The sequence below is a fragment of the Terrabacter sp. NPDC000476 genome (assembly GCF_040300125.1).
Taxonomy (GTDB): domain Bacteria; phylum Actinomycetota; class Actinomycetes; order Actinomycetales; family Dermatophilaceae; genus Terrabacter.
Map to the genome: position 1 here is coordinate 467,079 of NZ_JBEPDF010000001.1, position 55,638 is coordinate 522,716.

Genomic DNA, 55,638 nt, shown 5'->3' on the forward strand with positions numbered 1-55,638 from the left:
CGGCCCACTCCCCTGCCGGGTCGGACTGCCACGTGATGCCGGCGCCGGTGCCGAAGCGCAGCCAGCGGCGGCCGGCCGAGTCGCGCTCGGCCCAGAAGGTGCGGATGCCCACGGCGAGCTCGGCCTCCTCCGCGTCCGCGTCGACCCAGCCGACGGCGCCGCAGTAGGGCCCGCGCGCCGCTGTCTCGAGGTCGGCGATCGCGGTCAGGGCGCTCGACTTGGGCGCGCCCGAGACCGACCCCGGCGGGAACGTCGCGGCGAAGACGTCGCGCCACCCCGTCCCCGCGCCGAGCCGTCCGCTCACCGTCGACACGAGGTGAACGAGACCCGGGTGCTCCTCGACCTCGCACAGGGCCTCGACCGTGACGGTGCCCGGCTCGCAGACGAGCGAGAGGTCGTTGCGCATGAGGTCGACGATCATGACGTTCTCGGCGTAGTCCTTCGGCAGCATCGCGTCTGGGGTGTGTGCGGTGCCCTTGATCGGCCGCGTCACGAGCCGCCGACCGCGGCGGGAGAGAAAGAGCTCCGGCGACGCGCCCACCACGTCGAGGCCCGCCGACTCGCAGCGGATGCGCGCGGCGTGGGGAGCCGGGTTGCCCTGCCGCAGAAGGGAGTCCAGCCCGTCCAGGTCGGCGTCTGCAGACACCTCGTGGCTCAGCACCCGGCAGACGTTCACCTGGTAGACGGTGCCCGCCGCGATGCGCTCGCGCACCTCCTCCACCGCGCCGACGTATGCCGTCCGGTCCAGCGACGAGTGCCACGCGCGGTCCAGCGGCCGCCACGGGACGCCACCCGACCCGAGGACGGTCGACCCGGCATCCGGGCGCGGTGTCACGTCACCGAAGCGCACCGCCGTCACGGCGCCCTCGAACGTCGCGACGACGGCCCAGAAGCCCTCGGTCGAGATCGCCTCGAGGGCCTCGTCGCCGTGCCGCACGTCGAGCACCCGCCGGGCGACCCGGTCGGCGAAGCGGGCGTGGTCCACCCGCAGATCGTAGGGCCTAGCCGGCGAGGGCCTTCTCGATGTCGGCGGTGAGGTCGGCGGGGGCCTTCGTCGGCGCGTAGCGGCCGAGGACGGTGCCGTCGCGCGCGACGAGGAACTTCGTGAAGTTCCACTTGATCTTCTTGCCGAGCAGGCCGCCCTTCTCGGACTTGAGCCAGGTGTAGAGCGGGTGCTCCTCGGGGCCGTTGACGTCGACCTTCGAGAACATCGGGAAGGTGACGCCGTAGTTCTTCTGGCAGAAGGCGCCGATCTCCTCGTCGCTGCCCGGGTCCTGGCCGCCGAACTGGTTGCACGGGAAGCCGAGCACCGTCAGGCCCTGGGCGCGGTAGGACTCGTAGATCTCCTCGAGGCCACCGAGCTGCGGCGTGTAGCCGCACTGGCTGGCCGTGTTGACGACGAGGACGACGTCACCGGCGTACTCCTCCAGCGACACCTCCTTGCCGTCGATCGAGGTGGCCTTGAAGTCGTGCAGGACGGTCACGGGGTCTCCTTGCGTGGGGTGGGACAGGTGGTTCGGAGGGCGGGGCCCGCCGGATGGGTCGTGCGGTCGGGGGCGGGTCAGGCGCTCTCGGGCTCGGGCGGCACGTCGCGACCGTCGCGCTCGTCGCGGTCGGCCCACTCGAGCAGGGTGGTGAAGTCGAACACGGCGTCGTCCATGCCGGCGTGCAGGTCGCCGAGGCGGGCGTAGCGCTCGGGCATCGTGGCGATCGTGAAGTCCTGCGGCTCGGCGTCGGCCACCTCGTCCCAGGCGAGCGGCGCGGACACGGTGCCGCGCGGGTTGCCGCGCACGCTGTAGGCCGCCGCGATGGTGTGGTCGCGGGCGTTCTGGTTGTAGTCGACGAAGAGGTCCTTCGGCGAGCGGTCCTTGCGCCACCACGTCGTCGTCACCTCGTCGGGCAGCCGGCGCTCCACCTCGCGGGCGAAGGCGAGCGCCCCACGCCGCACGTCGGTGAAGCCCCACTCGGGGGCGATCCGGACGTAGACGTGCAGGCCCGAGCCGCCGGAGGTCTTGGGCCAGCCGACGGCCCCGAGCTCGTCGAGGATCTCGTGCGTCGTCGCGGCGGCCCGGCGCACCGTCGCGAAGTCGCACTCGGGCATCGGGTCGAGGTCGATCCGCCACTCGTCCGGTCGCTCGGTGTCGGCGCGCCGGCTGTTCCACGGGTGGAACTCGACGGTGGACATCTGCACGGCCCAGATGACGTCGGCGAGCCGCGTCACGCAGAGCTCGTCCGCGTGCAGGCCGTAGCGCGGGAAGTGCAGGCGCACCGTATCGACCCACGGCGGGGCGCCGGCCGGCAGGCGCTTCTGGTGCACCTTGGGCCCGTCGACGCCCTTGGGGAAGCGGTGCAGCATGCACGGCCGCTCGCGGAGCGCGTTCACGATGCCCGGCCCGACCGAGAGGTAGTAGTCGACGAGGTCGCGCTTGGTCTCGCCCCGCTCGGAGAAGTAGACGCGGTCGGGGCTCGAGAGCCGGACCGTGTGGTCGCCGACCTCGATCTCGACGGCGGGTGCCTTGCTCGACGGGGCCATGGCCCCAGCCTACGGACCCCCGCACGGCGAAGGGCCCGTCGACACGTCGACGGGCCCTTCGTGCGGAGCGGACGACCGGGCTCGAACCGGCGACCTCAACCTTGGCAAGGTTGCGCTCTACCAACTGAGCTACGTCCGCCTGCCCCGGACCGTTGATCCGGGTGCGAGGTAGACCATAGCGGACGGTGTGGCCCAGCGCGAAAACGGGGTCCGTGCCGGTGAAACCTGCACTGCGAGTGCCGGTTCGGCTACTTCTCGACGGCCATCTCGCCGAGCTCGGACCACTCGGTGCCCTCGATGGTCGTGTTGACGATCTTCGGGGTGGCAGACAGGTAGGCGGGCAGGCCGGAGGTGGCCTCGCGGAAGTGCTCGCTATGCACGTGCGCGCCGCCGGCGGCGTCGTCGCGGAACGCCTCGACGAGGACGTACTCCGTCGGGTCGTCGAGGCTGCGCGACCAGTCGAACCAGAGGCAGCCCTCCTCGGCACGGGTCGCCTCGGTGAACGAGCGCGAGATCTCGGGCCAGGCGTCGGCGTGCTCGGGCTTCACGGGGAACTTGGCGGTGATGAAGATCAAGGGGATCACTCCTGCGTCGCGGGGTCGGGTGGTCGTTCGGTGCGGGTTCGGTGCGGTGGTCGTCGGCTGGGGTCGAGGCCGGCGCCCGGTGGTCGGCGTACCCGTTCGGGGCGCGCCGACCACCGGGCCGGTCCGGTCAGGCCGCCGCGGGGGTGACGGGTCCGGACGGTTCGACGGGGCCTCCGGTCTCGGCGAGCGGCCTGCCGTCGACGGCCTTCTGGATGCGCTCCCCCAGCAGCCCGGACGCCCAGCCGAGGCACGCCCCGACGACGAGCGCGAGCACCGTCGGCCAGAAGGCGAACGAGGTGCCGAAGAAGACCGCGGTGCCCGCGAAGGCCCCGGGGATGAAGGACAGCAGGGACACCGCCGCCTGCACGCAGAGGACGAAGGCGAGCACCGTCACGATGATCGCCAGCGAGCCGGGAAACCCGACGCGCGCGGCGACGAGGCTGGCCAGCCAGCCCCACACGACGCCGCTGAGGTTCGCGGCGAGCCCCTTGCGCAAGCCCGTGGCCCCGCCGCCGGCGGCGAAGAAGCACGCCCAGGCGATGAAGGCGACCCACGTGACGAGGCCGAGCTGCACGCTGACCTGCGTCCAGAGGCCGGCGAGGACGCCGACGGAGATGCCGACTCCCAGGTAGTTCTTCATGGCCGTTCCTCTCAGGGGACCAGGATCGCCCGGCCGCGGACGTCGCCCGCGTTCAGGTCGTCGATGGCGGACTGGAAGTCGTCGAGCGCGTACGTCTGCGTGTGCAGCGTCACGGCGCCCCGTGCGGCGAGGGCCATCAGGTCGCACAGGTCGTTGTACGAGCCGACGAGGTTGCCGATGACGTTGATCTCGGTGGAGACGATGTCGATGGTCGGCACGTCGATGTTCTCGCCGTAGCCCACGACGTGGTAGTCGCCGGCCCGGCGCAGCATCGCCACGCCCTCCTTCGTGGCCCCGCCCTCGCCGACGAAGTCGACGACGACCTCGGCGCCGTGACCGCCGGTCAGGTCGAGCACCTGCTCGACCTGGCTGCCGTCGGCGACGATGCCGTGGTCGGCGCCGATCGCGACGGCGAGCTTGACGGCGTCGGGGTTGCGGTCGACCACGACGATCTCTGCCGGCGAGAGCGCCCTGAGCACCTGGATGCCGATGTGCCCGAGGCCTCCCGCGCCGATGACGGCCACCCGGTCGCGCGGCGTGAGGCGGCGGGCCGCCTTGGCGGCCGCGTGGTACGCCGTGAGGCCGGCGTCCGCCAGCGCGGCGACGTCCTTCGGCTCCAGCGAGTCGTCGATGCGCACGACGCTCCGGGCCGACGTGCGCAGGTACTCCGCGTAGCCGCCGTTCGTGTCGATGCCCGGGAACTGGTTGCTCTCGCAGTGCACGTCGTCGCCCGACCGGCACGCGCGGCACAGGCCGCACGTGATGAGCGGGTGGACGATGACCTTGTCGCCCTCCTTGACGTTCGTCACCGCGCTGCCGACGGCGTGCACCCAGCCTGCGTTCTCGTGGCCGATCGTGTAGGGCAGGGTGACCTGGCTCTTCTCGGCCCACTGGCCCTCGAGGATGTGCAGGTCGGTGCGGCAGACCCCGGCTCCCCCGATCCGGACGACGACGTCGAAGGGACCGGTCGCCTCGGGGACCGGCACCTGGGCCATCTCGAGGTTCTCGTGGTAGCCGACGACCTGGACGGCTCGCATGGTGCTCATGACAGGTGCTCCTTCAACTGGCTCAGCGGGAAGAACGTGGAGCTCGACGCCCCTCGGGCGTCAGCGGGCTCGGCCCCGTCGAGCCGTGCCGTCTGGTCGTCACCGGACCCGGGGTAGCGGGTCCGCAGCAGGCCCCGGCAGAAGTGGGCGTTGCCGTCGATCGAGATGCGCGTCGAGCGCGCCCGCCGCAGCGCGAGCGGCACGTCGGCGGGGGCGAACCTCGAGCCGTCGTGGGAGACGAGGACGAATGCCGTTGGCGCGTCGGGCAGCCCGATCTCGGCGCGCCGGCGGCGCAGGGCGCGCGCCTGCTCGTCGTCGGGCAGGTCGCCCAGGGTGACCTCGCCCAGCTGCTCGACCTCCCGGCTCGGGTCGGAGCGGAGCAGCGCCGTCAGGCAACGCTCCATCGCGGCCGTGTGGGCCTTCCGGCGGAAGGTCTCGCGCAGCTCGTCGAGGTCGTCCTCCGCCTCGTGCCGGAAGGTGCCGCGGTAGCCCGCGTCGGCGGCCAGCCCGGCGTTGATGAGGTCGCTGTCGTGGTGGTCGTCGAGCTCGACGACGACGTGCCCCGTCCACGGCAGCGCGGTCAGCACGTCCTTGGTGTCCGAGGCCATGAGGTAGGCGAAGTTCGGCGAGCAGAACGACGTCGGCAGGCGCAGGTGAGCGGTCACGGTGTCACCGTGCACCTCGAGCGAGCGCACGAAGCCGAGGTCGGTGATCGGCTCGTCGAGCTCGGGGTCGAGCACGACCGACAGGGCTGCGTATGCCGACTGCCGCCTCGCGGTGTCGGGCGGGGTCGAGAGCGGGGCGAGGGCCACGGTCAGACCCCGGCGAGAGCGTCGGAACCCTGCGTGTCGGCGGCCCGCTCGGCCGTGTCGTCGGCGCCACGCGGGCCGGTGGCCGGCTCGTCGGCGTCGGGGAGCCGCAGCTCGGCGGGCACGTCGAGGCCGTAGAGCTTCGCGGCGTTGAGGCCGAGGATCTTCTTCTTCTGCGCCGTGGTCAGGGGGGCGTACTCGGTCATGTCCTCGGGGATCTGGAAGTCGACGAACTTCTCGACGAGCCAGCGCGGCGTCCAGATGGCGTAGTCGCTCGCGAAGTGGATGCGGTCCTCGCCTATCCAGTAGAGGAGCTCGCCGAGGATCTGGGCGAAGTAGCGGGGACGCGTGTGGATGAAGGGCATCGCGACGGCGAGGCCGCCGTGGACGTTCGGCTCCTGCGTCGCGATCCAGCAGAAGTCCTCCAGGCGCGGCAGGCCCACGTGCTCGACGATGAAGGTGAGGTCGGTGAAGTCGCTCGCCACGTGGTCGACGTCCGCGACGTCGAAGGCGTCGCGGTCGAGGGGCCGGATCGTCGGGCCCTTGTGGACGTGGATCTTCGTCACGCCGAGCTCGCGGCAGGCCTCGAAGTAGCGATAGGCCCACGGGTCGTCGAGCTTCCAGCCCCGGCTCTCACCGTGCCACTCGGCCGTGTAGAGCTTGACGCCGGTGAAGCCGAGCCGCTCGACGTCGGCACGCAGCTGGTCGAGGCCCTGCTCGCCGTTGCGCGGGTCGAAGTGGTGGTTGTACGTGAGGCGTGCGGGGTCGGCCTTCGCCAGCTGCGAGGCCTCCTCGGTCTGCCCGAAACCGTTCACGTAGAACTCGCCGAGGTGGGCCGGCTGGAAGATCGCGTGGTCGACGTAGCCGTCGTCGAAGAGGTCCTTCCTCAGTCGGGCGCCGCCCTGGTAGAGGTAGTCCTCGTAGCTCCACACCTCGGACTCGGGGCTGAGGTTGCGGTGGTAGTCGTAGAAGCAGTCGATGAACTGCTTGCCGTGGATGTTCCGCTGGTTCTCGGGCCGGGCGTCCCACAACGCGACGTGCGCGTCGACGATGAAGTAGCTCTCGCCGTCCTTCGTGTACATCTGGTCTCCTCCGGTGTGATCGTCGTTGATCCGTCTCCGACGATAGGAAGGCGCGGTGCGCCGGTCACCGGGGTCGCTGTCTCAATTTGAGACGCCGTCCGCTCCGCGCACCTCGTGCTGCGGGGTACCGTCGGAACGTCGGAGGGGGGCCCGCGGGCCCGGGCTCGAGGAGGCGGCGATGGAGCCGGTGCAGGACGGCGGACTGCCGCAGCGTCTCGGTCTGGGCGACCCGCACCCGGCCCTCTCGGTGCCGCAGCGGGTGCTGCGCTCCTGGCAGCGCAGCGAGGACTACGGCGTCTCCCTCGACGCGGTCGAGCCGGTCTTCACCGGCACGGGGCACGAGGACTCGCTCTTCCACCAGTGCGGACGCGAGGTGCTGACGGGGCTGCACCAGACCCTGGCCGACGAGCCGATCAGCCTGATGCTCACCGACGCCGACGGCCTCGTGCTCAACCGGCTGAGCGGTGACACGTCGCTGCTGCGCGCGCTCGACGCGGTGCACCTCGCCCCGGGCTTCGCGTTCTCCGAGCGCGAGGCGGGCACCAACGGCCTCGGCCTCGCCCTCGCCGACCGGATGCCGACGCTCGTGCACGCCGAGGAGCACTACAGCCTGAGCCTGCGCACGTACACGTGCGCCGCGGTGCCGGTGCTCGACCCGGCGACGGGTCGGCTCGAGGGCGCCGTCAACATCACGACGTGGTCCCGCTCGAAGGGCGACCTGCTGCTCGCCCTCGCCCAGTCCGCCGCGGGGACCACCGCCGCCCTGATGCTCGCGCGCTCGCGCGGCCAGGTCTCGAGGGCCGCCCCGCGCGGCCAGGTCTTCCGCGTCGAGACGGCCCGGCTCGAGCCCGGCTCGGGCACGCTCGCGGAGCTCTCCACGGCCTGGACCGACGCGGTCGACCTCGCGGCCGCGGCCCTGCGCGACGGACGTGTCGTGGCCGCCCTCGGCGAGCACGGCTCGGGCCGGGCGACCCTGCTCGCGCAGGCGATGCGCCGGGCCCGCCCCCGCGACCGCATCCTCAGCGCCAGTGCCCCCGTGCCCCAGGACGTCGAGGTCTGGCTGTCGCTCTGGGCACCGGAGATCGGCAAGCCGCACACCGGGGTGCTCGTCTGCGACGTCGACGAGCTGCCCACGTGGGCCGCCGGCTCGCTCCGCGACCTGGTGTCCACACGGGCCGGCGTGGGCGACCCCGTCGGCAGGGACGTGCCGTCGACCGCGACCTCCTCCACGTCCCCGACGTGGGCGCTGACGGCCGAGAGCCTCGGCGCACTGCCCGCCGGGCTCGCGGCCCTCGTCGACACCGTCGTCGAGGTGCCACCCCTGCGCGACCGCGCCGACGACGTGCTGCCGCTCGCCCGGCACGTGGCCGGTCGAGCACGAGGCCGCAGCGTCCCCTTCACGGCGGCGGCCGAGCGGGCCCTGACATCGTGCGGATGGCCGGGGAACGTGGACCAGCTCGTCCGCGTCGTGCGCCAGGCGGCCGGCCGGGCCGACGTCGTCGACACGATGCACCTGCCCTCGGAGGTGCTGAGCGGGTCGGGACGCCGACTCACCCGGATCGAGGCCTTCGAGCGCGAGGAGATCGTGCGCTGCCTCACCCGCCCGGGCGTGACGATGCGCGAGGCCGCGACCGAGCTGGGCATGAGCCGCGCGACGATCTACCGCAAGCTCGCGCAGTACGACCTGCACCTGCTCAAGGACTGAGGGCCGTCGTCCCCACGGCTCCCGGGACGGCCCGGGACGGCCCGCGACGCACCCGCGACCCGCCCCTGACCACCGGCGACCACCGACGTGCGTTTTCGGGCGAAACCACGCATCGACACCCGCGCGTCGTGCTCGGGAAGGGTGCTCGGCTGTGTCACCGTTGCCTCAGATCGACGAGGAGAACGACATGGGTGGCGCACGCGTCCTGACCGTGGTGGCGGCTACGGCCCTGAGCCTGGGCGGCTGCTCGCTGCTGCCTCCCGCGCCGGTGGTCGTCACCGTCGACGCACCCGCGCCCGTCGTCACCGGCGCGGCGGCACCCACGCCGTCGGCGCGCACCACGTCGGGCTCCTCGGACGACGCATCGGGTCGGGACCCGGGCCCCGGGGTCGAGAAGCCGTACGTCTCCGGCTCGCGCGCGTGGACCGAGGTCGCCGAGCGCACGGGCCCGGCGCTCGTCCGCATCGACGTGGCCGGCTGCGACACCCGGGTCGTCGGCAGCGGCTTCTTCGTGGCCGACGACCTCGTCGTCACCGCCGGTCACGTCGCCACGGGCGCGTCGGCCCTCTCCGTCCAGTACGCCGGTGGCGTCGTCTCGGCGCTCGTCGTCGGCATCGACCGCACCTCCGACGTCGCCGTGCTGCGCACCGCGGCACCCGTCGCGCCGGCCACGGTGCGTCTCGCCGCGAGCGGGGCCCCGTCGACGACGGCGGTGGGCCTGCTCGGCTTCCCGCTCGGCAGCTTCGACCTGCGGGCGACGGAGGCGACCGCGGGCCGCGGCGTCGCCGTCGACTACGGGTCGATCAAGGCCACCGAGGCGTTCGGCACCGACGCGCGCGTGAACGACGCCGTCACGGGCGGCCCGGTCGTCGACGCCGCTGGAGCGGTCGTCGGGCTCGTCACGGGTCCGGCCCTGTGGGTGTCGGGGCTCGACACCTCCGCCGACGGCCGGAACGCCAAGCTCGAGGCGCTCGGCCAGCGCCCGCGCACGAAGCGCCCCGCGGCCACGGCCGACCCGGCGTGGCTGCGCAGCCCGGCCGTCGTCGTCCCGGCGGCATCGATCGCCGCGGACGTGGCCCGGTGGCGCGACGCGCCCAGCCGCGACCTGCTCGAGTGCTACGGCGACGTCGCTCCCCCGCTCGGCGACTCGCAGGCGCCGACGGTCGAGGTGCGCAGCGGGCACTCGTACGCCCGCGACGTCGCGGCCGCGATCTCCCTGCAGGGCCAGGCGCTCAACACCGGCGGGCACGAGGTGGCGTTCGCCGTCTTCACCCCCGACCGGCAGGACCGGCTCGGCGGTCTCGAGAAGTGGCGCGACGAGCAGGCGGGGCGCCACTGGGACCACGTCACCGTGCGCCGGATCGTCGGCTCGGGCGACGTCGTCGACGCCTCGGTCGAGCTGCGCACCCGTCTCGACCCCGCGCACCGCGTCGAGGGTCGCTCGTGCGTCGAGCAGGAGCAACAGGTGCAGCTGCGGCGTTCGGGAGGCGGCTGGCTGGTCCACCGCGTCACCGACGCGGCGCCGCCACGCCCCTGCTGACGGGCCTCCCCGCAGCACGACTCCGGGTGCCCGGTCCTCAGCCCCCGAGGGGCGGGAGCAGCAGCGACCGGGCCGTGATCGCCACAGCGCCCAGACCGGCCGCGACGGCGGTGGCGCGTTCCTTGCGCCACGATGCGCGCGCCACGCCGGCGAGGCCCCAGGCGATGGCGCCGCGGTACGTCCGTGGCGGCCGCGCGTCGGGGAACGCGGTGCAGGCGAGGGTGGCCACGCCCGAGACCACCGCGACCGCCGCCACCCGGGCCCCCGGTGGCGGCCCGACGCCCGAGGCGATGGCCACCTCGGTCGTGGCGACCACGGAGGCCAGGGTGAGCCACCCGGCGAGCAGCCCGGACGGTGCGGCGACCAACCACCGGTCCTGGGAGTCGCCTGCGAGGGCGGCCGCCCGTTGGTGGGCGACGAGGCCGGCCGCGAGAGTCGCACCGATCGCGGGCAGCTGGCGCAGCGGCGGGTCCTGCAGCCACACCCAGGTGCCGGAGAGCGCGACGCACGACGCGAGCGGCAGGCCGACCCGTCGGTGGATCTCGCGATCGGCCTGCGACGGACGCGCCTGGTGCACGGCGTAGCCCAGGCACCCCGCATAGATCGGCGCCCAGATGGCGAAGGCCCCGTCGGCCGGCACGAGCGGGTTCGGGGTGGTCGTCGACGAGCCGTAGTCGCCGGACGCACCCGCCGCGATGCCGCCGAGGACGAGGCCGATGACGCCGGCCTGCCGTGCCCGGTCGCGACGCCCGGTCCTCCTGCCCGCCCGCAGCTCCATGAGCCGACGATACGACGGTCTGTCCAACGTTGGGTTTGGCAGGCCGGCAGACCGGGCACGGTCCCCGACATGAGCACACCCACGCGACGAACCGGCCGCCGACCGCACCCCGACGTCCTCCACGGAGCTGCGGTCCTCGTGACCGGCGCGTCGAGCGGCATCGGCCTCGCCGCAGCGCACGAGCTCGCCCGGATCGGCGCCCGGCTCGCGCTCGTGGCCCGCGACCGCGACGCGCTCGAGCGGGCGGCCGACGAGTGCCGGCGTCTCGGCGCGGCCGACGTGGTCGTGCTGCCCACCGACCTGCGCGACGACGACGCCGTGGCGACGGCGGTCGCGGCGGTCGTGGACGCATACGGCCGCCTCGACGGGGTGGCCAACTGCGCGGGCGTCGTCGCGTACGGACGGCTCGAGGAGCTCGGGGCTCCCCTCTTCGACGCCGTCGTGCACACCAACCTGCTCGGCTCGGCGAACGTGCTGCGCCACACGCTGCCCCTGCTGCGTGCCCAGGGCCGCGGCTCGGTCGTGCTCGTCGGGTCGATGATCGGGCACATCGCCGTGCCCACGATGAGTGCCTACACCGTGAGCAAGTGGGGCGTGCGCGCACTCGCCCGGCAGGCGCTCGTCGAGAACCGCGACGTGCGCGGCGTGCACGTCTCCTACGTCTCGCTCCCCGGCGTCGACACCCCGATCTACCGGCAGGCGGCGTATGCCGGCGGTCCCGCCGGGCAGCCGCCACCGGTCGTGTGGTCGGCCGAGAAGGCCGGCGGGCTCGTCGTCGACGTGCTGCGCCGCCCACGACCGGTCACGCACGGGGGTGGGATCGACGGGCTCACGCGGGCAGGTTTCACGATGCTGCCGCGTGTCTTCGACGCTCTCGTCGGTCCCCTCTTCGGCAGGCTGGCCTCGGACCGGTCGGTCCCGATGCCGGCCGGGCCGGGCAACGTCAGGCAGAGCGTGCCGGCGGGCAACAGGCTGAGGGGCGGGCACGGTTCGGGGATCGGTGCGGCCCTCGGGGCCCTGCTGCCGTCACGAGGAGCGTGACCCGGGGGACGCGCGGCGCCGTCGCTCAGCCCGACCCCGACCCGACCTCCTGCATCGCCACGGGCAGGTCGAGGGCGTGCGCCCCGCGGCGCGCCTTGGTGCGCAGGTAGGCCGCGTTCGTCCGGGAGAGGTGCACCCCGGTGGGCACCCGCGAGGTGACCGTGACGCCGAGCGCGCGCAGCTGCCTCACCTTGTCGGGGTTGTTGCTGAGCAGGGCGATTCGCGTCACGCCCAGGGCACCGAGCATCTGGGCGGCCACGGTGTAGTCGCGCTCGTCGGCGCGGAAGCCGAGCGCGACGTTCGCGTCGTAGGTGTCGAGACCGCTGTCCTGCAGCACGTAGGCGTCGAGCTTGGGATACAGCCCGATCCCCCGGCCCTCCTGCCGCAGGTAGAGCAGGTAGCCGCCGGTGGCCGACAGGCGCTCCACCGACTCGCGCAGCTGGGCGCCGCAGTCGCAGCGTCCGCTGCCGAAGACGTCGCCCGTCAGGCACTCGCTGTGGAGGCGGACGACGGTCGGCGCGAGGTCCGGCGGGTGCGCCCGCGCACCCGCCGAGGATGTCTCCGCCCGGTCGCCGAGGCCGATCGCGACGTGCTCGCGCCCGTCGACGAGGCCGTCGAAGCTGACGATGCGGGCCGTGGCGGAGAAGCCGTCCGCGAAGCCGATCGGCACGAGCACGTGAGAGCGGACCGTCGCCGGGCCGGTCTCCCGGGACGTGGGCTCGGCGGTCACGGCCCCTCCCGGAACCGCGGCGACAGGGCATACCGGAGCAGCACGACGTCGCCGATCTGGCGCACCTCGGCGAGCGTCGCGCGGCGCCCGGAGTTCCAGGGATAGCGGCCGTCGCCGACGAACCGGCAGGCGGCGGAGTCGCCGACGAAGAGGGGTGCGACGACGAGCTGGAGCTCGTCGACGAGGTCGTCGACGAGCAGCTGCGTGTGCAGGGTGCCGCCGCCCTCGACCATGAGCCGTCGCGTCCCGCGCTCCCCGAGGTCGTCGCACACGCGCCGCATCGTCGGCGGGTGACCGGCGTCCACCACGGTCGCGACCGCGCCCAGCCGGGAGCGCGCCCGGCCCACCACGTCGCTGGGGCAGTAGACCACCTTGTCGGTGCCGTCCGGCGCGAAGAAGGCTGCGGCGCAGTCAAGCTCGGCGTTCCTCGTCACGGTGACCTTGACGGGCGAGGGTGGGAGGCCGCGTGCCACCCGGTCGGCCCGCCGCGCGGGCGACCGCACGAGCAGGTGGGGGTCGTCCGCACGGATGGTGCTGGCACCGACGAGGATGGCGTCGCTCGCGGCGCGCTCCCCGTCGACCCGGTCGAAGTCCGCCTCGTTGGACAGCAGCAGCCGTTGCTCGGTGCCGGCACTCAGGTAGCCGTCGATCGACATGCCGCAGCTGAGGAGGGTGTAGGGCCGGTCAGCCACGGGCTGCTCCTTCGTGGGCTGCCGCGGCGCGTCGGGCGCGCGGCCACCGGGCCGGCCCCACGAGCAGCACGACGCCGGGCAGCACCGCGACGAGCGTCATGACCCCGTGGACCACGGCCGTCGTGACGCCGGCGCCGGCGCCCAGCCCAGCCACGCCGAACGACCAGGCCGCCACGCCCTCGCGCGGCCCCCAGCCGGCGACGTTGAGCGGCAGTCCCATCGCGACGAGGGCGACGAGCGCGAGCGGTACGAGGCGGCCGGTGGGTGCCGTGACGCCCGCGGTGCGGGCGGCGAGGAGAAAGGTGCCCACGTGGCCGGCCACGACCAGGCACGAGGCGAGGAGCACTCGCGCCGACGTGTGCCGGTCGTGCAGCCCTGTGCGCACGTCGTCGAGCGCGCCCTGCAGGACTCGGCCCACCCGCGTCGGCTCGCCCCGGCGGGTGCCGGCGACACGCAGCGAGAACGTGAGGAGCAGCCCGCCCGCCGCCACGGTGAGCAGCGCGATGCCGACCGCGGACGGTGCCAGCAGGGCCCGAGAGGGATCGAACAGGAGGACGCCGGTCGCGACGACGACGAGCACGACCTGTCCCGCGGTGCGTTCCCACAGGACGCTCCGCAGGCCACGACCGACGTCGTCGGCGCCCCTTCCGTGCCGCACGCCACGGTTCACGTCGCCGAGCACCCCGCCCGGCAGGGTGACGTTGAGCAGTTGCGACCGGTAGCACTCCGCGACGGCTTCGCCGAGGCCCAGCCGGGTGCCGAGCGCCCGCGCCACGAGCACCCAGCGCCAGGCACCGAGCACCGTCGTCAGGGCCACGATCGCAGCCGCGAGGACGAGCGGGGCGAGGTGGAGGCGTTCCAGGGCGGTGAGGAAGGCGTCGCCGCCGACGCGCCACACCAGCACGGCCAGGATGACGATCCCGCCGAGCGGGCGCAGCCACGCGGATGCCCGTCCCACCGACCCGACCTCCCTCCCTGGTCCTGTCAGTGACGACGTCGGTCGCGCCCGCCCGGTTCAGCGCCGGGGCCGTCGTCGTCCGCCACCCCTGCCGAGCTCTGCCTGGTGCGCGGAGCCGACTCGACAGCGGTCAGCAGGGCCGCGTCGACAGCGGCGACGGTGCGCGCCCACGAGGTCGTCGTCGCGCGTCGCCGGGCGGCTCGGCGCCGCAGCTCCTCGCGCAGCCCGGCATCGGTCAGCCACGAGCGCAGCGACGCCGCCAGCTCCTCGGGGCGGCCGCGTGGCACGAGCATCCCCGGCACCCCGGCATCCGTCGACCCGAGGGCCTCGGCCACCCCGCCGACGGCAGCCACGAGGGCCGGCACACCCCGCGCCAGCGCCTCACCCACGACCATCCCGTAGGTCTCGACGTGAGAGGGCTGGACCACGAGATCCGCGCTCGCGTAGGCCCTTCCGACATCGACGTACGCTCGTGGACCGAGGAGGCGCACGCGCTCGACCAGGCCGGTCCGCGCGAGGATCTCCTCCACGCGGGCGACGGTGGACGGTTCGACGGCCGTGGAGCCCAGGAGGGAGCACGTCCACGGCAGGTCGCGCACCCGGACGAGCGCCTCGACGAGGTCGAGGTGGCCCTTGAGCCGGGTGACGGGCCCGACGCAGAGCAGGCGGGTGCCCGCGGCGCTGCCCGAGGCCGCCGGCGCGGCGTCGACGCCCGGTGGGCACACGTGCACCGTCCCCACCGGCAACCGGTGGGTCGCGCGCAGCCACTCGCCCGTCCAGCTGCTCGTCACCACGACGGCGGCGGAGGCGGTCAGCACGCGCCCCTCGGCGGCCGACGCCCCGGCGTCGGTCACCCCCAGCGGCAGGTGCACCAGCGGCACGAGGGTGACGCGAGAAGCCTCCCCGACGAGGACGTGCTCGGCCGCCGAGGCGACGAGACCGTCGACGAGCACGAGGCCGGCGTCGGGCACCGCGGCGACGACGGCCGCCAGACCGCGCAGCGCGCCCTCGTCCGGAGCCGGCCAGGCACCGGCGACGCGGTGCTCCACCACGCGCCACCCGAGGACCGCGAGCCCGTCCAGCACCCGCCGGTCGTAGGTGTTGCCCCCACTGGGCCGGTCCGGGTCGTCGATGCCCGCCGGGACGACGGCGTGGATCTCGCGGACGTCGCTCAGAGGTCGCACTCGTAGCTCGCCCACGCCACGTGCGACTCGTGCAGCGTGACGACCAGGCCGGTCAGCCGGCCCTCGTCGGCGCCCGTCTCGCCGGCCCGGATGCGCCCCGCGACCTGTTCCGCGACGAAGCGGGCCACCACCTCGGTCGTGCTGTTCGTCCCCGCGAAGGCCGGCTCGTCGTCGAGGTTGCGGTAGCTGAGCGCTGCCACGACGTCGTGCACCACGGTGGTGGCCCGGCCGATGTCGACGAGGATGCCGTCGCCGTCGAGCTCGGGCCCGCGGAAGGTCACGTCGGCGACGAAGGTCGCACCGTGCAGGCGCTGCGCGGGTCCGAAGACCTCGCCGCGGAAGCTGTGGGCGATCATCAGGTGGTCTCGCACGGTGACGCTGAACATCGTCTCTCCGGGTCAGGTCGTCGGGTCAGGTCGTCGGGTCAGGTCGTCGCGTGAGGTGCTGGGTAGCTCACGGTCTGGCAGACGGCCGGCAGCGAGCCGTCGGCGAGGGCGGCCATGACGCCCGGCAGGGCGTCGAAGGGCGAGTCCCCGGTCAGCAGCGCGTCGTAGGCCGGGTCGGCGAGCAGGCGCAGGGCCAGCTCGAGGCGCTCGGTGTGCGTGCGGCGCGAGCGTCGTGACGCGGGGACCGCGCCGACCTGGCTCGCCCGGATGCGCAGCCGGGACGAGTGGAAGGCCCCGCCGAGGGAGAGCTCGACCCGCCGGTCGCCGTACCAGCTGAGCTCGAGCACGCTCGCCTCCGGCCCGAGCAGATCGAGGGAGAGCTGCAGGCCCGCGCCGGTGGCGCTCGTGTGCACGACGAGGTCGTGGTCGCCCGACGACGTCAGCTGGTCGGGCCGCGCGAAGTCGACGCCGAGCGCCCCCGCCACGGCCTCACGCCCCTCGTCGACGTCGACGAGCGTCACGTGCACGCCGGGGATGCCGCCGAGCAGGCGGGCGACGCAGCAGCCGACCATCCCCGCGCCGACGACGGCGACGCGGTCGCCGACGCGGGGGGCGGCGTCCCAGGCCGCGTTGACCGCGGTCTCGACCGTGCCTGCCAGCACCGCACGGCGCGAGGGCACCTCGTCGGGCACCGGCACCACGGCACTCGCCGGCACGACGTAGACCGTCTGGTGCGGGTGGAGGCAGAAGACGCGGCGCCCGACGAGGTCCGGCTCGCCCGCCTCGACGACTCCGACGGAGAGGTAGCCGTACTTCACCGGGTGGGGGAAGTCTCCCTCCTGGTGCGGCGCTCGCATGAGCGCGTACTGGTCGGCCGGCACGTGGCCGCCGTGCACCAGCAGCTCGGTGCCCCGGCTGACGCCCGAGTACAGCGCGCGCACGCGCACCTCCCCGGGCCCCGGGTCGCGCACGGTGACCGGGCGGATCGCGCCCCGGCCCGGCGCGACCACCCAGAACGCTGCCGCAGCGGTGGACACGGGCACCACCCTAGGGCGCGCGGTGAACGGCGTCCGGGTCCTCGGCGTCCTCGGGTCGACAGCACTCTCGTCCAGCAACGCTCGACGCCCCGCCGGAGGCTCCCGTGCGCCACGTCTTCCCTCCCGGCCCGCTGGTCGGGCTGACCGCGGTGCCGCTCCTGCTCGCAGTCGTGCGTCCGGGCCCGGCCGGCTGGGTCGTCGGCGCGACCGGCGGTCTCGTCCTCGCCGCGTCGCTCCGGCTCGGGCTCGCCCGGGCCTCACGGTGGCGACTGCTGCCCGGCGACCGGGTGACGCTCGCGCGCGCCGTGCTCACCTGTGGCGTGGCGGCGCTCGTGGCCGACGCGACGGCGCGGCCGGGTTCCGACCCGCGCGCCGGTCTGCTCGTCGTCGTGGCGGGTGTCGCGCTCGTGCTCGACGCCGTGGACGGCCGGGTCGCGAGGCGCACGGGCACGGTGCACCCCCTCGGCGCGCGCTTCGACCTCGAGACCGACGCCGCGCTCATCGCCATCCTCAGCGTGCACGCCGCCACGCTCCTCGGAGGGTGGGTGCTCGCGGTCGGCGCCGCCCGCTACCTGCTGCTCGTCGTCGCGCTCGCCGGTCGCCGTATGCCGTGGCTGCGCGGTCAGGTGCCTGCGCGCCGGTGGCGCAAGGTCGTGGCCGCCTACCAGGGCGTCGGGCTCACGGCCGTGGCCTCCGGGGCCCTGCCCTCGACCGTCGCGGTCCTCGTCGTCGCGACGGGACTGGGCCTGCTCGCCGCCTCCTTCGGCACCGAGGTGCTCGAGCTGCGTCGTCAGGCGGGCGCGCGGCCGGCCCCCGACGCCCCCGGGTGGGTGCCCGTCGTGGACGCGGAGGCGTCGCTGTGACGGGGCTACCGACCCGCGCCCGGGCCACCGGGGTCCCGTCGACGCGCGCGGCCGGCGAGCACAGCGGCCGGCACGGCGGCGAGCGGACGTCGGACGACCCGCCACGGTGGCGTCGATGGAGCGGGGCGCTCGTCACGGTGCTCGCGGTGCTGCTCGTGTGGGTGGCCCTCGTCGCCCCGGTGCCGGTGCGGGGCTGGCGTCCGGCGCCCGTCGAGCTGCTCCGACTGCCGGCCGAGGGCATCGTCCTCGTCCTGCTGCTGCTCGCCGTGCGCGAGGGCGTCGCGCGGTGCCTCGGCGCGGCCGTCGGGGTGGCGCTCGGGGCCCTGCTGGCGGTCCGGGTGCTCGACGTGGCCTTCTTCGCCGCGATGTACCGCCCGTTCAACCCGCTCACCGACTGGCGCTACGCCGGGGCTGCCGGGTCGTTCCTCGGCGACTCGACGAGCCCGGTGACCGCGGTCGCCGTCGCGGTCGGGGCCGGGCTGGCGCTGCTCCTGCTCCTCGTCCTGACGCCGTGGGCGGTGGGGCGGGTCCGGCGCGCGCTCCGTCGGCACCGACGGACGTCGTTGCGCGCGGCCGTGGGCGCGGCGGCGGTCTGGGTCGTGCTCGCGTCGGTGGGGTGGACGACCACCTCGGTGGCGCCCGTGGCCTCCACCGACGTCGTCAGGCTGGCGAGCCGGGAGGCCACCGGCATCCGTGACGGCCTCCGTGACCGCGACGCCTTCGCGGCCCTGGTTGCTGCCGACCCGATGGCCACGGTCCCCGCGCGCGACCTGCTCACGGTCCTGCGCGGGAAGGACGTCCTCGTCGTCTTCGTCGAGAGCTACGGGCGGGTGGCCGTCGAGGCGAGCCCCGAGGTCGACCGTGCCCTGACGACCGGCACCGAGGCGCTCGGATCGGCCGGCTACGCAGCGCGCAGCGCGTGGCTCACCTCCCCGACCTTCGGCGGCTTCAGCTGGCTCGCGCACTCCACGCTCCAGTCCGGTCTGTGGGTCGACACCTCGCAGCGCTACGACCAGCTGCTCGACACGGGAGCGACCGAGTCCCCACGCCTCTCGCTGACCCGGGCCTTCGCGGGAGCCGGGTGGCGCACCGTGGCCGTCGTGCCCGCCGACCGGAGGGACTGGCCCGAGGGCGAGGCCTTCTACGGCTACGACCGGATCTACGACGCCCGGTCGCTCGGCTACGCGGGCCCGGGTTTCGGCTATGCCCCGGTGCCCGACCAGTTCACCCTCGCGGCCCTCGGCCGCGCCGAGCTCGGCGCGAGGTCCGCGACGGCCCGGCCGCCCGTCATGGCCGAGGTCGACCTCGTGACGAGCCACGTGCCGTGGGCGCCGCTCCCCCGGCTCGTCGACTGGGCGAGTCTCGGCGACGGGTCGGTCTACGCAGCACAGGCGCGCACGGCGACGCCGGCGGACGAGGTCTGGAGCAACCCGCAGAGGTTGCGGGCGGCATACGGCGCCTCGGTGGCCTACTCGCTCGACAGCATCGTCGGCTTCCTCCAGCAGCCCCGCGACCAGGATCCGGTCGTCGTCGTGCTGGGCGACCACCAGCCGGTCGCCGTCGTCTCCGGCGAGGATGCCGGTCACGACGTGCCGATCAGCATCCTGAGCAGCGATCCCCTTGTGCTGCAGAGGATCTCGTCGTGGTCATGGGACGTCGGCCTGCGGCCCGGACCGAGCTCCCCGGTCTGGGCGATGGACCGTTTCCGTGACGCGTTCCTCACCGCGTTCAGCCCCCGCGCCCGCTGAAAGGCCGCCGGCGTCACGTCGCCGGCTCGGAGCAACAGCACTTCCCGTGTCAGCGGGGGTGCACCACCTGCACCTCTCGTTCGACGGAGTGCGTGACCAGAGCGTGGGTGCGATGTTTCTCGTCTGCGCACCGTCTGGACAGGTGGGCACCGCGCGCACGACGGCCCAGCCGTGTGTGGCCGGTACACGTCGACCTTCACGTGCACGAGCAGCCTGACCGACCGCCACGCGCACCTGCGCACCGCCTAGGGCACGCGCCGGTGAGCGTACGCGCCGACGAGCGATGGCAGCCACATCACGGCGCCGCGTTCGATCGCGTCCTGCCGGATGCGCGCGGCGAGGGTGTCGAGCTCGAGCGCGGCCACGTCGGTGACCTCGAGGCGCTCCATGAGCGGAGCGAGGGCCCGGGCCAGCCCGGCGATCCAGTCGTAGCCCGCGAAGCGCGCGCCACCTCCGGTCAGCGCCTCGTCGAGGAGGTCGGGAGGCCCGAGCCCGGCCGTCTCGATGTCGGCGAAGAGCCGGCGGCCCATCCGCATGTGGGCGCCTGCCCGCCGGAAGGTCTCGACGAGGAGCCGGCCCGTCTGGTTCCAGAGCGTGTCGTCGGGCCACGAGTAGGAGGTGACGGCCGGGTCGAGGTCGAGCTCCTGGAACGCGACGACGCCGCCGGGGCGCACCGTCGCCGCCAGACGACGCATCACGTCCCCGGGGTCGGGGACGTACATGAGGACGAGTCGACCCACGACGGCGTCGAAGCCGCCCCCACCGAGCTCGACACCCCCATCGGCACCGAGGGTGCGGAGGTCTCCCTGCACGAACGAGACGTTCGACAGTCCCTGCGCGGCGGCGCGGCCACGGGCGACCGTGAGGGCCGCGTCGTCGACCTCGACCCCGACCACGGCCCCGGTGGGGCCGACCAGCTCGGCGGCGAGCAGGGCCACGTCACCCGCCCCGCTGCCGACGTCGAGCACCCGCAGGCCGGGTCCGATGCCGGCAGCGCGGAAGAGCCGCTCCGTCGTGCTCCCGAGGAAGGCAGCCTGACGTCCGAGGCGGTCGTACTCCTCCCGAGCCCTGGGCAGGGTGTAGCCGGGGTCTCCACCGTCGAGGCCCCCGCCACCTGCCGCGGTGCGGTCGCTCACCCTCCCAGCATGCACCCAGGACGCGTCCCGGGCGCTAGCCTCTGAGGAACCCGGGCGCCGGGACTGATGAATGTATATTCGTCAACGAATCGACGCGTTCCGCCCCTCCCCGGGCCAGCACACCGGAGGCACCATGGCCAACCCGATGGACGCCGCAGACGCCGTGGCAGCGGGCTTCGCGGCCGAGGACACCCGGCTGATGACCAAGGTCGCCCGGCTCTACCACGAGCAGGGCATCCGCCAGCCCGAGATCGCCAAGCGGCTCAACATCTCGCAGCCCCGCGTGTCGCGCCTGCTGAAGAAGGCCGTCGCGAGCGGCATCGTGCGCACCACGGTCGTGGCCCCACGAGGCGTCTTCGCCGACCTCGAGGACGAGATCGAGCGGCTCTACGGCCTCACCGAGGTCGTCGTGGCCGACACGGGCGAGGAGGACGACGAGTTCGTCATCACCCCGGCGCTCGGGGCGGCAGCCGCCTTCTACCTCGAGACGACGCTGACCGGCGGCGAGCGCATCGGGGTGTCGTCGTGGAGCTCGACCCTGCTCGCCACGGTCGACTCGATGCGGCCGCGCAGCAGCCACGAGTGCGAGTCGGTGGTCCAGGTGCTCGGCGGCCTCGGACAGCCCTCCGCCCAGGCCCGAGCCACCCACCTCGTCGGTCGGCTCGTGCAGGTGACCGGTGCCCAGGCCACCTACCTGCCCGCCCCCGGCGTCGTCACGTCGGACGCGACCCGGCGGGCCCTCCTGCGCGAGGACAGCATCGCGCAGGCGATCGACGCCTTCCCGAACCTCACGGTGCTGCTCGCGGGCATCGGCAGCCTGCTGCCCTCGCCGCTCCTGCGGGCCAGCGGCAACGCCGTCAGCGCCGAGGACGAGGACCTGCTGCGCAGCGCCGGAGCGGTCGGCGACGTCTGCATGCGCTACTTCGACGCGGAGGGCGGGCCGGTGCGCAGCCACTTCGACAAGCGGATCCTCGGCATCGAGGCGGCCGACCTGCTGCACATCCCCCGCCGCATCGGGGTCGCCGGCGGCCGGCGCAAGCACGAGGCGATCCGCGCCGCCCTGCTCGGCGGCTGGATCAACACCCTCGTCACCGACAGCGCGACGGCGGCCTACCTGCGCGAGGCCGCCCGGTAGGCCGCCCGGTAGGCCGCTCGCTCCCGCCCGACGTCCGGGGACACACGCCCGACGTCGCCATCGCACAGCGCCGGTCCCGCCTCGCGGGCCCGGCGCGGCCGCACGTCCGGAGGCACTCACCCACGCCGCGCCCCGCTCGCTCCGTTGACAGCCACCGGTCCCGCCCCTAACCTGACAACACCTTCATTCACTAGCGAATGGATATTCAATGACGAGTCAGGGCCAGACCGGTCGCTCCCCCGGCGGAGCGCTGCTCGCGCTCGACCAGGGCACGACCAACACCAAGGCCCTGCTCGTCGACGCCACGACCGGGTCCGTGACCGCGCAGGCGTCCTCATCCACGAGCATCGCCTTCCCGGTGCCCGGCTGGGTCGAGCAGGACGCGGAGCAGCTCTGGACCGCGACCCTGTCGGCCGTCGAGCGCTGCCTCGAGCAGGCCCCCGAGGTGCGCGTGCTGGGCATCGGCATCTCCTCCCAGCGCGAGACCGCCGTCTGCTGGAGCCGGAGCACGGGCCGGGCGCTGGGGCCCGCGCTCGGCTGGCAGGACGCGCGGACGGCGGCGTGGTGCGCCGACCTCGCCGAGCGCGAGCCCGATGCCGCCGCGACGATCCGCCGACGCACCGGGCTCTCCCTCGACCCGATGTTCTCGGCCCCCAAGTTCCGGGCGGCCATCGACGCCGCGTCGGCAGCAGGAGCCCCGCTCTCCGACATCGCCGTGGGCACCGTCGACGCGTGGCTCGTGTGGCGGCTCACCGGTCGTCACGTCACCGACCTCGGCAACGCCTCACGCACCCTGCTGCTCGACCTGCCGAGCCTGCGCTGGCACGACGAGCTGCTCTCCCTCTTCGGCATCGACCCCGTGCACCTGCCCGAGCCGTGCCCGTCCGACGCGTCGTTCGGTGTCGCCACCGAGCGTCTCGGCCGCCTGCCGGCCGGCGTGCCCGTGCTGGCCGTGCTCGCCGACTCGCACGCCGCGCTCTACCACCACGGCTGCACCGTGCCGGGCACCGGCAAGGCGACGTACGGGACGGGGACGTCGGTGATGAGCCCCACTGCCGACGCCGGGACCGCGCCGCACGGCATCGCGACGACCGTCGCCTGGCACGTGGCGGGACGGCCCACGTACGCCCGTGAGGGGAACATCGTGGCGTCGGGCTCGGCCCTCGACTGGATGGCGAGCACGCTCGGGGTCCCCGAGGGCACCGCGGGCGGTGCGTACCTCGAGGGCCTCGCCGCCGGGGTGCCCGACAGTGGCGGAGCGTGCTTCGTGCCGGCGTTCTCGGGCCTGGGCGCACCGTACTGGGACCGCTCCGCCGTCGGCGTGCTCTCCGGCGTCACGGCCGGGACGACCCGGGGCCAGCTGGCCCGGGCCGCCCTCGAAGCCGTGGCGCACCAGGTGGCCGACGTCGTCGAGGCCATGGAGTCCGACGGTTCGACCCGCATCGGGACGCTGCACGCGGACGGCGGCGCCACCGCGTCCGGCACGCTCATGCAGATCCAGTCCGACCTGCTCGGCCGGCCCCTCGACGTGGCGAGCAGCCCGGCCGCTTCGGCCCTCGGAGCCGCGCGGCTCGCCGCCGAGCAGCTCGGCGTCGCGGTGCCGGTCGCCACACCGGGGCGACACGTCACCCCTCACGCCTGCGCCGTCGACGACCGTCGTCGCGCGTGGAGCCAGGCCATTGCCCGCTCACGCGGTCTGCCTGTCCCGCAAGCGCATCCGCCGAGGTGCGGGCAGTCGAGCCAGCAGACGAGTGAGCAGATCACCGAGAGGAACGACCCATGACCGACCACCCATCCTTCGGAGCGGGCCTGTGGCACTTCGCGTCGTACGTCGACCGCTACGCCACCGACGGCTACGCCCCTGAGGTCTCGACCCTGGAGCAGATCGCCCGCGCCGGCGCGGTCGGCGAGCTGTCCTACGTCGACGTGCCCTACCCGTTCTCCGAGGGGGTCACCGTCGAGGACGTGAAGCAGGCGCTGGCCGAGCACGGCCTCAAGGCCATCGGCGTCACGCCCGAGATCTACATGCGCCGTTTCAGCAAGGGCGCCTTCACCAACCCCGACCCGGAGGTGCGCGCAGCCGCGCTCGCCGCGCTCGGTGAGGCGGCGGACGTCGTCCGGGCCCTGGACGCCCGCTACCTCAAGGTGTGGCCCGGCCAGGACGGCTGGGACTACCCGCTGCAGGTCAACCACCACGAGCAGTGGGAGCTGGCCGTCAGCGGCATGCGCGAGCTGGCCCTCGCGAACCCCGACATCAGGATCGTCATCGAGTACAAGCCCCGCGAGCCCCGCAACAAGATGTTCTGGGACTCGGCGGCCAAGACGGTCCTCGGCATCAAGGCGATGGGCGTCGACAACGTCGGCGTGCTCCTCGACTTCGGCCACGCCCTCTTCGGCGGCGAGTCGCCGGCCGCCGCGGCGCAGCTGCTCATCGACCACGGCCTGCTGTGGGCCATGGACGTCAACGACAACCTGCGCGGCTGGGACGACGACATGGTCGTCGGCACCGTGCACCCGGTCGAGCTCTTCGAGTTCTTCTACACGCTGAAGATCAACGGCTGGGAGGGCGTCTGGCAGCTCGACCAGTTCCCGTTCCGGGAGGACACGGTCGAGGCCGCTCGGCTCTCGGTGCGCTTCCTCAAGGGCATCCACCGGGCACTCGAGGAGCTCGACGTGGAGGGGCTCAAGGCGGCACAGTCCCGCCAGGACGCGCTCGGCGCGCAGAAGCTCGTGCAGGACGTCCTCTTCTCGTGCCTGCGGGGTGACGCATGACGACCACGGAGGACCTGATCCCGCACGTCGACGCGGACGCCGTGCCGCACGCCGTGCTGACGGTGCTCGGGCGCGTGCCCGTGGGCGCCACCCGTGAGGAGACCGTCGCGCACCTGGCCGAGGCCGCGCGGCTCGTGCGTCGTCGGGACCTCGAGATGGTGCGCGCCGCCGGCCTCGGCCACATCGGCGGCGAGTTCTCGGTCATCGACGTCCTGGTCACGCTCTATCTGCAGGCGATGAACGTCTCCCCCGACCAGCTCGACGACCCGGAGCGCGACCGGTTCATCCTGTCCAAGGGTCACGCCGCGGCTGCGCTCTACACGACGCTCGCCATGGCGGGCTTCCTCGACCCGGCGCAGCTCGAGACCTTCATGCAGCCCACGTCGCAGCTCAACGGACACCCGGCCCGCACGAAGATCGCCGCCGTCGAGGCGAGCACCGGCCCCCTCGGCCACGGCCTGCCGATCGCGGTCGGCACCGCCTTCGCGGGCAAGCTCGACGGCTCCTCGCGCCGCACCTTCGTCGTCGTCGGCGACGGCGAGCTCCAAGAGGGCTCGAACTGGGAGGCGCTCATGACGGCGGGCAACCACCGCCTGTCGCACCTGTGCGTCGTCGTCGACCGCAACCGGCTCCAGCAGGGCGCCCGGGTCGCCGACACCAACGACCTCGAGCCCCTCGCCGACAAGCTGCGCGCCTTCGGCATGCACGTCGTCGACGTCGAGGGCCACGACCACGGCGCGCTGCTCGACGTGTTCGCCCAGGTGCCCCACGCATCCGGAAAGCCGACGGCCGTCATCGCGCACACGATGAAGGGCCACCCGATCTCGTTCATGTCCGACAACGTCGCCTGGCACCACAAGGTCCCCTCGACCGAGCAGGTCAGCCAGGCCCTCGCCGAGCTGGAGCACTCATGACCGCCACCACCGCACCGACGACGGCCCCTGCGCCGCTGCACGACTGCCGGGACGCCTGGGTCGCTGCCCTCGTCGACCTCGCCGAGCACGACGACCGGATCGTCGCCGTGGTCAACGACTCCGTCGGGTCGAGCAAGCTCGGGCCGTTCCAGGAGCGGTTCCCCGAGCGGCTGGTCAACGTCGGCATCGCCGAGCAGGACATGGTGGGTGTCGGTGCCGGCCTGGCGAACGGCGGCAAGGTGCCGTTCGTCTCGGCCGCGGCGTGCTTCCTGACCGCCCGCGCCATGGAGCAGATCAAGGTCGACGCCGCGTACTCCCAGCACCACCTGGTCCTCGTCGGGCAGAGCCCCGGCATGGCCTACGGCGAGCTGGGACCGACGCACCACTCCATCGAGGACCTCGCCTGGCTGCGCACCATCCCGGGCCTGACCGTCGTCGTGCCGACCGACGCCACCGAGACGGCCCAGGTCGTCCGCTGGGCGGCCGGCGCCGGGCGGCCCGTCTTCATCCGCGTCAGCCGGATGGGGGTGCCCGACGTCATGCCCGAGGGCTACGAGTTCGTTCCCGGCAGGGCGGTGCAGCTGCGCGCCGGCACCGACGTGACGATCGTCGCGACCGGCACGGCCGTGACGCGTGCGCTCGCCGCCGCCGAGCTGCTCGAGGCCCGGGGCGTCGACGCCCGGGTGCTGGCGATGCCCACCATCAAGCCGCTCGACGGAGAGGCGCTGCTGGCCGCCGCGGAGGAGACGGCGGGCATCGTGACCGTCGAGGAGGCGCTGACCTCGGGCCTCGGCGGCGCCGTGGCCGAGTACCTGTCGACGCGTCGGCCGACGCTGCTCCGCCTCGTCGGGGTGCCCGACACCTTCGCCCCCACCGGCTCGGTGGAATGGCTCATGGAGCACTTCGGCATCAGCGCCGAAGGCATCGCGGGTGCTGCCGGCGAGATCCTGTCTGCCCCCTGAAACCGTTCTGCGACAACAAGATGCAGTTGAGCTCATCGTGCGCCTTCGCGCATCCCCCGGGTGCTCGGCAGACCTGAGGCAGCGTGGTGACAGCGACCGTCTCCGGCCCAGACTGTCGGTTCGCTGTCGGTCGGTCCGGCTGGACGTCGGTGAGATCGCGCTCGTGCGTGCGTCGACGACCAGGCCCTCGAGGACGACGCCGCGGCTCAGCGTCAGACGGGTGCCCTGACCCCGCGGAACGGCGTGACGGCCAGACCGACCGCGACGAGGGCGAAGACGGATGCGGCGAGGACCAGCATCCTCTCGTTGCCCCAGGTGTCGGCGAGCACGCCGGCGACGGGTGCCGTGAGCATGGCGACCGCCCGGTTGAACGACCTCAGGGTGGTGTTGGTCCGAGCCTGCAGGTGGTCGGGCGTCATCAGCTGGCGGTAGCTCATCTCGTGGGAGTTGCTCATGCCCATCGCCAGCCCGTAGAGCGCCTGTCCCAGCAGCAGGGCCGGGACCGCCCACGCCGCGCCCCGGGCGGCGAGGGCCATGGCGACGACGGCGCCGGTCGTGACGAGGTGGCACGCGATGATGGTGCGGCCGGTGCCGAGACGCCGACCGAGCCAGGTCGTCGCCAACGCCCCGGCCACTGCGCCGACACCACCGCCCGCGCCCGCGATCCCGAACTGGAACGGGGTCAGGCCGAGCGTGAGCAGCACGTAGGGCGCGAGGACGACCCCGACGATGGCGTTGCCGACGAACCAGACGTGGGTGGCGATCGCGATCGTCGTGAGCCCGGAGGACCGGTAGACCCAGCGGACGCCCTCGATGATCTCGTGGAGAAGGTGCCGCACCGTGACGCCCGTGCGCGGGGCGGGTTCGTCGATGCGGATCCGTCGCAAGGTGAAGGCGGAGTAGAGGTAGGTCAATGAGTCGAGCAGCACGGCGACAGGAGCTCCGACGGCACCGACGAGCAGTCCGCCGAGAGCGGGCCCTGCGGTGGACGCGGCCGCGTCCGCCGCGTCGACGCGGGCATGGGCCGGCTGCAGCTGCTGCCGCTGGAGCAGCCGCGGCAGCAACGACATCTCCGCGGCGCCGTTGACGACCGCCGCGGTCCCGGTCAGGACCACGATGAGCATGAGCGCCGGCAGCGACAGGACGCCCAGCCACCACAGGAGCGGGATCGTCAGCAGCAGGGCCGCCTGCGCGAGGTCGGTGCCGACCATCAGCGGCAACCGTCTGCGGCCGTCCACGACCGCGCCGACGATCAGCCCGAGGACGAGGTAGGGCAGCCATCGTGCCGCGTTGAGCCAGCCCACCTCGGTGGCGCCGCCGTGCAGGACGATGACCACGAGCGCCTGCAGGGAAGAAGATCGTGACGTAGGACCCGAGTCCGGAGACGGCTCCGGCACGCCAGTAGCGCCGAAACGCGTCGGAGCGCAGAGTGCCTTCGCTGGTCACGGTCGCGAGTCTTGCACGCGGCGAGAGGCGGGGACGGTCGCCTGGGCGTCCGTCCCCGCCTCCAGAGGGGCTCAGCTCGCTGCGGCTCAGTCCGCCACGGCGAAGTTCGTGACCTTGTCGGCGTTCTCCGGCGTCACGAGGATGCAGTCGACCGACTGCTTCTCCGGCTGCGACGCCTTGCCGCCACCCTTGATGTAGGCGTCGGCCTGCTCGACGGCCATCTCGGCGATCTGGCTCGCGGGCTGCAGCACGGTGGCCTTGATCTTGCCGGTCTTGATCGAGCTGACGACGTCCGGGCTGCCGTCGAAGCCGACGACCACGACGTCCTTCTTGCCGGCCGCGTCGAGGGCCGCCTGGGCGCCGAGGGCCATCGTGTCGTTGCCGGCGATGATGCCCTTGATGTCGGGGTGGGCCTGCAGGATCGTCTGGGTCTTGGCGAGCGCCTCGGCCTGGTCCCAGTTGGCCGTCTGCTGGGCGACCATCTTCAGGGCGGGGATCTGGTCGAGGATGTCGTGGTAGCCCTTGGACCGCACCCCGGCGTTGGTGTCGGTCTCCTTGCCGAGCAGCTCGGCGTAGGACCCGGCGTTGTTCATCTTCTTGGCGAACTCCTGGCCGCCGAGCGAGGCGCCCTGCGCGTTGTTCGACACGATCTGGGCGACCGCGACACCGGTCTGGTTGATCTCCCGGTCGATGAGGAACGACGGGATGCCGGCGTCCTTGGCCTTCTTGACCGCCGTGACCGTCACGTCGGCGCCCGCGTTGTCGAGGATGATGGCGGCGGCCTTGCGCGAGATCGCCGTGTCGAAGGCCTGGCTCTGCTTCGTCGGGTCGTCGTCGTGGCTGATGACGAGCGTCTCGTAGCCCAGCTCCTTCGCCTTGGCGGCGGCCGCGTCCTGCTCAGCCTTGAAGAAGACGTTGTCGGGCGAGGGCGTGATGACCACGACGAGCTTCGAGCCGGAGCCGGCTGCCGCGGGGGCAGCCGACGTGTTCGTCCCGGAGGCGTTGTCGGAGCCGCCACCGCAGGCGGCGGTACCGAGGACGAGGGCGGCGCCGGCGACGGGCAGCAGCGCCCGGCTCAGGCGTGACGTGTGACGGAACATGAAGATCCTTTCGAGGGTGCTGAACGGGTCACTGCGGTGCGTGTCGGGTCGATGGGTTGCGTTCGGGGGCGGAGAGTTTCGCGTGGGAGTGAGGTCAGGCGGTGCGCTGCGACAGCGCGGTCTGCAGTCGCTGCTGCGCCTGCTCGAGGACGATGGCGAGGATGATGACGGCGCCCTTGACCACGGACTGCCAGAAGGTCGACACGCCGACGAGGACGAGACCGTCGGCGAGGAACCCGATGACGAAGGCACCCATGACGGTGCCGACGATGGTGCCGCGCCCGCCGCTCAGCGCCGTCCCACCGAGCACGGCTGCGGCGATCGCGTTGAGCTCGTAGGTCGTCGCGGTGTCCGGGTAGGCCGCGCCCAGCTCCGAGGTGAGCAGCATGCCGGCGAGGGCCGCGCAGGCACCGCTGATGACGTAGACGGCGATCGTGATGCGCGGGACCCGGATGCCGGCGAGCACGGCGGCGCGGTCGTTGCCGCCGACGGCATAGATGCGGCGGCCGAAGGGGGTCTTCGTCGTCACGACGACGGCGATGACGGCGACGACGACCATGATCCAGACCGCGACGGGGATGCCGAGCCAGCTGTCGACGCCGATGACGTGGAAGCCCTCGTTGCCGCGCTCGGGGCTGCCGGCCAGGTCGGGGAAGGTGCCACCGTTGCTGCGCAGCTGGGCCACGCCTCGGGCGACGTAGAGCATGCCGAGGGTGGCGATGAACGGCGCCACCCGGAACTTGGTGATGAGGATGCCGTTGACCCAGCCGACGAGCGCCCCGACGAGGATGCCGACGAGGATCACGGCCCCGACCGAGAGGTAGAGCACTCCCCCGCCCGGCAGGGTGAGCCCGGCGAAGAGCAGGCCGCCGACGACCATGCTCGACAGGCCCGCGATCGATCCCACGGAGAGGTCGATGCCCCCGGTGAGGATGACGAAGGTGACACCGATCGCGAGGATCGCGTTGATGGCCACGTGCTTGGTCATCACGATGAGGTTGCCGGAGGTGAGGTAGTCCTGCGACATCGTGCCGAAGAGGATGATGAGCAGCACGAGCACGACGAGCGTGCGACCGCGCAGCAGCAGCAGGCCGATCCGGGCCAGGGTGTCGCCCCGGCGCGCCGGCGTGGCCGGCTCCGTGGGCGGCGTCTGGGTCGACGCGGCGGGCGCGACGTCCGTGTTGCTCATGCGGGGACCTCCGTGGCTCGGGTGGGAAGGATGTCGGCGCCCGTCGCGGCGGCGGAGAGGACGGCGTCCGAGGCGGAGGCGGCGACGAGGGCCTCCTCGGTGAGGGCGTCACCACTCAGCTCCGCGGAGATGCGGCCGCGCGCCATCACGAGCACGCGGTCGGCCATGGCCATCACCTCGGCGAGCTCGGACGAGATGAACAGGACCCCGTAGCCGGCCTCGGCGAGGTCGCTCATGATCTCGGCGATCTGGCTCTTGGCTCCGACGTCGACGCCGCGCGTCGGCTCGTCGAGGAGGAGCACGACGGGCTCGGTGAGCAGGGCTCGCGCGAGGACGACCTTCTGCTGGTTGCCGCCGCTCAGCGACGTGACCGGCGCCCCGAGGCCCGGGATCTTGATGGAGAGGTCGCGCACCTTCTCGCTCGCGACGCTGCGCTCGAGGCCCCGGGCGAGCAGGCCCTGGCGGGCGAGCGTGCCGATGGTCGAGAGCAGCACGTTGTCGCTGACGCTCATCGTCTGCACGAGCCCGTCGCGCTGGCGGTCCTCGGGGACGAGCGCCAAGCCGGCGGCCTGACGGGCCCGGACGGTTCTCTCCCGGACGACCCGGCCCCGCACCGACACCTCGCCGGTCGAGGGCCGGGTGCCCATGAGGGCCTCGAACAGCTCGGTGCGGCCTGCACCCATCAGCCCGTAGATGCCGACGACCTCGCCGGCCCGCACCTCGAGGGACACGCCGGAGACGAGGTCGCGCACCGGCCCGGTCACCGTGAGGTCGCTGACCTCGAGGAGCACGTCGCCGATCTCGCCGGCCGATCGCGCGAAGAGGGCGGCCGGGTCCTGACCGACCATCTGGCGCACGATCCAGGCGGTGTCGGTGCCCGTCATGGCCTCGTGCGCGACGAGCGACCCGTCGCGCAGCACCGTCACGTAGTCGCCGATGCGACGGAACTCGTCGAGCTTGTGCGAGATGTAGATGATGGTGACGTCGTCGCGGCGCAGGTCGGCCATGACGGTGAAGAGGACGTCGACCTCGTGGTTCGAGAGCGCCGAGGTCGGCTCGTCCATGATGAGGATCCGCACGTCCTCGAGCAGCACACGGGCGATCTCGACGAGCTGCTGCTTGCCGATCGGCAGGTCGCCGACGAGGGTGTCGGGGTCGAGGTCCTGACCGAGCCGAGCGAGCACCTCGGTGCTGCGGCGCCGCTGCGCGGCGTGGTCGACGAAGCGACCCCGCCTCAGCTCACGGCCGGCGAACAGGTTCTCCGCGATCGACATGTTGGGGAAGAGGCTGAGCTCCTGGTGGATGATGCCGATGCCGTGCGCGATCGCGTCGCGCGGGCTCGTGACGCTGACCGCCCTGCCGTCGAGGAGGATCTCGCCGGAGCTGGGCTGCTCGGCGCCCGCGAGGATCTTCATGAGCGTGGACTTGCCGGCGCCGTTCTCCCCGACGAGCACGTTCACCTTGCCGCGGTACGCCTCGAAGGTGACGCCCTTGAGCGCGCGGACCCCGCCGTACGCCTTCGTGACGTCGACCGCGCGGAGCACGATGTCGTCCGACACCACGTCCGACACCACGTCCGGCACCCCGTCCGCGCTCACGAGGCGGCCTGCAGCTGCGTGGGCACCACGAGCACGACGCCCGGGGCCACGAGCGAGAAGGCGCCGGCGAAGGTGACCTTCTTGCCGACGAGCGAGGCGGGCTCGAGCTTGCCGAGCACCTCGGTCTTGACCTTGGAGTTGAGCGCGGTCCCCGCATCCGCGTAGTTCAGCTGGTTCGTGAAGTCGCCGAACGTGATGAACCTGACCGCGTCGCGCAGCGCGGTGCCGGCGATGACCGGCCCGGTGACGACCTGCACGTCTGCGCCCTTGCCGCTCACGCCGTCGACGCGGACGGTGAGCGGATGCGTCGGCGCGTCCTTGTCGATGGCGGTCACCGTCCCGGTGCCCTTCACGAGGAAGGCGAAGGGGCTCCCGGTCCCGGTCTGGTTGCCGTACTCCTTGCTGGCTGCGGCCTGGTCGGCCTCGAGCGCGGGCAGCAGCTCCGAGGCGGGCACGGCGTCCTTCGTCACGGTGGGCAGCACCTTGCCCGCCCAGATCCCGTCGACGTATGCCGTCGCGTCGAACGCCGCTGCCCGCCCCGCCCCCGCGCTCTTCTCCTGCCCGGCCGGCACGTAGGTGTAGACGCCGGGAACTCGCGAGCAGGCAGAGAGGGACGCACCGAGCGCGAGAGCGGTCAGCACGACCGCGCCCCGCCGGACCACCGCGGCTCGGTGAATAGCCATTCGACACTGAACGAACATACGACGATGATGCCGACAGACGCCCATCGTGTCAACGACTTCGACGCGGTTCGCGCCGACCCGGTGGGGTGTCGGCGGTCGCGGCTACCGTTCCCGACATGGGCGACGAGCTGCCGGAGGTGGTGCTGACGACGACCGTCAGCGTCGACGGACGCATCACCCTGGGCCGCCACGAACGCCTCCTCGATCCCGCAGTCGGGGCGCGCTGGTCCTTGATGGCGGCCGGGGGGCCCTTCGAGACGCGGCACGAGCAGATCGGGGCCGGCGCGATCCTCGAGGGCAGCGGGTCCTTCGTCGATCCCGACGCCGTCGCACCCGACTGGCCGGCGCCGGTCGTCCCCGACGACCTCCTGTGGTGCGACCACCTCCCGGCGGCCGCGCGCAGGTGGTTCGTCGTCGCCGACGGCCGCGGGCGTGTCGACTGGTCGTTCACCGGCGACGCCGACCTCAGGCTGCTCGTGCTCGTGTGTCGCAGCACCCCACCGGGCTACCTCCAGAGGTTGCGCGACCTCGAGGTCGGCTACGTCGTCGTCGGCGACGACCGCGTCGACCTGCGGTCCGCGCTGGCCCGACTGCGGCACCGTCTCGGGGTGGAGTGCGTCGTCGCCGACTCGGGCGGCACCCTCAACGCCTCCCTGCTGAGGGAGGGGCTCGTCGACGTGGTCGACGTCGTCACGCTGCCGGGCCTCGTCGGCGGCGCCGGGACTCCGACCATGATGGACGGGCCACCGCTCCCGCCCGACGCGACGCCGATCCGACTGCGCCTCCTCGGCGTCCGGGTCGAGCGCGACGCCGTGCGCACGAGGTACGCCGTCGACCCCACCGACCCGGAGGCCGCCGGCACACCCACTCGTGCGGCGGAGGGCGGCGGCGACCGGCATGCTGCCGGGGTGAGCCTCCCCTTCCCGGACCCGACCGCGCCCGCCTCCTCGACCACCGAGGTGGTCGTCCGCTACCTCAACTACTTCCGCGACCAGCTCGCGAGCCGGATCGAGTCGCTGTCCGAGACCGACCAGCGCACGAGCCGACTGCCGTCGGGATGGACGCCGGTCGAGCTCCTCAACCACCTGACGCACGTCGAGCGCCGCTGGCTCGAGTGGGGCCTCGAGGGGGCTCCGGTCGCCGACCCGTGGGGCGACACCCGCGACGACCGGTGGTTCGTCGACGACACCGTGGCGGTCGCCGACCTGCTCGCCGCGCTGCGCGCGCAGGCCCGACGGAGCAACGAGATCATCGAGGCGCACGCCCTGGCCGACGTCGGGCGGCCCGGCCCCCGGTGGGACGGCGCACCCCCGGCCACGCTCGAGCGGGTGGTGCTGCACCTCCTGCAGGAGTACGCCCGCCACCTGGGCCACCTCGACATCGTGAGCGAGCTCGCGGGAGGCGGCACAGGAGAGTGACCGGGCGGACGCCGAGTGGTCCACCCATGGAGCGGAGTGACGCCGTGACCGGACCGCTCAGGGCACCGGTCGTCGCGCGTCTCGGCGCGATGCCGTCCGCACGTCGCCGCGTGCCGGGAAGCTCGAGCGGGCAGCGGCGGCCAGGACGGCCGAGGACGCCAGGAGCCCGGCGGACACCCAGGCAGCCTGACCGACGCCACCGTGTCCCACGACGACCGCCCCGATCGCAGCCCCACCCGCGATGCCGGCGTTGCTGCTCGCGTTGATCCACGCCCCCGCCGTCTCGGGAGAGCTCGCCGCGATGCGCACCGATGCCGCCTGGTAGAGGGAGGCCGCGGGCCCGAAGGCGGTGAGCCACACCCCAGCCCCCACGACGACGAGCGCGAGCTGGGGGTAGCTCACGGCCACCCCGGCCAGGCCGGCCGTCATGACGGCCGGCACCAGGATCGCGCTGGTGCGTGGACGGAGGTCGAGCTGGGCGGCCGCGAGCCGCAGACCGAGCAGACCGCACACGCCGAAGGCGAGCAGCACCAGGCCGATCCACCGCTCCCCGACGCCTGCGCCCAGCAGCAGCACGCTGACGTAGGTGTAGAGCACGTACGTGCCGAGGTAGGTCAGGCCGTTCGCCACCACGACCCCCGTCAGGTCCCGACGGCGGCCGGTGCGTGCGCCACGGCCGTCCCCCTCGGTGTCGACCGCCGGGAGGACGACGGCGGCCAGGGCCAGGACGAGCGACACCACAGCGGCCAGGCACCAGTACGCCGCCCGCCAGCCGAACGTCGCACCCAAGGCCGTCGTGAGCGGCACCCCGAGCACGAAACCCCCCGAGACCCCGACGGAGGCGAGCGCCATGGCCCGACCGGTCATGGCAGGCGGCACGAGCCTCGCGGCATACCCGATGCACACCGAGAAGAAGAGGGCATGGGTCACCCCACCGAGCACACGGCCGGCCGCGAGGACCGCGAAGGTCGGCGCGACCGCCGCCACGACGTTGCTCGCGACGTAGCCGGCGACGGTCGAGAGCAGGAGGGGCTTGCGAGGCAGCCGCCGGGTCGTGTGCGAGAGCGGCACCGACAACGCCGCGACCATGACGGCGTACGCGCTGACCAGCAGTCCCGCGGTGCCGGTACCGACGTCGAGGGCTGCGCTGATCTGCGGCAGCAGGCCGACCGGCACCAGCTCGGTGGTCACGGCACCGAAGACGGCGACCGCGAGCACGACCAGCGCGTTCCGCGCGTCACCCAGCGACGCGCCCCTCGGCTGCTCGACGGTGGTCACCGCGCCAGCCTCTCACCGGCGGCCGGCGGGGGTGACGCCCGACCCCGCCGCCGACGCGGGGGTGGGCGTGCTCGTCGGCGTGGACGTCACCCTCCGGAGGTCACCGCCAGGGCTGCAGCTGCACCTTGATGTGGCCGTCGCGCTTCTCCTGGAAGGCCTGGTACGCGCCCGGCGCCTCGTCGAGGGTGAGCCGGTGCGTGGCGAAGGTGTCGACGCCCAGAGGGTCCTCGTCGGTGAGCAGGGGCATGATGTCGTCGATCCAGCGCTTGACGTTGCACTGGCCCATGCGCAGCTGCACCTGCTTGTCGAAGAGCGTGATCATCGGCATCGGGTCCGCCGCGCCGCCGTAGACGCCGGTGAGCGAGATCGTGCCGCCGCGGCGGACGATGTCGATGGCGCTGTAGAGGGCGTTGAGGCGGTCGACGCCAGCCACCTCCTGGAGGGGGGCCGCCACGGCCGAGGGCAGCAGACCCACGGCCTTCTGCACGACCGTGGTGGCCGGCGAGCCGTGTGCCTCCATGCCGACCGCATCGAGCACCGAGTCGGGGCCGCGTCCGCCGGTCATCTCGCGGATGACGTCGCCCAGGTCGTCGGCGTGCTCGTCGAGGTCGAGCACCTCGATCCCCCGGCTCTCCACCCGGCGCAGGCGATCGGCCACCCGGTCGACACCGATGACGCGATGGCCCTTCAACTGGCTGATCCGGCAGGCGAAGTCGCCGACCGGGCCGAGCCCGAGCACGACGATCGTGCCGCCGTCGGGCACCCCGGCGTACTCCACCCCCTGCCACGCCGTCGGGAGGATGTCGGACAGGTACGCGAACCGGTCGTCCGGCGGTCCGTCCGGGAGCTTGACGTGGGTGAACTGGGCCTGCGGGACCCGGAGGTACTGCGCCTGCCCACCCGGCACGGAGCCGTAGAGCTTCGAGAACCCGAACAACGCGGCACCGGAGCCCTGGTCACGCACCTGGGTGGTCTCGCACTGCGTGTAGAGCCCCTGGTCGCACATCCAGCACGAGCCGCAGGAGATCTGGAACGGGATCGAGACGCGGTCGCCCACCCGGAGGTCGCCGCAGTCGGAGCCGACGGCCTCGACGACGCCCATCGGCTCGTGACCGAGGATGTCGCCGGGGGTCATGAACGCGGCGAGCGGCTCGTAGAGGTGCAGGTCCGACCCGCAGATGTTGGTCGTGGTCACCCGGATGATCGCGTCGCTCGGTGCCTCGATGGTCGGGTCCGGCACGGTCTCGACGCGGACGTCGCCCTTGCCCTGCCAGGTCACGGCTCTCATGAGTTCTCCTTCGTCGGTGTGCGCTGGGGTCCGTCCCCCAGTACCCGCACCGTCACCACGTATGCCGTCGGCGCCGCACCGGTCCGGGGCGCCTGCGGCGCGCCGACGTGCGAGGATCCGGCACTGTGCCGCGGTCAGCAACGATCACCTACGACGACCTGCTCGCCCGGGTCGAGGACCTCGTGGCGTCGATGGGACGGCCTCCCGTCATCGGGATCTGCGGGCACGGCGGCGCCGGCAAGTCCACTCTCGCCGCGCACCTGGTCACCGACGTCGGAGGCCGGCCCGAGCAGGTGGTCCCGACCGACCGCTTCTACGCCGTGGGAGCCGGGCCGGCCTCAGGCCTGTTCGAGCTCCACGACTGGCCCGCCCTCCTCGACGTGCTGCACCGTCTCCGCTCGGCCCCGCAGGCCGACCGCCTGGTCTATCCCGTGCGCACGTACGACGGTGCGGAACGAACCTGTGACGTGCCCATGCCGCCGGCCGTCGTCGTGGAGGGCATCCGGTTGCTCCGCCCCGAGACCGTCCCGCTCCTCGACCTGGCGGTGTGGATCGACCTGTCGCCGGAGGCTGCGGGCCTCCGCGCCGTCGACCGCAACCGCCACCAGGGCGACAGCCCGGCCGAGCTCGACCTCTGGCGCACCAAGTGGGTTCCGGAAGGACGTGCCTACGCAGCGGCGATCCACCCGGATCGACTGGCGGACGTCGTCCTCGCCGCTGCCGGCCTCCGCTGAGCTCGTCGGTCGAGCTCTCTGGGCGGTTGGGCTCGTCGGGGTCGCATCGGGGACACTGGGTGGATGCCGACCGTAGCCGTGACAAGGAGTCAGCCGTGACCGAGGGAACCGTCCGCTGGTTCGACGCCGACCGAGGGTTCGGCTTCATCGACCTCGGGCAGGAGGAGGAAGACCTGTACGTGCATGCGTCCGAGATCGTCAGCGACGACGGGACGCGGCTGCTCCGGGAGGGCCAGGTGGTCGAGTTCGAGATCGGCGACGGGGACCGCGGCCCGCAGGCCCGCCGCGTCCGGGTCACGGCCGACCGCTCGGCCGACACGCCGCTGGGCGTGCTCGGCACCGTCTCCTGGTACGAGCCGGCCAAGGGCTACGGCTTCGTCACGCCCGACGGCGGCGATGCCGAGGTCTTCCTGCACAGCTCCGCCATCGTCGGAGGTGGCGTGGTCTCGGAGGGGCAGCGGGTCGCCTTCCTCGTCGTCGACGGGGAGAAGGGGCCGCAGGCCGACCACCTGCTCCCCATGGGCACCCAGGCTGCCGGGGCCGGCCGGCCGAGCGCAGGATCCGACGGGGCGGACGGCGCGGACGGCACCGTGTCCTGGTACGACGTCGACAAGGGCTTCGGCTTCATCACGCCCGAGTCGGACGGCCCCGACGTGTTCGTCCACGTCCGGGCGTTGGCCGACGGGCTCCCCGAGCTGTTCGAGGGAGACCGGGTGACCTTCGATGTCGTCGTCGGCGAGAAGGGCCCGCAGGCGCGCGACGTGCGCCTCGCGCGCAGCTCGACGCCGCGTCGCGGGCCCGCGACGGCACCGTCCCGTGGGCGATCCGGTCACCGGGAGACATCCGGCGTGCCGGCCCGCGGCGGCGAGGGCGTCGTCGCGCGCTACGACGCCGAGCGCGGGTTCGGCTTCATCGCCCCGGACGCGGGGGGTGCGGACCTCTTCGTCCACGTCTCCGTCCTCAGGGGCACCGACGGGCTCTACCAGGGCGATCGGGTTCGGTACCAGGTGCGACAGAGCGACCGGGGACCGCAGGCCGACCGCGTCGAGCTGATCTGAGCGGCTCGACCGGTCCGGGCAGCCCGCGTCGGGAGCATCCGACACGGGCGCCGGGCCCGACCGGTCGCCGCCGCCGCGCTACATCCGCTCGGCGCCGTCCCGGACGGCCTCCCGGATGCGGTTGTAGGTGCCGCACCGGCACACGTTGCGTATGCCGTCCAGGTCGGCGTCGGTGATCTGACGTCCCTCGGCCCGCACCTTGCGCACGAGCGCGACCGCCGCCATGATCTGCCCGGGCTGGCAGTAGCCGCACTGGGCCACGTCGCGCTCGAGCCAGGCCTCCTGCATCGGGTGCAGGTCGGCGCCCACGGTGTCGGGCAGGCCCTCGATCGTCGTGATCTCGTCGTCGGGGCCGACGTCCTTGACCTGGACCGAGCAGGGGTTGAACGCCTTGCCGTTGAGGTGCGACGTGCAGGCCTTGCAGACGTTGATCCCGCACCCGTACTTGGGTCCGGTGATGCCGAGCACGTCGCGCAGGACCCAGAGGAGCCGGACGTCGTCGGCGACGTCGACGGTGACGGCCTCGCCGTTCACCCGGAAGGTGTGCTGTGCCATGGGTGTTCTCCTCAGTAGGTGTGGGTCAGGCCGTCGGTGGGCGACGGCGGCACCGGCGGGACGAAGGTCTTGGGGGTGAACGACACCGTGCCGTGGTTGATCGGAAACCGCGTCGGGACGGTGCCGGTGGCCCGGGCGTACGCGCACGCCGTGGCCGCGACCGTGGCCGCGACGCCCGCCTCCCCCGCCCCACCCGGCAGCTGGGCGTCGGAGGGCATGACGATGCACTCGAAGCTCGGCGGCACGTTCCACTGGCGCGTGTAGAAGTAGTTGTCCCAGCTCGCCTCCAGGAAGTGGCCGTCCTGGAGGTGGTTGCTGCTCGTCAACGCGAGCGCGATGCCGTCGGACACCCCACCCATCATCTGCGCCTCGAGGCCGCGGGGGTTGACGACGAGCCCGGCGTCGATGGCGATGACGGCCTTCGTGACGCGCGGACCGGTGACCGCCTCACGGACCTTCCGGTTCACCGTCTCGGGCCGGCAGTCGATCTCGACGAGGACCGCCGTGGCGCCCTTGTACTCCGAGTGGATCGCGATGCCCTGCGCGGTGCCGGCCGGCATCGACCGGCCCCACCGTCCGGCTTCGGCGACCTTGCGCAGACAGGCCTTGACGCGCTCGTTGCGCAGGAACGCGAGGCGGAAGGCCAACGGGTCCTTGCGCAGCTTCTTCGCGAGCTGGTCGATGAAGAGCTCGTTGGCGCACGCGACGTCGGGTGAGTAGATGTTGCGCATGCTGCCCGTGTTGAAGCCCATGTCGACCTCGTTGAGCAGCTGCGTGACGACCCCGAAGTCGTAGGGCAGCTCCTGGGTCAGGGTGAAGATCGACTCCGCTAGGCCGAGGTTGCCCAGCCCGGCGGGCAGCTCGGAGGCGAGCGCCGTCAGCCGTTCGCCGAGGCCGTGCGAGAAGTCGGTCTTGATGCTCGTGTGCCGCTGCTCGAAGGTCAGCACCTGACCCGCGAGGACCGTCGCCCGGATGCGCGAGGTGGCCATCGGGTGCGTGCGACCCTGGCGTGGCTCGTCGGCCCGGTGCCACATCAGCTTGACCGGCTTGCCCATCGCCTTGGAGATCTTCGCGGCCTCGATGGCCGCGTCGCCGAAGAGCTTGTGCCCGAAGGACCCTCCGCCCGTGACGACGTTGACGGTGACCTTGGCGACCGGGAGACCGACGGCCTTGGCGATGTTGCGCTGGGCGACGATGGGCGCCTTGAGCCCGGCCCAGACGGTGGCGCGGTCGCTGCGCACGTCGGCGATGGCGCAGTTGGGCTCGAGCGCCGCACTGCTGCGGAACATGAACTCGAACCGCATGTCGACGGTCTGGGTCAGCAGCGGCACCTTGGGCACGGCCATCGGCAGCTCGGCGGCCTTGAGCCGCCGCAGCACCGAGTCGTCCGACTCGCCCTCCACTGGTCCACCGGCCCAGGTGACGCGCAGGGCCCGCACGGCGTCGATGCACTGGCCGAAGGTCGCGGCCCGCACTGCCACGCCCGTGTCGACGACGACGACGTCGGTGACCCCGGGCATCCGCTGGACGGCCGCGAGGTTGTCGACGCTGCGTGGCGAGCCGTTGAGCGTCGGGGGCCGACACACCATCGTCGGCAGCGCGTCGGGCACGGAGAGGTCCATCGTGAACTGCTTGCGCCCGGTCACGGCGTCGAGGGCGTCGACCCGGTTGCGTGGCGTGCCGACGACGTCGAAGGACGTCGTCGGGGCGAGCTCGACGTCGACGGCCGTGGTCGTGGACGTGGCCGCGAGACCCGACAGCTCGGCATACGTCCGCCTGCTGCCGTTCGGGGCCGTGACGACGCCACCCTTGGCCACGAGCGACGAGACGTTCGCGCCGAGCGCCGTCGCCGCGGCACGGAGCAGGGCGCCCTTCGCGACCGCGGCGGCGACCCGGATCGGGGTGAACATCGACTGCATGGTGTTTGAGCCACCGGTGAGCTGGTTGAAGAGCAGCTCGGGGCGGGCGGGGGCGAGCGTCACGCGGACGTCCTCGACGCGCATCGACAGCTCGTCGGCGATGATCATGGCCGCGGCCGTCGTGATGCCCTGGCCCACCTCCATGCGCGGGATCGCGAAGTGGGCGATGCCTGCGTCGTCGACGGTGATGCGAATGAGCTGCGAGGTCGGCAGCGCCGAGTGGGTCTGCAGGTCGCCGAGGTCGTAGAGCTCAGGCACCTGCGGGAGGCTGGGGACGGCGGCGGACGCCGCCTCGGCTCCCCCGATCTCGGCCGCGACGGTGAGCGTGGTGCCGGCCACGACGAATCCGATGAACCTCCTCCGGGAGAACCCGCGTGGCGGTGGGTCCGAGGCTCGAGCGGTGCTTTCGGCGTGCGGCTGGCCAGAGGTTGTCGTCATCGACAGGGGTCCCTTCTCGGAAGGTGCACGCACGGCCTGGGGTGCCGGGGGTGGGGCGAGCCGCACGTGGGAGTGCCGTCGGGGTTCGCCGCGAGGGCAGAACCGGATTGCCCTGTCCCAACGAGCGAGACGCCGGAAGGTCACGCCTGCCGGCTCGTCGGCGCGAGCGCGACGGGTCAGCGGGAGACGGCGACGAAGGCGTCGATGAGCGGCTGCACGCCTGCCTTGACCCGCTCGGAGTGCGTGGCCCGGTTCCACGCGTCCCACCCGATCCGGAGGTCGGCGGTACCGCCGGCACCGGCGTCGACCACCACCCCGATGTCGTCGACCTTCACCCCCGCCGGCCGGCCCGCCCGGGGCACGACGGCGGTCTTCGACGACGGGTCGGCGAGCCCGAGCATCGACCACGGCAGCCGCAGGGAGATTCGCCTGCCCTCGAGCTGCCAGGTGGTGCGGTCGTCGAAGGCCGCGAGCCTCGGGTCCCACGAGCCGCGCTTGAGCCGCCCGACCTCGAGGAACTCCGCCGGCGTGTTCCGCTTCGTCAGCGGCAGGACGAAGGGACGGTTGGTGGTGAGCCGTTGCAGGCTCCAGCCGTCCGAGGAGGGCTTCGGCACCGACGCAGCCGGCAGGCCGTCGAGGAGCACCGGGTCGATCGCGCCGTCGACGACCATCGTGGCGGTCGCGGTCGCGGTCGCGGTCGCGGTGGCGGGGTCGACGGTGACGGCGTAGTCGTTGACCCCGCTCGTGCGGGTGGCGCTGCCGGGAAGGGCGAGGCCGCCCGGCACGACGTCGAACCCGACCCGCACGGGCGAGGTCGGAGGCTTCTCGAGGTCGATGGTCAGGTAGACCCACGACTGGTCCTGATCGACGGCAACCCGCTGCACCCCTGTGCGCGACTCCCACGGCACCCTCTGGCCGACCTTCGTCGGGTCCTGGGCGACGATGCCGAAGTGCTGCTCGTTGGTGAGCGGGTCGTGCCAGACCGACCGTCGCTCACCGTCGACGACCGCCTGGCGCGGCAGCGTGTTCCAGGTGTACTTGAACCACTCGTCGACCCACGAGAAGACCAGCCCCCCGGCGAGGCCGTTCGCCTCGAGGGTGCGCAGCATGGCGGCGTCCATCGCCATCGCCTCCTGCTCGCTGTGGTCGCCCTGGTCACGGCCGTTGGTCCCGGCGTGGGCCGACCCGAGCGAGGAGGGAACCCCGAACTCGGTGACCATGAGCGGCATGTGCGGCGCGAAGTGCTTCTTGAGGTCGAGCAGGTAGGCGACGTAGGCGTCGCCGGTCCCCTGGTAGCTCGGCTGGTGGCGCAGGAAGTCGGGGTAGTACGGGTAGGCGTGGAAGCTCGCGAAGGTCCCCGCCGGCCAGGCCCTGGTCGGCAGGACGTGGTTGGCGTCGACGCCGACCGCGTCCTCCGTCTCGAGGGGCTCGGCCGGGTGGCGCAGGGGGTCGGCCGTGGGCCAGTTGACGAAGGCGATCGGGGCGGCGGTGCCGCGGCCGGCCTCGGCGGTGGCCAGCTCGTCCATCCGGGCGGCGATCCACCGCTCGGTCGGGCTCGCGTCGGCCGTGTTGGCGAAGTAGCGCCCGCGGTGCAACGGCTGGCGGGCGTTGCGCGCGTCGGAGGTCGGGGTCGCCTGGCCGTCCCACTCGACGCCGACGATCCAGGCGGCCACCCACGGGGAGACGTCCGCGTCCCACGTGCCACCGGCGCGGCCGGTCTGCGTAGCCCGGCTGAGGTCGCCGTGGACGGCGGCCGACGCGTCGCGGACCTCGGCCGTCATGGCCCGCGTGGGGGCGGCGGCGAAGAGGTCGCCCGAGCGCAGGTACGACTCGTCGGGAAGGTAGACGCCCTGGACGAGATAGATCGGCGCGTCGCGATGGGCCTCGTTGTAGGCCTTGAGCTCCTGGTACATGGACGGCGGGTGGATCGTGTAGATCCGCAGGGTGTGCACGCCCATCTGGCCCATCTGGGTGAACCAGCGGCGGTACTCGTCACGGGTGATCGACAGCTCGCCGGGGCTGTGGCCGGGCGTCGTGCTGCCGAGGTTGACCCCCGACCAGAAGTCGACGTCACCGTGCTGGGTGTGCAGGAGCAGCTTGCCGCCGCGCTGGCCGGCGACCGCGGACAGCCCGTCGAGGGTCACCGGCCTGGGCGCCCAGGACCGCGCGTCGGCGGGTGCCGGCCTCCACGCCGCCGCGACCGCGGCAGCGGGTGGCTCGGGCGCCTGGCTCTCACCGGAGCACGCCGCCAGCGCGCCGGCGGCCAGCACCCCGACGACGACAGCGCCGGACCGCGCCCGTCGCAGGTCGGGCCGCGTCACGCCCCTCCCTCGGCTCGGCAGCATGGGTCCCAGAGTAGGCGTAACGCCACGAATCGCATGTCCGGTGTGTCCGTTTTGACACACCGCCGCACGGACGGGCCCTCGAGCGCTCGACGGCACTCAGCCGGATCGAGTGCGCAGGCGCTGCCGCAGTCCGGCTGCCATGGCGGCGACGGTCACGACGTCGACGAGCTCCCCGGCCGTCTCGGCGAGCCATCGACGACGGACGGGTGCCATCCGCAGTCGGAGCAGGACCCGGGTGCCGTCGGCGGTAGGTTCCAGCGTGATCGACCACGTGAGCCGCATGGCGCCGCGCTGCGAGGTGTAGACGATCGAGCTCGGCGCGTCGATGTGTGCGACCCGGAACGTCTCGTTCCTGCCGCCGTAGTCCGGGATGACGTCGCCGACCTGCAGGTGCTGCCACCGGTCCTGCACCTCCCACGACGCCCGCCTGGCCGGCGGGAGGAACCGTTCGACGCCGGCAGGCAGGTACCAGCCGGCACGTCGCTTGCCCAGCTGGACCAACCACGGCCACACCTCCGCGGCGGGGGCGGGCAGGTCGAAGGCGCGGTCCATCACCACGTCAGCCGGGTCGACGAGACGGTCGCCCTGACGTGGTGCCACCTTCTCGGCATCCGTGGCCGCGACGAGCTCGAACATGCTGCACCTGTCGACGATGGTGCGCGACTCTACTCGGCCTCGCCGGTCCGGACGGGCAGGGCCGCGATCCGACGTCCCACACGGATGCCGCGACCGACCGCCGTCGTGTGCTCCCGACCGCGCGCGCCCGAGGACAGTTGTGGCATCACGTCGACGACCTCCAGAGCTCGTCCCTGACGACGAGCCGACCATGTTCTCGCGGTGATCCCTGCGGTGGTGTGAAAGGTCGCCGCCTCCCTCGAGCCGGGGAGAGACTGGGACATGCCATGGGTGACCACGCCGCACGTCGACCGGTTCCTCGACCGGGCAGCTCGGTTCCTGGCCGCGGACGTCGTCGGCAACAACACGCTGCTGACCGAGGCGCTGTTCTGGTCCCGCCTGCCGGTGCGGCCCGGCGGTGCACGCTTCGGGTGGTGGGAGACGGACGACGTCGTCTCGGCCGCCTTCGTCCTCCTCCCCGACCACGCCGTCATCTGCTCGCCGCTCCACCCGTCCGCCGCCTCGGAGCTGCCGGGCGCGGTGCCCGGCGCACCTCTCGTCGGGGTCGACGCCGCCGATGTCGGTGCCGTGACGGATGCCTTCGCGACGCGAGGACGCACCCCTCGACCTGGGAACCGGCTGACGCTCCTACGCCTGCGACAGGACGCGATCCGAACCCGGCCCCAGCCCGAGGGCCGCCACCGCTGGGCCGACGTCGACGACCTACCGCTGCTCAGATCCTGGTTCGCAGCATTCCGTGCTCGGCATCCCGAGGACCACAGCGACGTCGCCTTCGTCATCGACCAGCCGCTCGACGACCACGGCCTGCTGGTCCACGAGGTCGACGGGGCAGCGGTCGCCATGGCGTCGCGCACCCCGAAGGTCGCCGGGATGGTTCGCATGGGCTTAACGTTCCAGCCGGCCGAAGGAACGAGGTATGCCGACGCGGCCTTCGATCTCGCCTGCGCGGAAGCAGCGCGCGTCGCCGAGACGGTTCTGGTGCTGAGCGGTTCGCCGCAGGCCACGGAGAGGTACCGGACGCTGGGCTTCGAGCCCGTGAGGGAGCGCGCCGTGCTGCAGGTCGACCCCGCTCCCCCGCCTCTCGTCCCCTCTGGTCTGGTCTAGTCGGCTCAGACGCGTCGGGTGTCGTGCGCCCACATGGCGATCTCGACCCGGTTGCGGGCGCCGAGCTTGGTCATCACGGACGCGATGTGCGACTTGACGGTGCTGACGCCGACGAAGAGCTGGGTCGCGATCTCGGCGTTGGTCCGGCCCCGTGCGACCAGCGCAAGGACCTCCTCCTCGCGTTCGGTGAGCGGGTCGACAGGCTGGACGGGCACCACCGGCGTCTGCTCGGCGAAGGTGGTCAGGAGTCGGCGGGTGACGTTGGGGGCGATCAGCGCGTCGCCGTCGGCCGCCGCGTGGATGGCCTGCACGAGGAGCGCCGGCCCCGCGTCCTTGAGCAGGAAGCCGCGGGCGCCGGCGCGGAGTGCGCCCAGGACGTACTCGTCGAGGTCGAAGGTGGTGATCACGACGACCGCCATCGGGTCCGCCGCGTCCGGTCCCGCCAGGCGCCGCGTCACCTCGACGCCGTCGAGGCCGGGCATCCGGATGTCGACGAGGAGCACGTCGGGCCGCAGCCGGGTCGCCAGGTCGAGCGCCGCGATGCCGTCGGCCGCCTCCCCCACGACCTCGAGGTCCGGCTGCGCGTCGACGATCATCACCAGCCCGGTCCGGACCAGGTCCTGGTCGTCGGCCACGACGACACGGATGCTCATGGCGTCACCTCCGCCGGCAGGACGGCCTCGACCGACCAACCGCCGCCCGGCTCCGGGCCGGCGGAGAACGACCCGCCGAGGAGCTGGGTGCGTTCGGCCATGCCCAGCAGGCCGAAGCCGGGCTCTTGGCGCGCACCCAGGTCGGTCAGTCCGTCGTCGCGGACTCGCAGCCTGACGGCACCGCCCTCTCGTCGCACCTCGATCTCGATGCGGGTCGCGTTGCGGGCGTGCCGCACCGCGTTGGTCAGGGACTCCTGCGCGAGCCGGTAGAGCGCGGCATCCACGGGTCGCGCGAGCCGGGTCGACGCACCCTGCAGCGACACCTCGACGGTGGGCACGCCGTTGGCGCGGGCCAAAGAGGGCAGGTCGGCGACACCCCGCTGCGGTGAGTAGTCGACGGCATCCTCCTCGCGCAGCACCCGCACCATGGACCTCATCTCCGCCAAGGTCGTCGACGCCTCGGACTCGATCGCGGCCAGGACCTCGGCAGCCTTCTCGGGCTGCGTGCCGACGACCAGGCCGGCGGCCTGCGCCTGCACCGCGATGGCCGAGACGTGGTGGGCCACGACGTCGTGCAGCTCGCGCGCGAGTCCCACCCGCTCCTGGTTGCGGATCTCGAGCTGCTGGCGGTGCCAGAGGTCCGCCCGGTAGCGGAACACCGCCCCGAGGGCGACGACCAACAGCACGAGGGCGCTCCCGCCGAACACGTCTGCAGCGCTCGCGGAGGTGGCATACATCCCCGACGCCACGACCACCGCCACGAACGGCGTCCCCGCGACGATCTCCCGACCCGACCCCCACCGGACCAGGGCGTAGAGCAGGACCAGCACGGCGCCGAGGGAGTAGAGCTCGAGGTCCCCGGCGTGCACCGCCAGCTGCAGGACCGAGAGCACCCCGGCGACGCCCCACCCGACGAGCGCGGCCTGCAAAGGGCGCGCACGCCGCCGGAGCAGGGCGGGGACCAGCGCCAGGGCGAGCACGATGACGACCGGTCGCAGGGCCAGGCCGGGGCGCACGACGCCCTCGAGGAGCGACCCGGCCGCGAACGCTCCCGCCAGCAGCCAGTCGAGTCGTCCGACAGGGGGCGCATGACCAGGCCGCGGCTCGTGCCAGATGGAGCGCCCGACGGTAGCCACGGCCCCAGCCTAGGGTCCGGGGCGCGTCGACGGACCCACCGAAAGGACGAGAGGCGACCGTCCTTTCGGCCAGGTGAGCTCCAGCCTTCGGGCGGAGGTGTCCGCCGTCGGGATCGGTGATCGTGGACGCACCTTCCTCGACACGACAACGGAGCCACCATGAGCACACGTCAACCCCTCGGCCGTCCAGCCCTCGTCGACCACCCGATCCCGGTGCAGGCCAAGCTGGCCGCAGGGTGGACGAGCTTCATGCTCCTCTACGCCTACGTCGACATCCTCGGCTTCTACACGCCGGGCACCGTCACGGACATCATCGAGGGCAAGGTCTACGAGTTCGACCTCTCCCAGACCTTCTCGACCACGGTGCTGACCGTCCTGGCCGTCCCGATCTTCATGGTCGTGCTGTCGATGACGTTGCCCGCCCGCGTGAACCGGGCGACGAACCTGGTCGTGGCCTCGCTGTTCGTGCCCTTCACCGTCTTCAACGTGGCGGGTGGGTTCTACCTGCTCTTCTACGGCCTCGGCGTCCTGCTGGAGCTGGTCCTGCTCGCCCTCATCGCGCGGTACGCCTGGACCTGGCCCCGCACCACACCCGCGGCGACCACGGCCGACGGCCAGCACCGTCGGGCCGCGCGCGCCCAGCAGGACGCCTGACCTCAGGGGTCATACCTCGGTCGCACGAAGCCGCGTTCGAGAGGCGACGCAGGCCTGATGCGCCGGACTGCCCCTCGCGACGAGGGTGCTGCCATGAACTGCGATCCCTCTCGAGAGGTGTGCCTGATGACCACGATCGCACCCCCGGTCACCGGCTCGGCTCGACCGCGCCACCTCGGAGCGCTGACGGCAGCGGCCGCGCTGCTCGTCGCGGCGGTTGCACTGGCGCCGTTTCCACTGGCCTTGGCGCTGTCCGCCGGTCGCTACCCAGACCTGGCCGCGCTGCGCGTCGGTGTCGCCGACGGGTTCGTCCAGCTCTGGGCCGACGGTGACGGCCGGCTGGGCGAGCTATCGGCGGCAGCGGACTTCTGGGCGCGGTTCCACCTCGTCAAGGCGACGCTGGCGTCGGCGCTTCTCGTCGCGCTCTGCATCCTGCTGGCGAGGGTGTGGCGAGCGAGCGCGGTCGCCGTCACCCGTGGCCGGCGCTGGAGCCTCGCGGGGCTCGGCCTGGGCGCCACCGGGCTGGCCGTGGTCGCGCTGCTGGTGGTCGTCGCGAACCTCCAGGGTGCCCTGGCCCCGCTCTCGTCGGTGCTGGGCGTGTTGTCGTTCGCGGACCCGGGCGGTCCGCTGCTACCGGTCGTGGAGCAGGCACGGCAGGCGGTAGGAAGCGGAGCCATGACGCCCGCGGCGGAGGTGCTGCGAGCCGACTTCGTGCGCTACCACGCGGTCATGGCGATGCTGGGATCCGCGGTGACCTCGGGTCTGGTCGTGGGTGCGGTCATGCTGTGGCGCCGGCGGCGTCGCACGGCCCTTGACGAGCGGTCGTGGCGGCGGGTGCTCGCCGCGGGAACCACCGGCTCGCTGTTGCTCGCTTCGGCGTTCGGCGTCGTCACCGCGGCGAACGCCTCGACCGCACTCCACCCCGCTGTCGCTCTTCTCGGCTTCCTCGCCGGGGGCGCGTGAGGTCACCGCGAACGGCCCGGCCAAGGACTGACGTGTCAGGTCAGGTCACCTGACGGGCGGTGTCGTGCCGGGCACCTACGGAAGGGATCCCGCCAGCGCGGTCCAGCGCTCGAGGACCCGCTCGAGCGCCGCCTGGTTCTGCCGGAGGAAGGTGAGGTCCGGGAAGAGGATGACGCCGCGGATGTCGGAGAGCCACCGCACCAGGCCCTCGTCGTCGCCGAGCACCGGAGGGCGGCCACGCTGCTCCGCTCGTGCGGTCCCGAGGTGGAGGACGAGCTGCACCTGCTGCTGCCGGTTCTGGACATTGACCGTGAAGAGGTCGAGCTCACCCCACGCGTAGCTCGGCGAGTTCCACTTGATGAGCTCGTCCAGCCCCGGTTGGGCGTCCCTGATCGTGGCGCACAGGGCGTCGACGACCTCGCGCCGAGGTGGGTCGAGAGCGTCGAGGAACGCGGCGACGTCATGGAATCTCGGCTTCATCGCTCCTCCGCCGGGCTCACCGCCCGTATGCCGCACGGGGACAGTCGTTGACAACGTAGCGTGCGTCGGCGCGGTGCGGGGCCTCGCCGGGAGACTCGGAGCCGCCCGTCAGGGGCCGGCCTCGATCGTCCGTCGCACCTCGGCGAGGTCGAGGTCGTAGGGCCCGATCCGGGTCAGCACCCACGAGGCGCCACGGTCGAGCCACGGCGTCGGGTCCTGCCGGGGCTGCAGGTCGACGACGACGTCGAAGCCGTCGAAGCCGAAGCCGTCGGATCCGGTCGCCGGGCGGTGGGCCGCGAGTGCGGCGGTCACGACGTCGAGGTCGGTGGGTCCGTCCAGGCCGATGACGAAGTAGCCGTCGTGGCCCGCGGCGCGGCGCAGGGGCGCCGGGTTGCCGTAGCGCCCCGCCAACCAGATCGGCACGGCCGGTGCAGGCCGGAACCCGACGTCGCGGACGGTGTAGTGCGCGCCGACGTGGTCGACCGGCTCCCCCGAGAGCAGGGCGGTCAGCACGTCCAGCCCCTCGTCGAGCATCCGGCCACGGACCCGCGGGTCCGGCTCGTCGCCGAAGGCGCTGAACTCCCCCACCCAGTCGTCGCCCAGGCCCAGGCCGAGGACGAAGCGGCCACGGGAGAGCACCGCGAGGCTCGAGGCCTGCCGGGCCAGCACCTGCGGGCGGCGCCGCGGCAACGGCGTCACCATCGGCCCGAACAGCATCGTCTCCGTCCGCATCGCCACCGCCGCGCAGCACGTCCAGACGTCGGCGATCGACGTGACCCGGTCGCCGTACTGGAGGTGGTCCCACAGGAAGAACCCGTCCCAGCCGGCCGCCTCCGCCGTGGCCGCGAGGTCAGCGACGATCCCGGCGTCGGCCAGGGCGTCGAAGGGAGCGAGGAAGAGCCCGCGTCGCGTCGTCATGGCCCCGATCATGCCGTCCACTGCCGACACGGGGGTGGGAGCCGACGCTGGTACGCCCTCTGGGGATCCTTCCCGGGAGGACTTTCACCTCGTGTGCCGCCCGCTCCCGCGGAGGTCCACGTACTGCGACGGGATGCTGACTCTCAGGCGCGTGCGTACTCGTCGAGGGTCTGTTGCCACATCCGCGCGATGACGCGATGCATCGGTCCTCGGTGGAGCAGCCCGAGCACCGCCTTGTCTCGCAGGCGCCTGGCGTCGCCGTTGGTCCACTCAGCCTCGATCCTGCTGCCGCCGTCGTCAGCGGGCACGATGCGGACTTCGCCAGCGCCGAGGCCGCCCCAACTGGTCTCCACGTCGACCCACCGCACCACGGTCGGTTCGGACCAGTCGTAGCGCTCGACGACCCAGAACGGCGAGCCGGCCGTGCTCTCCCGCGCCACGGCCCACGTGTCTCCGAGCTCCCGCAGCTCGTAGGTCCTCGGGTCCAGCGTCCGGTGCCAGATGATCGGACGACGCTCGGTGAAGTCGGTCAGCGCCTGCAGGACCTGGTCGGGCGCGGCGTCGGTGGTCACGTCGAATCGCACGGTTCACCTCCGACACCAGGGTGGCACTGACGGGCGCCATCGGAGGTCGACCGGCTCAGGTCCGCCTGCGCACGGGCGCGACGGAACGTCCGCTCGTGCGCGCCGCGTCCGTTGGCGTCTTCCCGCTACCGTAACGGCATGGACTTCGGGGTCGGTCACTTCGCCACTCACGACGCGATGGAGCCGGGCGCCCTTGCTGCACTCGTGGAGGAGGCCGGGCAGGAGTCTCTCTTCTTCGCCGAGCACACGCACATTCCGGCGGCCCGCACGACGCCGTACGGGAACGGGCGCGAGCTGCCCCGGAAGTACTGGCACACCCACGACCTGTTCGTGACGCTCACCGCCGCGGCCGTCGCGACCTCGCGTCTGCGAGTCGGTAGCGGCGTCTGCCTGGTCACCCAGCGCGACCCCATCATCACCGCCAAGCAGGTCGCGAGCATCGACGTCCTTTCCGGTGGGCGTCTGGAGTTCGGTGTGGGGGCCGGCTGGAACCGCGAGGAGATGCAGAACCACGGCACCGACCCGCGGACCCGGATGGCGCTGATGCGCGAGCGCATCGAGGCCATGAAGCAGATCTGGACCCACGACGAGGCCACCTACCAGGGCCAGTTCGTGAACTTCGATCGCATCTGGTCCTGGCCGAAGCCCGCCCAGCGCCCGCACCCACCCGTGCTCGTGGGAGGTTCGGGGCCCACGGTCCTCGATCGGGTGCTGGCCTTTGGCGAGGCGTGGTTTCCGAACCACGCCCCGGACGTCATCGAGCGGTCACGAGAGCTGCGGGCACGTGCCGACCGACCCATCGACCTCATGGTGATGGGCGCGCCGGCCGACCCACGGGTGTTGGAGCAGTACCAGCAGGCAGGCTTTCGGCGGGTCGTGCACTGGCTGCCGTCCCACCCGCGCGGTCCGATCGAGCGGGCACTGGAGGAGTGGGAGTCCGCGATCGCCGACCTGCACGGCGAATAGGCCGAGCAACGTACTCGACGAACGACCTCCAGAGATGCCGCCGACAGGCGGCGCCAATGGTCGGATGTCCTGCGTCCCAAGGTCTGACGCGTGCACCAGCAGATCGCTGACTGCCTCTGACACGCGTCCATGGGTACACGCCTGGCTGAATACAGCGCCACAAGTATCGTGGCCCGGATGGAGACCGCCATCGCCAGCGACATCCTGGCGCGTTTCGGGCATGCCGTCTCGGACCCGACCCGCGCGCGCATCATGCTCGCCCTGCGTGGGGCGCCGGCCTACCCGAGCGACCTCGCCGAGCTCCTGTCGGTCTCGCGGCAGAGCGTGTCGAACATCTCGCGTGCCTGCGCGGGTGTGGTCTGGTCGTGGCCGTCCCGGAGGGGCGGCGCACCCGTTACGAGCTTGCCGATGCCCGGCTCGGTCACGCCCTGGGTGACCTGCTCGGAGTCGTGCTCGCGGTCGACCCGCTCTGTGCGCCGGTAGACCTCTGGGAGAAGGCGGGCTGAGACCCGTGACCTCGCTGTCACTGACCACGCCCTCGGCTGCTTCCCGACGGGCGGTCCTGACGCGCCGGATCCGGCTGCTGGTGGCCGCCACGATCACCTACAACGTCCTCGAGGCGGTGATCGCGCTCTGGGCCGGGCGAGCCGCGTCCTCCACGGCGCTGATCGGGTTCGGGCTCGACTCGGTCATCGAGGTCTCCTCGGCCGCAGCCGTCGCATGGCAGCTCTCCGGCCGCGACCCCGAGGCCCGCGAGAAGGTCGCGCTGCGGATCATCGCCTGCTCGTTCTTCGCGCTGGCCGCCTACGTGACCGTCGAGTCGAAGCGTGCCCTGACCGGCACGGCCGCGGCCGGACACTCCTCCGTCGGACTCGTCCTGGCCGCCGCAAGCCTGGCCGTGATGCCGGTGCTGTCGTATGCCCAGCGGCGTGCAGGTCGCGAGCTGGGGTCCCGGTCCGCGGTCGCCGACTCCAAGCAGACGCTGCTGTGCACCTACCTGTCGGCGGTGCTCCTGCTCGGCCTGGGCCTGAACACCCTCGTCGGGTGGTCCTGGGCCGACCCTGCCGCGGCACTGGTCATCGCCGCCGTCGCGCTCCGCGAGGGCTGGCAGGCGTGGCAGGGCGACAGCTGCTGCGCGCCGAACGCAGCCGCCCTCCAGCGCACGCAGAATCCTTCGGCAACCTGCGAAAACGGGTGCTGCAGCAGCTGACCCCGCACGACGGCACGCGGCCGGCACGCTCGAAACCTGGACGCCTCGCCGACCGGACGCCTCTACGGACCGGCGAGCTGGCCACCCATGGAGCCGAGGACGACGAGATCATCCGTGTTCACGAGGGCGAAGCCGCCGTGGGAGCCGCGGTTGGAGACACCGGACGACGCCGGGCCCTCCTCCGACACGAAGGTCCGCGAGTGGCGTTCCACGCCCTGTCCCCTCCTGGCCTGACGACGCTGTGGCCTGTGACACCGGAGGCAGCGAAGGACAGCCGGATTGCATGACCGACTTCGTACGGGTTCAGCTCACGGAAACAGATCGTCTACGACGCGAGGTCGACGCCCGTGACCTCCTTGGCGACGCGGAGGTCGACAGCTCCCTTCGCTGCGGGCGGGATGTTCGCGACCTGTCCGTCGTACTCGACGGCGCCGGCCGGGGTCCAGCAGTAGTGGTGGACCTCCTCAGGGAAGTGCGAGTCGGGCACGGGTACGTAGGTGACGCACACGGTGTAGCGCCCCGCCGACAGGTCGACCGCGTAGCTGTCCGGGCCGTCCAGCACGAGGGACGACGACGACCCGGCCGGGTTGCCGCTGGCGTCGAGCACGCCGAGGTACGTGTCGAAGTAGGGGTCCGACCGGACGTGCCCACGCACGCGGTGACCCAACGCCTCGAGGGGTCGGTAGAGCCATGGCGAGCTGACGCCCGAGGCGTCGGTGAGTCGGAGGAAGTAGTACCAGGTGCCCTCGTGCGGGACCGTGTCGGTGAAGACGCCGGGCCCTGCCGCGGACGCGACGAGCACGCCACCGGTCAGGCTGCGTGTCGCGCTGCGGACAATACGGGCCCGGACGGCCTCGACGTCGTTCGTCGTCCAGGAGGCCGTCACGGTGATGCGCCTCGGGTCGGCGGCGAGGTGTCCGGAGCCGCCGAAGGAGGTGAGCCGCGGCGCGGTCACGTCCTTCAGGGTCGAGGTCGTGATGGTGCCGCGCTCGGAGTAGCGGCCTGCCCCGTCACGCACCCAGACGGCGAAGGTGTAGGTCGCGCTGCTCGTCAGGGGCCGGGCCTTCGCCGACTTCGGGAAGGTGACCGGCACGGCATACCCCGTCGAGGGGGAGGCGGCCGGTGTCGCGCCGCGGGTCAGCCGCACGACGACGGAGGCGCCCGGTGTGTAGACGGCGGCCGGGACGGCCCAGCCGATCGCCAGGGTGTGGTCGTAGCGGGCGCTCACCACGAGGCTCGAGACCGGCGGCGGCGCGGTCGTCGACGCCTGCGGGGCGGCCGAGACGGAGGGCGTCTGGCCGGCCAGCGTCAGGGCGAGGGCGGCCAGCAAGGCCGCCAGCGCCCGCCACATCGTGGGTCGTTCGTGTCGTCGCGCCATTGCAGAGCCCCTGTCCGTCGAACCTCGACCTCGCCACCATACGACCCCGAGCTGGGCGGGTCGGCAGTCTTCTACGGCCGATCTGCACGCGGCAACGACGGACGCGGCTCTCGAGCGACGTCGCCCAGGCGATCCCGGCCGGTGAGTCCGTCGTCGTCGTCCACGCCGGCCAGCGGCCCGGCGCTCTGTGGCGCGCCGGCTCGTCAGTTCCGCGGAGGCCAGCATGGCGCAGGTCCTGTGTCAGAGGACGAGCTTCATGCGCGGTGCGGAGGTCGGGACGAAGCCTGCTCTCGCATAGAGTCGCTGACCCTCCGGTGTTGCGCTGAGATCGACCCGGTCCGCATCGATCGATCTGGCCCACCGGGTCACGTCGTCCACGACGAGACTGCCAAAGCCGCTCCCCCGGTACGTGGGATGGGTGATGACGTTCGCGAGCCGGACGAGGCGCCCTCGGGGGCACTGCGGGTTGGGGACGCCGAGTTCGAGGGTCCCGATCGCTGTCGCCACGACCTGGTCGTCGACGTCGACCACCGCAAACCGGGCCGTGCTCGGATCCGCGACACATCGGGCGAACCACGTGCTGGCGTGTGCCCGCCAGCATCCTCCGGACGTCGTGGTGTCCTCGTCGAAGAGCAGCGCCCACAGGTGGATGAGCCGGGGCCCGTCGTCGATGGTGGCGCTGCGCAAGCGACCGTGTGAGCTCGGAACCATGGCGCCATGGTGGCACCCGCTCGGCTCGCTCTGGCGCTGTCAGCCGGGCCGGCTTGCAGCACCAGCAGGTCCAGCGCCGTTCCCGGCGCTCCATCCCCGCCACTCCTCGGCAAGGACCGCATAGGTGAAGCCGTCGAGCCAGCCGAGCTCGGTGTGGAAGGAGTCCTTGACGCCGTGCTGCTCGCGCCGCATCCCCAGCTTCTCCAGCACCCGCCACGACGCGACGTTGGCGGCGAAGCAGCCGGCCTGGACCCGGCGTAACCCCAACCGGCCGAAAGCATGAGCGAGTGCGTCGCGCGCCAGCGCCGTCGCGATGCCCCGGCCCGCGTGGTCCGGGTGGACGAAGTACGACAGCCGCCCCTCACGGCCGACGAACTCCTCCTCGCCACCCGACTGCCCCATCCCGTCGACGACGCCCAGGGTCGCCTGGCCGACCATCACGCCGTCGAGGACCGCCACGGTCCGGTGGTGATCGTGGTCGTCGTATGCCGCCCAGTCGGCGACGTACTCCTCGGTGTCCTCGATGCGCTGCTGCAGGAACCAGCGGGTCACGTCGGGCCGGTGGCGCCAGGTCAGGAACTGCTCGGCGAGATCGGCCGTGGGAGAAGTGAGCCGAAGCCCTGGGATCGTCACGTCGGGCGACTCTAGCCCGGCGAGTCGCCGGAGGTCGCCCCTCTGCCGCGTCGCCGCAGGCGATCGGCCCAGCCGGCCGCGCAGGAACCGAGAGGGCGACAGGGCTGGCGAGTGGCTGCGGTCAGAGCACGAACGGCCCGTGCCGGCCCCCGCAGACCGAACGACGAGACAGCCCCTGTCCGGCGTCTCCGCCGGTCAGGGGCTGTCTCGTGGTGGTGGGCGATACTGGGTTTGAACCAGTGACCTCTTCCGTGTCAAGGATTCTCACTTCGTCCATGGAGGTCTTTG

General features: G+C 72.7%; 54 protein-coding genes, 1 tRNA gene and 1 pseudogene (1 of these 56 cut by a window edge). 19 read left to right on the top strand and 37 right to left on the bottom strand.

Translation table 11 applies throughout. The features are described 5' to 3' along the window. The 9 genes from ABT295_RS02170 to ABT295_RS02210 all read right to left on the bottom strand — a co-directional run. Nucleotides 1–985: the 5' portion of a chorismate-binding protein gene (locus ABT295_RS02170; protein ID WP_352392778.1), read on the bottom strand. It extends 59 nt beyond the left edge of the window; the window shows 985 of its 1,044 coding nt (coding positions 1–985); it begins with the start codon at nt 983–985; the stop codon falls past the left edge of the window. Between the two features lie 16 nt (nt 986–1,001). Continuing rightward, entirely contained in the window at nt 1,002–1,484 is a 483-nt protein-coding gene (locus ABT295_RS02175) for a glutathione peroxidase (RefSeq protein ID WP_345507667.1), read from the bottom strand. Nucleotides 1,485–1,561: 77 nt separating this feature from the next. Then, nucleotides 1,562–2,533: a non-homologous end-joining DNA ligase gene (gene ligD, locus ABT295_RS02180; RefSeq protein WP_352392779.1), complete on the bottom strand. Its 972-nt coding sequence runs from the start codon at nt 2,531–2,533 to the stop codon at nt 1,562–1,564. A 66-nt stretch (nt 2,534–2,599) separates the two neighbouring features. Then, nucleotides 2,600–2,672, bottom strand: a tRNA-Gly gene (locus ABT295_RS02185). A 109-nt stretch (nt 2,673–2,781) separates the two neighbouring features. Then, nucleotides 2,782–3,108, bottom strand: a complete 327-nt coding sequence (locus tag ABT295_RS02190; protein ID WP_352392780.1) for a putative quinol monooxygenase — start codon at nt 3,106–3,108, stop codon at nt 2,782–2,784. A gap of 136 nt (nt 3,109–3,244) precedes the next feature. Further along, nucleotides 3,245–3,757: a DUF1097 domain-containing protein gene (locus tag ABT295_RS02195; protein WP_352392781.1), complete on the bottom strand. Its 513-nt coding sequence runs from the start codon at nt 3,755–3,757 to the stop codon at nt 3,245–3,247. 11 nt (nt 3,758–3,768) lie between these two features. After that, nucleotides 3,769–4,803: an NAD(P)-dependent alcohol dehydrogenase gene (locus ABT295_RS02200; RefSeq protein WP_352392782.1), complete on the bottom strand. Its 1,035-nt coding sequence runs from the start codon at nt 4,801–4,803 to the stop codon at nt 3,769–3,771. Then, the gene (locus ABT295_RS02205; protein ID WP_352392783.1) at nt 4,800–5,615 is read right to left on the bottom strand and encodes an iron-sulfur cluster assembly protein; all 816 of its coding nucleotides are present in this window, start codon (nt 5,613–5,615) and stop codon (nt 4,800–4,802) included. Before ABT295_RS02205 ends, ABT295_RS02200 begins: the two co-directional genes overlap by 4 nt. Nucleotides 5,616–5,617: 2 nt before the next feature. Then, nucleotides 5,618–6,694: an amidohydrolase family protein gene (locus ABT295_RS02210; protein ID WP_352392784.1), complete on the bottom strand. Its 1,077-nt coding sequence runs from the start codon at nt 6,692–6,694 to the stop codon at nt 5,618–5,620. A gap of 178 nt (nt 6,695–6,872) precedes the next feature. Here ABT295_RS02210 and ABT295_RS02215 point away from each other — a divergent pair, with 178 nt between their 5' ends. Continuing rightward, on the top strand, nt 6,873–8,399 hold the full coding sequence (locus ABT295_RS02215) for an AAA-type ATPase lid domain-containing protein (RefSeq protein ID WP_352392785.1): 1,527 nt from the start codon (nt 6,873–6,875) through the stop codon (nt 8,397–8,399). A 187-nt stretch (nt 8,400–8,586) separates the two neighbouring features. After that, complete coding sequence (locus tag ABT295_RS02220; protein WP_352392786.1) at nt 8,587–9,939, top strand: trypsin-like peptidase domain-containing protein; 1,353 nt, start codon at nt 8,587–8,589, stop codon at nt 9,937–9,939. 37 nt (nt 9,940–9,976) lie between these two features. Here ABT295_RS02220 and ABT295_RS02225 read toward each other — a convergent pair whose 3' ends face one another. Continuing rightward, on the bottom strand, nt 9,977–10,717 hold the full coding sequence (locus tag ABT295_RS02225; RefSeq protein ID WP_352392787.1) for a TspO-related membrane protein: 741 nt from the start codon (nt 10,715–10,717) through the stop codon (nt 9,977–9,979). 69 nt (nt 10,718–10,786) lie between these two features. On the opposite strand from ABT295_RS02225, the gene ABT295_RS02230 reads away from it, so the two are divergent. Further along, nucleotides 10,787–11,758 (top strand): SDR family NAD(P)-dependent oxidoreductase, encoded by a 972-nt coding sequence (locus tag ABT295_RS02230; RefSeq protein WP_352392788.1) that lies wholly within the window; start codon nt 10,787–10,789, stop codon nt 11,756–11,758. Between the two features lie 25 nt (nt 11,759–11,783). Here ABT295_RS02230 and ABT295_RS02235 read toward each other — a convergent pair whose 3' ends face one another. The 6 genes from ABT295_RS02235 to ABT295_RS02260 are packed head-to-tail and all read right to left on the bottom strand — an operon-like array spanning nt 11,784 to nt 16,745. Next, nucleotides 11,784–12,488, bottom strand: coding sequence for a GTP cyclohydrolase II (locus ABT295_RS02235; protein ID WP_352392789.1), 705 nt, complete (start codon nt 12,486–12,488; stop codon nt 11,784–11,786). Continuing rightward, entirely contained in the window at nt 12,485–13,180 is a 696-nt protein-coding gene (locus ABT295_RS02240) for a RibD family protein (protein WP_352392790.1), read from the bottom strand. Before ABT295_RS02240 ends, ABT295_RS02235 begins: the two co-directional genes overlap by 4 nt. After that, nucleotides 13,173–14,138, bottom strand: coding sequence for a lysylphosphatidylglycerol synthase transmembrane domain-containing protein (locus ABT295_RS02245; RefSeq protein ID WP_352392791.1), 966 nt, complete (start codon nt 14,136–14,138; stop codon nt 13,173–13,175). The genes ABT295_RS02240 and ABT295_RS02245 overlap by 8 nt, the downstream gene beginning before the upstream one ends. Nucleotides 14,139–14,164: 26 nt before the next feature. Then, nucleotides 14,165–15,322: a glycosyltransferase family 4 protein gene (locus ABT295_RS02250; RefSeq protein ID WP_352392792.1), complete on the bottom strand. Its 1,158-nt coding sequence runs from the start codon at nt 15,320–15,322 to the stop codon at nt 14,165–14,167. After that, nucleotides 15,310–15,708 carry a 6-pyruvoyl trahydropterin synthase family protein gene (locus ABT295_RS02255; RefSeq protein ID WP_352392793.1) on the bottom strand — a complete coding sequence of 133 codons (399 nt, stop codon included), beginning with the start codon at nt 15,706–15,708 and terminating at the stop codon, nt 15,310–15,312. Before ABT295_RS02255 ends, ABT295_RS02250 begins: the two co-directional genes overlap by 13 nt. Before the next feature lie 38 nt (nt 15,709–15,746). After that, the gene (locus tag ABT295_RS02260; RefSeq protein WP_352392794.1) at nt 15,747–16,745 is read right to left on the bottom strand and encodes a zinc-dependent alcohol dehydrogenase; all 999 of its coding nucleotides are present in this window, start codon (nt 16,743–16,745) and stop codon (nt 15,747–15,749) included. 104 nt (nt 16,746–16,849) lie between these two features. Between ABT295_RS02260 and ABT295_RS02265 the strand changes: the two genes are divergently transcribed. Continuing rightward, nucleotides 16,850–17,608 (top strand): CDP-alcohol phosphatidyltransferase family protein, encoded by a 759-nt coding sequence (locus tag ABT295_RS02265; protein WP_352392795.1) that lies wholly within the window; start codon nt 16,850–16,852, stop codon nt 17,606–17,608. Then, nucleotides 17,605–19,356 (top strand): alkaline phosphatase family protein, encoded by a 1,752-nt coding sequence (locus ABT295_RS02270; protein ID WP_352392796.1) that lies wholly within the window; start codon nt 17,605–17,607, stop codon nt 19,354–19,356. The genes ABT295_RS02265 and ABT295_RS02270 overlap by 4 nt, the downstream gene beginning before the upstream one ends. A 245-nt stretch (nt 19,357–19,601) precedes the next feature. On the opposite strand, the gene ABT295_RS02275 is transcribed toward ABT295_RS02270, so the two are convergent. Then, nucleotides 19,602–20,492 (bottom strand): class I SAM-dependent methyltransferase, encoded by an 891-nt coding sequence (locus ABT295_RS02275; protein WP_352392797.1) that lies wholly within the window; start codon nt 20,490–20,492, stop codon nt 19,602–19,604. A 133-nt stretch (nt 20,493–20,625) separates the two neighbouring features. Between ABT295_RS02275 and ABT295_RS02280 the strand changes: the two genes are divergently transcribed. The 5 genes from ABT295_RS02280 (at nt 20,626) to ABT295_RS02300 (ending at nt 26,275) form a co-directional block, all read left to right on the top strand. Continuing rightward, complete coding sequence (locus ABT295_RS02280) at nt 20,626–21,627, top strand: sugar-binding transcriptional regulator (RefSeq protein ID WP_352392798.1); 1,002 nt, start codon at nt 20,626–20,628, stop codon at nt 21,625–21,627. 208 nt (nt 21,628–21,835) lie between these two features. Further along, a complete protein-coding gene (locus ABT295_RS02285; RefSeq protein WP_352392799.1) occupies nt 21,836–23,410 on the top strand; it encodes an FGGY family carbohydrate kinase in 1,575 nt (524 codons plus the stop codon). Next, nucleotides 23,407–24,399, top strand: coding sequence for a sugar phosphate isomerase/epimerase family protein (locus tag ABT295_RS02290; protein ID WP_352392800.1), 993 nt, complete (start codon nt 23,407–23,409; stop codon nt 24,397–24,399). Before ABT295_RS02285 ends, ABT295_RS02290 begins: the two co-directional genes overlap by 4 nt. Further along, nucleotides 24,396–25,313: a transketolase gene (locus ABT295_RS02295; protein WP_352392801.1), complete on the top strand. Its 918-nt coding sequence runs from the start codon at nt 24,396–24,398 to the stop codon at nt 25,311–25,313. Before ABT295_RS02290 ends, ABT295_RS02295 begins: the two co-directional genes overlap by 4 nt. After that, nucleotides 25,310–26,275 (top strand): transketolase family protein, encoded by a 966-nt coding sequence (locus ABT295_RS02300; protein WP_352392802.1) that lies wholly within the window; start codon nt 25,310–25,312, stop codon nt 26,273–26,275. Before ABT295_RS02295 ends, ABT295_RS02300 begins: the two co-directional genes overlap by 4 nt. A 212-nt stretch (nt 26,276–26,487) precedes the next feature. On the opposite strand, the gene ABT295_RS02305 is transcribed toward ABT295_RS02300, so the two are convergent. The 5 genes from ABT295_RS02305 to ABT295_RS02325 form a co-directional block, all read right to left on the bottom strand. Continuing rightward, complete coding sequence (locus ABT295_RS02305) at nt 26,488–27,612, bottom strand: MFS transporter (RefSeq protein WP_352392803.1); 1,125 nt, start codon at nt 27,610–27,612, stop codon at nt 26,488–26,490. A 195-nt stretch (nt 27,613–27,807) separates the two neighbouring features. Next, nucleotides 27,808–28,821, bottom strand: coding sequence for a D-ribose ABC transporter substrate-binding protein (locus ABT295_RS02310; RefSeq protein WP_352392804.1), 1,014 nt, complete (start codon nt 28,819–28,821; stop codon nt 27,808–27,810). 94 nt (nt 28,822–28,915) lie between these two features. Further along, a complete protein-coding gene (locus ABT295_RS02315; RefSeq protein ID WP_352392805.1) occupies nt 28,916–30,010 on the bottom strand; it encodes an ABC transporter permease in 1,095 nt (364 codons plus the stop codon). Then, nucleotides 30,007–31,608 carry a sugar ABC transporter ATP-binding protein gene (locus ABT295_RS02320; protein ID WP_352392806.1) on the bottom strand — a complete coding sequence of 534 codons (1,602 nt, stop codon included), beginning with the start codon at nt 31,606–31,608 and terminating at the stop codon, nt 30,007–30,009. Before ABT295_RS02320 ends, ABT295_RS02315 begins: the two co-directional genes overlap by 4 nt. Then, a complete protein-coding gene (locus ABT295_RS02325) occupies nt 31,605–32,291 on the bottom strand; it encodes a DUF2291 family protein (RefSeq protein ID WP_352392807.1) in 687 nt (228 codons plus the stop codon). The genes ABT295_RS02320 and ABT295_RS02325 overlap by 4 nt, the downstream gene beginning before the upstream one ends. A 116-nt stretch (nt 32,292–32,407) precedes the next feature. On the opposite strand from ABT295_RS02325, the gene ABT295_RS02330 reads away from it, so the two are divergent. Then, a complete protein-coding gene (locus ABT295_RS02330; RefSeq protein WP_352392808.1) occupies nt 32,408–33,709 on the top strand; it encodes a mycothiol transferase in 1,302 nt (433 codons plus the stop codon). A gap of 57 nt (nt 33,710–33,766) precedes the next feature. Here the strand turns inward: ABT295_RS02330 and ABT295_RS02335 are convergent, their stop codons facing one another. Together ABT295_RS02335 and ABT295_RS02340 are read right to left on the bottom strand one after the other, a co-directional pair. Then, entirely contained in the window at nt 33,767–34,987 is a 1,221-nt protein-coding gene (locus tag ABT295_RS02335; RefSeq protein ID WP_352392809.1) for an MFS transporter, read from the bottom strand. 100 nt (nt 34,988–35,087) lie between these two features. Next, a complete protein-coding gene (locus ABT295_RS02340) occupies nt 35,088–36,275 on the bottom strand; it encodes a zinc-dependent alcohol dehydrogenase (RefSeq protein ID WP_352392810.1) in 1,188 nt (395 codons plus the stop codon). Nucleotides 36,276–36,400: 125 nt separating this feature from the next. On the opposite strand from ABT295_RS02340, the gene ABT295_RS02345 reads away from it, so the two are divergent. Beyond that, nucleotides 36,401–37,009, top strand: a complete 609-nt coding sequence (locus ABT295_RS02345) for a hypothetical protein (RefSeq protein ID WP_352392811.1) — start codon at nt 36,401–36,403, stop codon at nt 37,007–37,009. Between the two features lie 95 nt (nt 37,010–37,104). Continuing rightward, the gene (locus ABT295_RS02350) at nt 37,105–38,067 is read left to right on the top strand and encodes a cold-shock protein (protein ID WP_352392812.1); all 963 of its coding nucleotides are present in this window, start codon (nt 37,105–37,107) and stop codon (nt 38,065–38,067) included. A 78-nt stretch (nt 38,068–38,145) separates the two neighbouring features. Here ABT295_RS02350 and ABT295_RS02355 read toward each other — a convergent pair whose 3' ends face one another. The 4 genes from ABT295_RS02355 to ABT295_RS02370 form a co-directional block, all read right to left on the bottom strand. Beyond that, entirely contained in the window at nt 38,146–38,622 is a 477-nt protein-coding gene (locus ABT295_RS02355; RefSeq protein WP_345507701.1) for a (2Fe-2S)-binding protein, read from the bottom strand. An 11-nt stretch (nt 38,623–38,633) separates the two neighbouring features. Beyond that, the gene (locus ABT295_RS02360) at nt 38,634–40,880 is read right to left on the bottom strand and encodes a molybdopterin cofactor-binding domain-containing protein (RefSeq protein WP_352392813.1); all 2,247 of its coding nucleotides are present in this window, start codon (nt 40,878–40,880) and stop codon (nt 38,634–38,636) included. Between the two features lie 275 nt (nt 40,881–41,155). Next, nucleotides 41,156–43,324, bottom strand: a complete 2,169-nt coding sequence (locus ABT295_RS02365; protein WP_352392814.1) for a hypothetical protein — start codon at nt 43,322–43,324, stop codon at nt 41,156–41,158. A 96-nt stretch (nt 43,325–43,420) separates the two neighbouring features. Next, complete coding sequence (locus ABT295_RS02370) at nt 43,421–43,960, bottom strand: SRPBCC family protein (protein ID WP_352392815.1); 540 nt, start codon at nt 43,958–43,960, stop codon at nt 43,421–43,423. A 261-nt stretch (nt 43,961–44,221) separates the two neighbouring features. On the opposite strand from ABT295_RS02370, the gene ABT295_RS02375 reads away from it, so the two are divergent. Further along, nucleotides 44,222–45,064, top strand: a complete 843-nt coding sequence (locus ABT295_RS02375) for a hypothetical protein (protein WP_352392816.1) — start codon at nt 44,222–44,224, stop codon at nt 45,062–45,064. 5 nt (nt 45,065–45,069) lie between these two features. On the opposite strand, the gene ABT295_RS02380 is transcribed toward ABT295_RS02375, so the two are convergent. Together ABT295_RS02380 and ABT295_RS02385 are read right to left on the bottom strand one after the other, a co-directional pair. Further along, nucleotides 45,070–45,717 (bottom strand): response regulator, encoded by a 648-nt coding sequence (locus tag ABT295_RS02380; RefSeq protein ID WP_352392817.1) that lies wholly within the window; start codon nt 45,715–45,717, stop codon nt 45,070–45,072. Next, a complete protein-coding gene (locus ABT295_RS02385; protein WP_352392818.1) occupies nt 45,714–46,853 on the bottom strand; it encodes a sensor histidine kinase in 1,140 nt (379 codons plus the stop codon). Before ABT295_RS02385 ends, ABT295_RS02380 begins: the two co-directional genes overlap by 4 nt. Nucleotides 46,854–47,012: 159 nt before the next feature. On the opposite strand from ABT295_RS02385, the gene ABT295_RS02390 reads away from it, so the two are divergent. Next, a complete protein-coding gene (locus ABT295_RS02390; RefSeq protein WP_352392819.1) occupies nt 47,013–47,507 on the top strand; it encodes a DUF6326 family protein in 495 nt (164 codons plus the stop codon). Nucleotides 47,508–47,633: 126 nt separating this feature from the next. Further along, nucleotides 47,634–48,470, top strand: a complete 837-nt coding sequence (locus ABT295_RS02395) for a hypothetical protein (RefSeq protein WP_352392820.1) — start codon at nt 47,634–47,636, stop codon at nt 48,468–48,470. A 75-nt stretch (nt 48,471–48,545) separates the two neighbouring features. Here the strand turns inward: ABT295_RS02395 and ABT295_RS02400 are convergent, their stop codons facing one another. The 3 genes from ABT295_RS02400 to ABT295_RS02410 form a co-directional block, all read right to left on the bottom strand. Next, entirely contained in the window at nt 48,546–48,950 is a 405-nt protein-coding gene (locus tag ABT295_RS02400; RefSeq protein ID WP_352392821.1) for a DUF1801 domain-containing protein, read from the bottom strand. Nucleotides 48,951–49,058: 108 nt separating this feature from the next. Further along, nucleotides 49,059–49,868 (bottom strand): LLM class flavin-dependent oxidoreductase, encoded by an 810-nt coding sequence (locus tag ABT295_RS02405; protein ID WP_352392822.1) that lies wholly within the window; start codon nt 49,866–49,868, stop codon nt 49,059–49,061. 143 nt (nt 49,869–50,011) lie between these two features. Further along, nucleotides 50,012–50,440: a hypothetical protein gene (locus ABT295_RS02410; protein ID WP_352392823.1), complete on the bottom strand. Its 429-nt coding sequence runs from the start codon at nt 50,438–50,440 to the stop codon at nt 50,012–50,014. Between the two features lie 150 nt (nt 50,441–50,590). On the opposite strand from ABT295_RS02410, the gene ABT295_RS02415 reads away from it, so the two are divergent. The 3 genes and pseudogenes from ABT295_RS02415 (at nt 50,591) to ABT295_RS02425 (ending at nt 52,628) form a co-directional block, all read left to right on the top strand. Further along, nucleotides 50,591–51,418 carry an LLM class F420-dependent oxidoreductase gene (locus tag ABT295_RS02415; RefSeq protein WP_352392824.1) on the top strand — a complete coding sequence of 276 codons (828 nt, stop codon included), beginning with the start codon at nt 50,591–50,593 and terminating at the stop codon, nt 51,416–51,418. Between the two features lie 177 nt (nt 51,419–51,595). Beyond that, nucleotides 51,596–51,924: pseudogene (locus ABT295_RS02420) on the top strand (ArsR/SmtB family transcription factor). Nucleotides 51,925–51,929: 5 nt separating this feature from the next. After that, nucleotides 51,930–52,628 (top strand): cation efflux transmembrane domain-containing protein, encoded by a 699-nt coding sequence (locus ABT295_RS02425; protein ID WP_352392825.1) that lies wholly within the window; start codon nt 51,930–51,932, stop codon nt 52,626–52,628. Between the two features lie 62 nt (nt 52,629–52,690). Here the strand turns inward: ABT295_RS02425 and ABT295_RS02430 are convergent, their stop codons facing one another. The 4 genes from ABT295_RS02430 to ABT295_RS02445 all read right to left on the bottom strand — a co-directional run bounded on the left by ABT295_RS02430 (nt 52,691) and on the right by ABT295_RS02445 (nt 55,350). Then, nucleotides 52,691–52,840 (bottom strand): hypothetical protein, encoded by a 150-nt coding sequence (locus tag ABT295_RS02430; protein ID WP_352392826.1) that lies wholly within the window; start codon nt 52,838–52,840, stop codon nt 52,691–52,693. Nucleotides 52,841–52,953: 113 nt separating this feature from the next. Then, on the bottom strand, nt 52,954–54,006 hold the full coding sequence (locus ABT295_RS02435; RefSeq protein ID WP_352392827.1) for a hypothetical protein: 1,053 nt from the start codon (nt 54,004–54,006) through the stop codon (nt 52,954–52,956). Between the two features lie 240 nt (nt 54,007–54,246). Continuing rightward, a complete protein-coding gene (locus ABT295_RS02440) occupies nt 54,247–54,717 on the bottom strand; it encodes a GNAT family N-acetyltransferase (RefSeq protein WP_352392828.1) in 471 nt (156 codons plus the stop codon). A gap of 39 nt (nt 54,718–54,756) precedes the next feature. Beyond that, nucleotides 54,757–55,350 (bottom strand): GNAT family N-acetyltransferase, encoded by a 594-nt coding sequence (locus tag ABT295_RS02445; RefSeq protein ID WP_352392829.1) that lies wholly within the window; start codon nt 55,348–55,350, stop codon nt 54,757–54,759. Nucleotides 55,351–55,638 lie beyond the last annotated feature (288 nt).

Bases quoted from the DNA above. Each gene is read 5' to 3' on its own strand.
- ABT295_RS02330 (WP_352392808.1), top strand. From the start codon at position 32,408: ATGGGCGACGAGCTGCCGGAGGTGGTGCTGACGACGACCGTCAGCGTC.
- ABT295_RS02255 (WP_352392793.1), bottom strand. From the start codon at position 15,708: ATGTTCAGCGTCACCGTGCGAGACCACCTGATGATCGCCCACAGCTTC.
- ABT295_RS02280 (WP_352392798.1), top strand. From the start codon at position 20,626: ATGGCCAACCCGATGGACGCCGCAGACGCCGTGGCAGCGGGCTTCGCG.
- ABT295_RS02405 (WP_352392822.1), bottom strand. From the start codon at position 49,868: ATGACGACGCGACGCGGGCTCTTCCTCGCTCCCTTCGACGCCCTGGCC.
- ABT295_RS02295 (WP_352392801.1), top strand. From the start codon at position 24,396: ATGACGACCACGGAGGACCTGATCCCGCACGTCGACGCGGACGCCGTG.
- ABT295_RS02395 (WP_352392820.1), top strand. From the start codon at position 47,634: ATGACCACGATCGCACCCCCGGTCACCGGCTCGGCTCGACCGCGCCAC.
- ABT295_RS02440 (WP_352392828.1), bottom strand. From the start codon at position 54,717: ATGGTTCCGAGCTCACACGGTCGCTTGCGCAGCGCCACCATCGACGAC.
- ABT295_RS02230 (WP_352392788.1), top strand. From the start codon at position 10,787: ATGAGCACACCCACGCGACGAACCGGCCGCCGACCGCACCCCGACGTC.
- ABT295_RS02210 (WP_352392784.1), bottom strand. From the start codon at position 6,694: ATGTACACGAAGGACGGCGAGAGCTACTTCATCGTCGACGCGCACGTC.
- ABT295_RS02340 (WP_352392810.1), bottom strand. From the start codon at position 36,275: ATGAGAGCCGTGACCTGGCAGGGCAAGGGCGACGTCCGCGTCGAGACC.
- ligD (WP_352392779.1), bottom strand. From the start codon at position 2,533: ATGGCCCCGTCGAGCAAGGCACCCGCCGTCGAGATCGAGGTCGGCGAC.
- ABT295_RS02285 (WP_352392799.1), top strand. From the start codon at position 21,836: ATGACGAGTCAGGGCCAGACCGGTCGCTCCCCCGGCGGAGCGCTGCTC.
- ABT295_RS02390 (WP_352392819.1), top strand. From the start codon at position 47,013: ATGAGCACACGTCAACCCCTCGGCCGTCCAGCCCTCGTCGACCACCCG.
- ABT295_RS02225 (WP_352392787.1), bottom strand. From the start codon at position 10,717: ATGGAGCTGCGGGCGGGCAGGAGGACCGGGCGTCGCGACCGGGCACGG.
- ABT295_RS02300 (WP_352392802.1), top strand. From the start codon at position 25,310: ATGACCGCCACCACCGCACCGACGACGGCCCCTGCGCCGCTGCACGAC.
- ABT295_RS02365 (WP_352392814.1), bottom strand. From the start codon at position 43,324: ATGCTGCCGAGCCGAGGGAGGGGCGTGACGCGGCCCGACCTGCGACGG.
- ABT295_RS02370 (WP_352392815.1), bottom strand. From the start codon at position 43,960: ATGTTCGAGCTCGTCGCGGCCACGGATGCCGAGAAGGTGGCACCACGT.
- ABT295_RS02200 (WP_352392782.1), bottom strand. From the start codon at position 4,803: ATGAGCACCATGCGAGCCGTCCAGGTCGTCGGCTACCACGAGAACCTC.
- ABT295_RS02375 (WP_352392816.1), top strand. From the start codon at position 44,222: ATGCCATGGGTGACCACGCCGCACGTCGACCGGTTCCTCGACCGGGCA.
- ABT295_RS02380 (WP_352392817.1), bottom strand. From the start codon at position 45,717: ATGAGCATCCGTGTCGTCGTGGCCGACGACCAGGACCTGGTCCGGACC.
- ABT295_RS02355 (WP_345507701.1), bottom strand. From the start codon at position 38,622: ATGGCACAGCACACCTTCCGGGTGAACGGCGAGGCCGTCACCGTCGAC.
- ABT295_RS02195 (WP_352392781.1), bottom strand. From the start codon at position 3,757: ATGAAGAACTACCTGGGAGTCGGCATCTCCGTCGGCGTCCTCGCCGGC.
- ABT295_RS02215 (WP_352392785.1), top strand. From the start codon at position 6,873: ATGGAGCCGGTGCAGGACGGCGGACTGCCGCAGCGTCTCGGTCTGGGC.
- ABT295_RS02220 (WP_352392786.1), top strand. From the start codon at position 8,587: ATGGGTGGCGCACGCGTCCTGACCGTGGTGGCGGCTACGGCCCTGAGC.
- ABT295_RS02400 (WP_352392821.1), bottom strand. From the start codon at position 48,950: ATGAAGCCGAGATTCCATGACGTCGCCGCGTTCCTCGACGCTCTCGAC.
- ABT295_RS02315 (WP_352392805.1), bottom strand. From the start codon at position 30,010: ATGAGCAACACGGACGTCGCGCCCGCCGCGTCGACCCAGACGCCGCCC.
- ABT295_RS02435 (WP_352392827.1), bottom strand. From the start codon at position 54,006: ATGGCGCGACGACACGAACGACCCACGATGTGGCGGGCGCTGGCGGCC.
- ABT295_RS02325 (WP_352392807.1), bottom strand. From the start codon at position 32,291: ATGGCTATTCACCGAGCCGCGGTGGTCCGGCGGGGCGCGGTCGTGCTG.
- ABT295_RS02415 (WP_352392824.1), top strand. From the start codon at position 50,591: ATGGACTTCGGGGTCGGTCACTTCGCCACTCACGACGCGATGGAGCCG.
- ABT295_RS02290 (WP_352392800.1), top strand. From the start codon at position 23,407: ATGACCGACCACCCATCCTTCGGAGCGGGCCTGTGGCACTTCGCGTCG.
- ABT295_RS02310 (WP_352392804.1), bottom strand. From the start codon at position 28,821: ATGTTCCGTCACACGTCACGCCTGAGCCGGGCGCTGCTGCCCGTCGCC.